A 55,814-nucleotide genomic window follows, 5' to 3' on the forward strand; every position below is an offset into this window, starting at 1 on the left:
TAATAGACGTAGTTGGCGTTCGGGTCGTCGGTGGCGACCGACTTGCTGGCCTTCCACAGGGTCAGGTTGGAGTGCGCCAGATCGGCCGAACCGCCCACCAGTTCCGGCAGCAGCGGCGCGAAGGCTTCGATCGCCAGCTGCGAGGCCTTGCGCGAGGCGATGGTCTGGCCGTCGGCCTGGACCTGGGCGATGTAGGCATCGGCCTTGGCGATGAAATCGGCCGGCAGCTCGCCGTGCGAACGACGGATCAGCTCATCGGCTTCGGCCGGGTACTGCGCGGCGTACTTGTCGAACTGCTGCTCCCACTCGGCCTGGCGCAGGGTGCCGGTACCGCCGGCACGCCAGCCGGCGTAGATCTCTTCCGGAATCTCGAACGGGCCGTACGGCCAGCCCAGCTGCTTGCGGGTCGCTTCCAGCTCATCCTTGCCCAGCGGGGCGCCGTGGCTGGATTCCTTGCCGGCCTTGTTCGGCGAGCCGAAACCGATCGTGGTGCGGCAGCAGATCAGGGTCGGCTTGTCGAACTGCGACAGCGCGCTGTCGATGGCGGACTTGATGCTCTCCGGATCGTGGCCATCGACGCCGCGCACCACGTTCCAGCCATAGGCCTCGAAACGCTCGGGGGTGTTGTCGGTGAACCAGCCATCGGTGTTGCCGTCGATGGAGATGTGGTTGTCGTCCCAGAAGCAGACCAGCTTGGACAGGCCCCAGGTGCCGGCCAGCGAGGCGGCTTCATGCGAGATGCCTTCCATCAGGCAGCCATCGCCCAGGAACACCCAGGTGCGGTGGTCGACGATCTCGTGTTCCGGGCGGTTGTAGCGCTGTGCCAGCAGCTTCTCGGCCAGGGCAAAGCCCACGGCGTTGGCCAGACCCTGACCCAGCGGACCGGTGGTCGTCTCCACGCCGGGGGTTTCATGGTGTTCCGGATGGCCGGCGGTCTTGCTGCCCAGCTGGCGGAACTGCTTGAGCTGCTCGATCGGCAGGTCGTAGCCGCTCAGGTGCAGCAGCGCGTACTGCAGCATCGAGCCGTGGCCGTTGGACAGCACGAAGCGGTCGCGGTTGAACCACTTCGGATTCTTCGGGTTGTGACGGAGGTAGTCGTTCCAGAGCACTTCGGCGATGTCGGCCATGCCCATCGGCATGCCGGGATGACCGGACTTGGCGGTTTCGACCGCATCAGCGGCGAGGAAGCGGATGGCATTGGCCAACTGGCGGCGGGTAGGCTGCGTCATGGTTCTGTCGGAGTCGGGAGGCTCCCGCGGAGCTGCGGGCAGCCCATTGTCCCACAGGTGATCGGCGGGGTCAGGCCGGAGACAGGCCAGGCCCTTAACGACAACGCCCCGCACAAGGCGGGGCGTCGGGAACCCGCAAGCCTGCGCAGGCTCAGTCGCGCGGGGCCGGAGCGGGTGCCGGGGCCGGGGCCACTGCGGCCACGACCGGGCCCTCGTCCACCTCGCCCTTGGCCACCAGGGTGGTCAGGGCCAGATCGCCGGTCACGTTCAGCGCGGTACGGCACATGTCCAGGAAGTGGTTCACGCCCAGGATCAGGCCGATGCCCAGCGGATTCACGCCGACCATGGCGCAGATCATCGCCACCACCGGCAGCGAGCCGGAGGGCACGCCGGCGGTGCCGATGCCGCCCAGGATGCAGACCGCCATCACCATGATCTGCTGGCCGATGCTCAGGTCCACCCCGAAGAACTGCGCCAGGAAGATCACCGTCACGCCCTCGAACAGCGCGGTGCCGTTCTGGTTGGCGGTCGCACCCACGGTCAGCACGAAGCGCGACACCTTCTGCGGCAGGCCCATCTGGTCGGCCACGCGCAGCGCGGTCGGCAGGGTGGCGTTGCTGGAGGCGGTCGAGAAGGCCATCACGGTGGCTTCCTGGGTATCGCGGAAGAACGCCAGCGGCGAACGGCCGGACAGCCACACGGCGACGCCGTAGGTCACCACCATGTGCAGCCCGAGCGCCAGCACCACCACGCCCACGTAGGCGCCCAGGCGGATGATCAGCTCGAAGCCGAACAGGGCCGCCAGGTTGAACATGAAGCAGGCCACCGCGTACGGGGCCAGCCGGATGACCAGGTTGATCAGGGTCATCGAGATTTCGAAGATGCCTTCGATGGCGCGACGCAGCGGGGCGACCTTCGCCTCATCGGTCAGCACCATCCCGATGCCGAACATCAACGCGAAGAACATCAGCGAGAGGATCGCGCCGTTGCTGGAGGCCGCCTCGACCACGTTGCTCGGCACGATCGACAGCAGCATGTCCATGCCCTTCGGCACACCATGGATGCCGGCGACGATTTCCTTGCTGCGCTCGGCATTCTCGGTAAGCATCTGCGCGGCCACGACCGGGTCCACGCCCACGCCCGGCTTGAGCACGTTGACCAGCACCAGGCCGATGCCCACGGCGATGCCGGAGAGCAGGATCGTGTAGGCCAGGGTCTTCCAGCCGATGCGGCCGAGGGCGCGGATGTCACCCATCTCCGACACGCCCATGATCAGCGCCGAGAAGATCAGCGGCACGATCAGCATGAAGATCAGATTGAGGAACAGGCCCGAGGCCGGGGTGGTGATGTAATCCATCACCCACTTGGCACCGGTATGCAGGCCGTCGATGCTGCCACCGAGTGCATGGACGGTCAGCCCGAGGACCAGGCCGATGATGAAGCCGATGCCCATTTTCCAGTGCAAAGGCAGTTTCTGCCGGGTCGTTGCGGCCTCAGTCATGGAGCGGCGTTCCTCGAAAAAATGAAATCAGCTTAGCAAAGCCGGCCGCCCTGACCGACACGCCTTTTTATGAATGCGCAGGCGGGTACAACGGCGCGAGACCATTGTCGGTTGCGGCCGCAGACGCCCGCCAGTGCGGTCCGTCATGGAAGGCCCGCCGCAGCGCCTGCCGCGCCTCGCCGACATCGCCGCCCTGCCCGCCCCAGCGGACCTGCTGCATCCGGATCAACGTGTCGCGCTGTTGAGCGTCGTCGAGGCGCTCCAGCACCTGCTCCAGGGTCTGCACGCCGCCCATCCCGGCCAGCACGACGATGATCTCGTCGAACCCATCGGCTTCCATGGCCCGGCGCAGGTCGGCGCGGGTGTACTTGCCCGCTGATGGAGCCAAGGACGCCGTGCCCTCGCCGCCCCGCACGACCCGCGGACGAGCGCGTCGGCGCCAGCCCCAGGCGAGGGTCAGCAGCCACAGCACCGCCAGGCCGGCCGACAGCGCGATCCAGCCCCACGGCCGCGCTGCGGCCTGCGTCGGTGCCAGCTGCAGGTCCGGGGAGGCGGCCGCCGGTTCGCCCGGCAGCGCCGAGGTGGTGTCCACCGGCAGGGTCGGCGCGGCGCTGCCGGCCACCCCGGCGGTGATCGCCAGCTGCAGGTCCGGCAGGCTGGCCGTGCGCGCCTGGCCGGCCGCCACGTCCCACCACGCCATGCGCAGGCCCGGGACGGTCAGCGACCCGGCCTGGCGCGGCACGATCGCGAAGCGACGGGTCAGCGTGAGCTGCGGCGTGCTGCCATTGAAGGTTTCATCGAACTGCGGCGGCTCGGCGAATACCTGGGCGCCCGGGCCCACGTCGGGCACCGGAAGTTCCGGGAACTGCGCCTTGGTCGCGCCCTCGGCCACGGCCTCCACCACCACGGTGGCCGCTTCACCGGCACGGCCGGTGGTGGGCGCAGCGGTATAGCGCAGGCGCAGCCCATGCAGCGGCAGCCACGGTTGCGGTGCCGAGGCCGGTTGCGCCTGGACCTGCAGGGTGCGCGGCGCGGAGGCCGCGCGCAGGCGGCCATCGCCGCCGAACATGTCATCGAAGAAGCCGCCCGCGCTGCGCCCGTTGAACTGCGCCGCCGGCAGCGCCAGAGGACCGCTGCGCTCGGGGATCAGCAGGAAGCGCCGCTCCACGACGTTGTAGCGGCGGCCGTTGACCTCGCGCACCTGGGTGCGGTCTTCGCCGACGCGCTGCAATGACGCACCGGCCGGCGTATCGAGCACCAGTTCACCACTGAGCAGCTGTGCGGCGTAGAACAGCCGCACCACCACGCCGACGCTCTGCTGCACATACGGCGAGGAATCGTCGACCTCGGTTTCCAGGAACACGGCGGCATTGCCCGCGGCCGCCGCCGGCGCGGACGCGGTGCTGGCGCCGACCTGCAGGGTCAGCGGCTGGGTCCGGCTGCTGCCGACCTGCAGCGCCGGAATCTGCAGGGTGCCGGCGCGCTTGGGGGTGAGTGCCACGGCGTACAGCGCGCGCGAGGTCGTCGCGCCGTTGCTCCACTGCATCTGGCGGCTGCTGGTCTGGCTGCTGAGGTCGAAATCGGCCCGCAGCGGCGCGTAGTCCGGTGCACCGCCGCCGGCATCGGATTCGATGTTGAGGGTGACGGTGTCGCCGTCGGTGATCTGCTCGCGGTCGAGCCACGCGCGGGTCTGCGCGTGCGCGGCCATGCTCGCGCACAGCAGCAGGGCGAGCCCGGCGCGCAACCAGCGCTGTATCGTGGAATGTGTCATCGCCCTTCCCGTTTCCTGCGTTCGTTTTCCAGCTGGAACTTGGCCCGCAGCAGGCTGCCCGGGTCATCCGGCACGCGGCGCATCCAGGCTTCGACCGCCTGCTGCTGCTCGCGCTGCTGCGGCGTGCCGCTGACCTGGCCCTGCGCCTTGTCGTTGCCGTCGCCCTGCCCCTGGCGCTGCATGGCCTGCTGCATGCGTTCGCGCTGGGCGGCGTCGGCCTCGGCCTGCGCCTGGCTGTCGGCGGCCTGCGGCGGCGACTTCCCGCCCTTGGATTGGCCGTCCTTCGGCTCACCGGACGTGGGCGGCGGTGACTGGCCCTGCTGGCCCTTGTCCTGCGGTGGCGCAGCGTCACCGCTCTGGCCCTGGCCCGGTTTCTTGCCGGGGTCGGACGTGTCGGACGGCGGTTGCTTTCCGTCTTTCTGATCGTTGTTCTGGTCGTTGTTCTGCGGCGATCTGCGCTTGCGGGCGGCATCGACTGCCGCGCGATTGGCGACCGCATCCGCCATGCCCGGGTGCTTCTTCAGCGCGCGGTCGTAGGCCTCGATGGCGGCATCGTACTGTCCCTGGCGCGCCAGCGCGTTGCCCAGGTTGTACCAGCCGGCATCGGTATCGATGCCCTCGAACTGCTGCTGCGCGGCCTTGAAATCGCCTTTGCGGTACGCATCCACCCCGGTGGACAGGCGTTGCTGGTCGAGCTGGTCGGCGCGTTGCCACCACGTGCCTTCGGCGGCGTGCGCCGGCATCGGCATCGCCATCGGCAGCGCTGCGATCATCACCAGCACCGCCAGGGCCCCGCGCCGACGGAACGCGACCAGCGCCAGCAGCATCAGCGGCGGCAGCAGCCAGAAGCCTTCATCGCGCCAGGTGCGGCCGTGCCCTTCACGGCTGTCATCGGCACTGACGCGCGGGGTCAACACGTCGAGCGCGGCCAGGTCCTTGTCATCGCTGGCCACGCGCGCATAGCGACCGCCACCGCGGCTGGCGACGCTGCGCAGCGAGCCCTCTTCCAGGCGCGCCCGCACGATCTGACCCTCGCCGTTGCGATAGGCCGCGCCCTGCGGCGTACCCAGCCCGAGCACGGAGACCATGAAGCCCTGCGCACGGGCCGCGGCTGCCGCCTGTTCGGCATCGGCATCGGCGCGGTCGGTGAGCAGGAGGATGTCGCCGCCGCGCGCGCCGGACTGCTGCAGCAACTTGACTGCCGTTTCCAGCGCGCGGTCGGCGCGCTGGCCATCGCGGGGCATCACATCGGGCGCCAACGCATCCAGGTACAGCGCGACATTGGCCATGTCGTCGGTCAATGGCGCCACGGCATAGGCATCGTCGGCGTACACCAGCAGGGCGACTTCGCCACCCTGGCGCTCGCGCAGCAGCGTGGCGAGCTTCGCGCGTGCCTGCAGCAGGCGCGACGGCGGCAGATCGGTCGCGGTCACCCGCGAGGACAGGTCCAGCGCGACCACCAGCGGCGACGGCGTCTGCCACAACGGCTGTGCGACCTGCCGCCACGAGGGACCGGCCAGCGCCACGATGGCGATGACCGCCCCCAGCAGCAACAGGATCAGCCCACCCCATGCGCGACGGTCGCGGCCTACCAGCAGATGGCGCAGCAGATGCGCATCCACTGTCTGGCGCCAGACATTGGCGCGACGCCGGCGCAGCCACCAGATCGCCACCAGCAGCGGCAGCACGAGCAGCGCCCACAACGCATCGGGGCGGATGAAATGCAGGGCGTTCCAGCTTGCGGTCATGTCCAGCGCCTCGGCAACAGCCACGCCAGTCCGGCCAGCAGCAGTGCCAACGCCAGCGGCACTGCGTAACGCTCGATCCGCGGCCGCACTGCCGGCCCGGCCGACCTGACCGGCTCCAGGCGTTCCAGCTCGGCGTAGATGCCGGCCAGCTCATCGGTATTGCGCGCCCGGAAAGAGCGGCCGCCAGTGAGCTCGGCGATCTTGTTCAACGTGGCTTCGTCGACCGGATCTTCGCCGGGCGCGATCTGCACGCCGAACAGGCTGATGCCGCCGTCGCCACCAAACGCCACGGTGTAGACGCGGACCCCTTCGGCCTGGGCCAGTTCGGCCGCACGCAGCGGTTCGAGCACGCCGGCGTTGCTGACGCCGTCGGTCAGCAGGATCAGCACGCGCTGGCCTTCGGGTTGTTCGCGCAGGCGCTTGACCGCCAGCGCGATCGCGTCGCCGATCGCGGTCTCGCGCCCGGCCAGGCCGACCACGCTGTCGCGCAGCTGATCGCGCACGCTGGTGAGGTCGGCGGTCAACGGGGTCAACGTGTAGGCGCGCTCGCCGAAGATCAGCAGGCCGACGCGATCACCGACGCGACGATCCAGGAAGTCGGCAAGCACGGCCTTGGCCGCGGTCAGTCGCTCGACCACCTGGTTGCCGAGCATCATGTCCGCCTCGCTCATGCTGCCGGAGACGTCCACCGCGAGCATCATCTGGCGGCCCTGCTGCGGCGGTGTCACCGCGTCACCGAGCTGCTGCGGTCGCGCAGCCGCCACGCACAGGCAAGCCCACGCCAGCCACAGCAGCGCGCGGCCCAGGCGTGGGCCCGCACCGCCCGCGGCAGCGCCCAGCGACTGCAGTTGATCGGCCGCGTAGGGCACGCGCAGTGCCGCGCCCGCGCCGGGCCGTGACGGCCACCAGCGCATCAGGATCGGTAATGGCAGCGCCAGCAGCATCCACGGCCAGGCCAGGCTGTCGAGCCAGCTCAACCACGTCGGCAGGGTGATCGCGATCATCGGCGCCGCTCCGCGAGCAGCGACAGATAACGGCGGCGTGCAAGGACGCGCAGACGCTGCACCGCTTCGGCGTCGGCACTTGGGCGGTAGCTGCCGTCGAGCAGCAGCGCGCCATCGCCATCGGAGAAGGCGCGGCTGTTCTTCTCATCCAGGAAGGCCAGCCATTCACTGCCCTGCAGCCGTTCGGCGCCGGGTTGATGCTGGCGCGCCGCGCGGCGCAGCAGGTCGGCGATCGCCGCGATCTCGGCGACCGGCGAGCCGGCTTGGGCCACCTGGGCATCGAACAGCGCCAGCCAGCGCTGGCGCGTACGCCGCCGACGCCACTGCCAGGCCCAGATCGCGGCCACCACCAGCGCCAGGGCCGCAAACACCAGCCACCACCCGGGCGCCGGCGGCCACCACGGCGGTGAGGGCGGCAACTGCACATCGCGCAGCGGCAGCGAGGCGGCGGCGCTCATGCCACCACCGCGGTCGGCAGCGGACTCAACCAGCTGTCGCTGGCGTCGTCGGTGGCCACCACATGCACCTGGATGCGGCGCGCGGCCAGACTGTTCTGCAGCGTCTCCAGCGGCGCCACGAACCGCTCGCGCCAGTGCTCGCGCACCGCAGTGCTGCCCAGATCGAGCAGCACGCGACGGCCCTGCGAGAGAAACGGCAGCGCGTCGGCCGGGGGCGCCAGTTCAAGGGGATCGACCAGCAGCATCACCACCACTTCGTGGTGCATGGCCAGCGCGGCCCAGCGGGCACTGCCGATCGTGGCCGCACGCGCCGGATCGGCCAGCACCACCACGCGCGCACCGGGGCGCAGCAGCCGTGCCGCCTGCTCCAGCGCGCGGTCCAGCCCGGCATCCTCGGCGGGCGGTTCGGCGTACCAGCGGGTCAGCGCATCGAGCACGCGCAACACGCCGCGGGTGCCACCGGCCGGTGCGATCGGCGGTTCCTGGGTGCTGCCGCGCACGGCCGCAAGGCGGTCGCCCTGGCGCTGCGCCAGCCACGCTGCCACCGCGCCGACGCGCGCGGCCTGTACGGATTTGAAGCGGACGCGGGTGCCGAAATACAGCACCGGGTCGGTATCGGCGACCAGCAGCGTCAGCCGCTCGCGTTCGGCCTGGAACAGCTTGGTATGTGCGCGTCCGGTGCGGGCTGTCACACGCCAGTCGATATGCCGCGCGTCGTCGCCGGGCACGTAATCCCGGGACTCGGCGTACTCCATGCCGCGTCCGCGTGCGGGCGACGGCGCACTGCCGGCATGACCCAGCCGGCCACGCCGCGCCGGCGGTGCGCGGTGCGCACTGCGGCGCAACGCCACCAGCTCGGCCAGACTCGGCCGCAGGCCATCGCCCTCCAGCGGCGTGGCGCTCTGCGCGGGGGTGTCCATCGCGCTCAGGGCGCCGGCACGCGGGCCAGCAGCTCGGCGACCAGGCGTTCGCCATCCCAGCCTTCGGCGGTGGCTTCATAGCTGGGCAGCACGCGATGGCGCAGCACATCGGGCGCGACGTTGCGCACATCCTCCGGGGTGACGAAGTCGCGCCCCGCCAGCCAGGCGCGCGCCCGCGCACAGCGTTCCAGCGCGATCGAGCCACGCGGGCTGGCGCCCCAGGCGATGCGCCGCGCCAGCGCCGGGTCGTAGCGCGCGGCATCGCGCGAGGCCAGCACGATTTCGATGAGGTAGCGTTCCAGCGCCGGCGCGACATGCAGCGACAGCACCGCCTTGCGGGCGGCGAACACATCGCTCAGCGGCATGCGCGCCGGCGCGGCAGCCGGGGTGGACAGCGCCTCACGGGCGCGCTCGCGCGCCAGCCGCAGGATTTCGGTTTCCGCCTCCGAATCGGGATAGCCGATCCGCACATGCATCAGGAAACGGTCCAGCTGCGCTTCGGGCAGCGGGAAGGTGCCTTCCTGCTCGATCGGATTCTGCGTGGCCATCACCAGGAACAGCGAGGGCAGCGGATAGGTATGGCGGCCAACCGTGACCTGGCGCTCGCCCATGGCTTCGAGCAGGGCCGACTGCACCTTGGCCGGCGCACGATTGATTTCGTCGGCGAGCAGGATCGGATGGAAGATCGGGCCGGGCACGAATTCGAACCGCCCTTCCTGCGGGCGCCAGATCTCGGTGCCGGTCAGGTCGGCCGGCAGCAGGTCCGGGGTGAACTGCACGCGCGAGAAATCCGCATCCAGCCGGGCGGCCAGCGCGCGGATCGCGGTGGTCTTGGCCAGCCCGGGGGCGCCCTCCACCAGCAGGTGGCCATCGGCCAGCAGCGCGGTCAGCAGGCGCTCGACGAGCGCACTCTGGCCGACGATCTCGGATGACAGGCCGTCGCGCAGCGCGCGGAAGGCATCGTGCAGGCGGTCGTGCTCCACCGGAGCGGGGGTGGGGGTATCGGGCATGGGGGGCGGCAGATTCATGGCATCCATGTGACCTCCACGGTGGGCAGAGGTTCCATCGCCATGATGGCAGGACAGTGGCGGTTACGACATCAAGATTGGCTGAACGCAGAAAGGGCCGCACAGGGCGGCCCTTTCTTCACTGCGATACAGCGCCCGTCAGTTGACGGCCGGGGCGTTCCGGGACACGCGCAGCACCTTGGGGGTCACGAACACCAGCAGTTCGGCCTTGTCCTTGTTGCGGCTGCGCTTCTTGAACAGATTGCCCAGGAACGGCACGTCGCCCAGGAACGGCACCTTGTTGACGCTGTTCCGGTCGGTGAACTCATACACGCCGCCGATAACAACAGTCTGTCCATCATCGACCAGCACGGCAGTGTTCACTTCACGGCGGTTGATGGTAGGCACGGTGCCATAGCCATCGAGGACGATGTAGCTTTCCACTTCGTCCTTCTTGACCGCCATGTTCAGGAACACGCGGTTGTCGTTGGTGATGGTCGGGGTGACCTTCAACTCCAGCACCACTTCCTTGAACTGCACGTTGGCCTGGGCCACGCCGCCGGCACCGCCACCACTGATGGTGACGTAGCCGATTTCCTTACCCTGCTTGATCACCGCTTCGCGCTGGTTGGTGGTCACCACGCGCGGGTTGGAGATCACTTCGCCGCGCGATTCTTCCTGCATCGCTGACAGCTCGACGTCCAGCAGATAGCCGGCATTGAGGATCGACAGCGCCAGCGAGCCGGGGCTCTTGAGCGCGTCGACCGGCAGGTTCCAGTTCAGCCCGCTGTTGATCGTGGACGGTGCACGGACCGGGATCGACCCGGTGCGGCCACCGGCCACCCAGTCGTTGATCGCCTTCTGGTACGCGAAATCCTTGTCCGCACGATCGTTGATGTTCTTGCCGTTCTGGCCAAGGTCGCCGCTGAAGTACACGTTGTCGCGGCTGCCACTGATGCCGAACTTTGCGCCGAGCTCGCGCGCGAAAGTATCAGTGGCGATTACGATGCGGCTCTCGATCAGCACCTGGTCGACCGGGCGATCGATCACATTGATCAGTTCACGCATCCGCGCGATCTTCTTCGGGATGTCGCTGATCATCAATGTATTGGTGCGCTCATCCGCCACGATGCGGCCGCGCGAGGACAGGAACCCGCTTTCTTCCTGCGAGTTGCTGCCACCGCCATTGCCGCCGCTGCCCCCGTTGCCGCCGCCGATGCCCTTGGCTTCGGTCAGGGCTTTGAAGATCACTGCGGCGTTGTGGTAGTTGATCTGGATGTAGTCGGTGACCAGATCCTCGCGGTTCTCGATCGCGATGCGGGCGTCTTCCTTGTCCTGCTCGAACTTGGCCAGCTCCGGTTGCGGCGCGACCCAGATCACGCCGCCATCGCGGCGCTTGTCCAGGCCTTTGGCCCGCAGCACGATATCCAGCGCCTGGTCCCACGGCACGTTGATCAGGCGCAGGGTCACGTTGCCCTGCACACTGTCGGACGCGACCACGTTGAGGTTGGATTCCTCGGCGACCAGCTGCAGCACGGTGCGTACCGGCACATCCTGGAAGTTGAAGGTCACCGGCTTGCCGCTGTAGCCGCGCTGGGCGACGGACGCCGCCGCCTGGCTCACGGTCGTAGCCGTAATCGCACCGGTCGCCGGGATGCCCTGCCGCGGGCTGATCTCGACCACGTATTCGTTGCCGCTCTGGTAGGCCAGCGACTCGAAGGCCGTGTTGGTGCTGAGCACCAACTGGGTGCCACCACCAGACGGCTTGGCGTCGATACGCTGTACCGGCGTGGCGAAGTCGGTCACGTTGATCGGCTTCTGCAGGTTCTCCGGCAGGCGCGCGTTACCGACGTCGATGACGACGCTGTTGCCCTGGCTGCGCAGGTCCGGGCTGGCGCCCTGACCGTCGAACTGCAGGATCAACCGGCCGGCGCCATCGTCACCGCGCTTGAAATCGATCTTGGACACCGACAGCGAGGCCGGTGCGGTCGCCGGGGCGGTGGAGACCACCGGTTTCGGCACGGCGCCGCTGGGCGTAGCCGCCATCAGCGTGCCGTTGGCCACCATGAGCGCGACTCCCAGCGCGCACAGGTGGAGCAACTTCTGGCGCCGGACGGAACGCAGCCGCAGGGCGTTGGAAAAGGTCATCGTGCTATCCCCATAATCATTCATTGATCTTCAAGCGCGAGCGTTGCCGGCCGTTCCAGCCAGCCACCCGCGCCATCCGGCACCAGTTCAATCAGCTCAATCCGGTCCTCGAAGACCCCGGTCACCCGCCCGTCGCTCTGCCCCAGGTAGACGCCCGGACGCACCCGATAGGTGACCTTGTCCGGCGCCATCACCAGCACGACGAGTCCGCCCCCACGGCCGATCGAACCCACCATGTCCAGGCTGTCCAGCGGGAAATCCTCCAGCGGCTCCTTGCGGCGGTTCGGATCCGGACGCAGCCCCGATCCCCCTTGCGGATTGGTCCAGGCGTCGGTAAACGGGTCGCGCATCCCCTGCGCGGAATATTCAAACGTCTCGAACTGCTGCATCACCGGCAGCGGCTCGAGCGGCGGTGCCGGACGTGCACGCACGTCGGCCACCCACTTTTCCAGGTTCGGTGCGTCGCCGGGGGTGCTGGTCACACCGCGGGCGCAACCGGCCAGCAGCAGAACCATGAACAGGCCGGATACCCGTGCGGTCGAGGTCAGGCGGCTCATTTCCGACCTCCCTTGGCGGCCTTTTCCTGCTCGGCAGCAGCCTTCTCCTGGGCTTCCATCTCCACGTCGTCCAGGTAACGGTACGTCTTGACCGTTCCGGACAACTCCAGCGCACCGCTGCGGGCGGTGATGCCGGTCTTGGGATCCTTAGGCTTCAGGTTGATGTCGTGCATGGTCAGGATGACCACGCGCGGCAGCGAGGCGACGCCACTGACGAACGCACCAAACTGGTGGTAACTGCCCACCATGCGCAGGGCGATCGGCTTCTCGGCGTAGAACTCCTTGGGCTGCTCCGCACCAGGCTGGAACAGCTCGTTGGACAGGCCGCTGGACAACGCGGTCTGCGAGATGTCGATGATCAGGTCCGGCATCTCGGTCTTGCTGGGCAGCTGGCGCAGCATCTGCTGCAGCACCTGCTCCATCTGGGTCAGCTGCTGCTTGAGCGGTTCCAGGTTGACCGCACGACCTTGTTCCTTTTCGAACTCGGCGCGCAGCTCGGTTTCCTTGCTCACCAGCGACGAAAGCTCATCGCGCTTGCCGCTGATCAGCAGGAACCAGGCCATGATCATGATGAACAGCGCCAGCAGCACGCAGAACACGACCTTGGCCTGCTGCGGCCAGTTGCCGATGTTGTTGAAGTCCAGCTCTTTGAGATTGATCTTCTGGCTCATTGCTGGCTCCCCTCCTGCCCGTTGGCAGGAGCCGGCGGAGGTGCAGGCGGAGATGCAGGCGGCACGATCCGGCTGGCTGCGGGCTTGGCCGGATCGGCGGCGTCGGGCGAGGCCGGCGCGGTCGGCGCCGGTGCCGGCGACAGCGGGACAACCGGCGCCACCGGGGGCGTACCCGGCGGTGCGGGATCGGCGGCTGGCTCGATCACGCTGCCATCGGCGGCGACCGCGTCGCTCTGCGCCGGCAGGTTTACCTTCACCACGAACATGTACGGCAAGGACTTGATGTCCAGCAATGGGCCGGTCGCAGTGGACGTTTTTTCCTTGTCCGGCGCCTTGGCCTCGATGATCGACAGCTCCGGGTTGGTCATCCAGCCCGAGCTTTCCAGGTTGCGCATGTAGGCACTGACGCGCGCATTGGACTGGGTGCGGCCTTCCAGGGTCAGCACGTCGCCCTCCTGCTTGAGCGTGGTCAGCACCACCCCGTCGGGGATCGTCCGCACCAGCGCATCGAACAGATGCACCATCTGCGAGCGCTTGGCCTGCAGTTCCTCGATCACGGCCTTGCGCGCCAGCAGGCGATCCTTCTGGCGGTCCAGGCGCTCGATCTCCTTGTTCTGCTCCTTGACCTTGTCGATCTCGGCCTGCAGGAAGGTGTTGCGATCACCCTGTCCGCTGACCTGGCGGTCGTAGTAGAACCAGATCAACAGCGACAGCAGCAGGCCGCCGATGGCGGCCGCACCGAGCATGGCGTAGAAGTCGCGCTGGCGTTGCTTGCGCCGCTCGGCGCGCCAGGGCAATAAATTGATGCGCGCCATCAGTCAAAGCTCCTCAGGGCCAGACCAGTGGCGATCATCAGCGCCGGGGCATCCTGGGCCAGGGCGTGTGCCTGCACCTTCGGGCCCAGCGTCATCTGTGCCAGCGGGTTGGCCACCACGGTAGCCACGCCCAGCTGCTCTTCCACCATGTCCGGCAGGCCGGTCAGGGCCGCGCAACCGCCGGCGAGCACGATGTGGTCGACCCGGTTGAACTCGCTGCCCGCATAGAAGAACTGCAGCAGGCGGCTGATCTGCTGGACCGTCGCCTCCTTGAACGGCTCCAGCACTTCCATCTCGTAGCTTTCCGGCAGTCCGCCCTGGCGCTTGGCCAGGCCGGCCTCTTCGTAGGTCAGCCCGTAACGGCGCATCACTTCGTCGGTCAGCTGCTTGCCGCCGAACACCTGTTCGCGGCTGTACAGGCTGCGCCCGCCGCGCAGGACGTTCAGGGTGGTCATGGTGGCGCCGATGTCCACCAGCGCGACCACGCCATCACTGGCCACCGGCAGCTCGCTGGCGACCAGGGCGAAGGCGTTCTCGACCGCGAAGGCCTCCACGTCCATCACCCGCGCCACCAGCCCGCCCAGCTCCAGCGCCGACTGGCGCAGCTCGACGTTCTCCGACCGCGAGGCGGCCAGCAGCACCTGGACCATCTCCGGGTTGTTCGGAATCGCACCCAGCACTTCGAAATCGAGGTTCACTTCCTCGATCGGGTACGGGATGTAATTGACCGCCTCGAGCTCGACCTGGGCTTCCATGTCGTTCTCGTCCAGATCGGCGGGCATCGGGATCAGCTTGGTGATCACGGCCGATCCGGCCACGGCGGCGGCGGCATGCCGAGCCTTGGTTCCGGAGCGGTTCACGGCGCGTCGAATGGCCTCCCCGACCGCTTCGACCTCCACGATGTTCTTCTCCACCACCGCATTCGGCGGAAGTGGTTCCACGGCGTAATGTTCCACGCGGAAACGATTGCCGCTGCGGGATAGCTGCAACAGCTTTACTGCAGTCGAGCTGATATCGACGCCGATAAGAGGCGACTGGCTTTTTGGGATAAGCCCCACGGTTTCTCCCCTGCCGATGGGCACTTGGACGCAGAACCTGCGACCGCGCATTAATAACGTTTTTTTTGCAAATCGCAACCGTCAAGCTGTAAAACGAGCACCAGTGCTCGTTTCACGCGTCCCCAGACGGTGATCGACTGCTCTCCCCAGGAACAACCCCAGCCGTTCCCTTGCGTAATCTATACTCTGCGACCACGAAATTCGCAATCGGAATCTGTCACTGATGACACGTCTTCGCCGTTGGCTGCGCTGGATGCTGGTCGCGTTCCTGGTCCTGGCATTGATCGGCGCCGCGGTTGCCGGTGGCCTGTACTACGCCGTCTCCTCCAAGCTCCCGGACGTGCAGACCCTGCGCGACGTGGAGATGCAGGAGCCCATGTACGTCTATGCCAGCGATGGCAAGCTGATGGCGGTGTTCGGCGAGACCCGGCGCACCCCCATCACCATGAAGGACGTCCCCGAGCGCCTCAAGCAGGCCTTCCTGGCCACCGAGGACGCGCGCTTCTACGAGCACGGCGGCGTGGACTACAAGGGCATCGGCCGCGCGGTCTGGCTGCTGGCCACCACCAACGACAAGCGCGTGCCCGGCGGTTCGACCATCACCCAGCAGGTCGCCCGCCAGTTCTTCCTGAGCTCGGAGTACAGCTACACCCGCAAGCTGGCCGAGATCCTGCTGGCGCGCAAGATCGAGAGCGAGCTGAGCAAGGACGAGATCTTCGAGCTGTACCTCAACAAGAGCTTCTTCGGCAACCGCGCCTATGGCGTGGCCGCCGCGGCCGAGTTCTATTACGGCAAGAAGCTGGGCGAGCTGGACCTGGACGAGATGGCCTCGCTGGCCGGCATCCCCAAGTTCCCCTCGTCCGGCAACCCGATCAGCAACCCCGAGCGCGCCCGCGAGCGCCGCGACTACTATGTGCTGCAGCGCATGGCCAGCCTGGGCTTCATCTCCCAGGCCGAGGCCGACGCGGCCAAGGCCGTGCCGATGCACGCCACCGCGCATGAGCCGCCGCTGCAGGTGGAAGCCCCCTACGTGGCCGAGCTGGTCCGCCAGGAAATGATCGCCCGCTTCGGCGGCGACGTGGTCAACAAGGGCTACCACGTGACCACCACGATCAACGCCGAGCTGCAGACCGCGGCCAACCTGTCGGTGCGCGATGGCCTGCTGGCCTACGACCACCGCCACGGCTGGCACGGCGTGGAGCAGCACGTGGAGGTCCCGGCCGACGCCGATGCCGCCGCGCTGGCCACCAAGCTGTCCGGCATTCCCGCACAGACCGGCCTGTTGCCGGCGATCGTGGCTGCGACCGCCGCCGATGGCAGCGCGACCGTGGTGCTGGGCAACCGCAGCGAAGTGGTGCTGCCCGCCAGCGCCGCCCGCTGGACCAACAAGACCCCGGCCAAGCTGGTGACCCGCGGCGATATCGTGCGCGTGCGGGCCGGCGAGAAGGAGGGCGAGTGGCTGCTCGACCAGATTCCGCGCGGCCAGGCCGCCCTGGTTTCGCTGGACGCGGAAAACGGCGCGTTGAGGGCGCTGGTCGGCGGCTTCAGCTTCTCCGGCAACAAGTTCAACCGCGCCACCCAGGCCCGCCGCCAGCCGGGCTCGAGCTTCAAGCCGTTCATCTATGCGGCCGCCTTCGACAAGGGCTTCAACCCGGCCTCGATCGTGCTCGACGCCCCGGTCGTGTTCCGCGACCGCCGCGGCAAGACCTGGTCGCCGCAGAACGACGGCGGCGGCTTCCGTGGCCCGATGCGCCTGCGTGAAGCGCTGGTGCAGTCGCGCAACCTGGTCTCGGTGCGCCTGCTCGATGGCATGGGCGTGGATTACGCGCGCAAGTACATCAGCGAGTTCGGCTTCGCCGAGGCCGAGCTGCCGCCGAACCTGTCGATGTCGCTGGGCACCGCCTCGCTGACCCCGCTCTCGGTGGCGCGCGGCTATGCCGTGTTCGCCAACGGCGGCTCGCGCGTGGACACCTGGCTGATCGACCGGGTCACCGACCGCGATGGCGTGGAAGTGTTCAAGGAAAACCCGGCCATCGCCTGCCGCGATTGCGCCGGCACCAGCGGCATGCCGGTCAGTCAGGTCGTGGACGGCTTCAACTTCGGCTCCGCGCCCGCGGCCAACGCCGCACCGGCCAAGCCGCAGCAGGCCACCGCTACGGCCGCCGTGGAAGAAGCCCCGGCCCCGGCCAACCCGGACGCCAAGGTCGCCCCGCGCGCGATCGATGCCCGCACCGCGTACCAGCTCAACTCGATGATGCGCGACGTCGTCCAGCGCGGTACCGGTACGGCGGCCAAGGTGCTCGGCCGCGAAGACGTGGGCGGCAAGACCGGCTCGACCAACGACCACCGCGATGCCTGGTTCTCCGGTTTCGGTGGCCCGTACGCGACCACCGTGTGGGTGGGCCGCGACGACTTCCGCTCGCTCGGCTACCGCGAGTATGGCGGCCGCGCCGCCCTGCCGATCTGGATCGAGTACATGCGCGTCGCGCTGAAGGACACCCCGATCGCGCAGAACGAGCCGCCGTCGGGCATGGTCCAGGCCACGCTCAACGGCGCGACCGAGTGGGTCAAGGTCGAAGACATGGAGAAGCTGGAGGAGTACGACTTCAACAGCCACACCCCGCAGGCCGACGACGCCGCGTTCGATATCTTCTGACCACGTGTGCCGGGTACGCCCGGCGCCGCGATGGAACACAGGCCGGGCACTGCCCGGCCTTTTTTTGTTCGCCCCCTCCTGCGTATCGTCCGCCCCATCGCCCCGGTAGAGCCCCCCATGGGTGGCTGCACGCATCCCTGATCGCAGGCACAGCCACGCATGGCGTGGCTCTACCCGCCTGTCACATCGCCGGTGTACATTGCCGTGCAGGTCGCCAAGGAGTTCCGGTCATGCATCGAGCCCGCCAGCATGCAGCCACGCAGACCCGTGAGCGTCGCCACCAGCTGGCGCATGAAGCCGCCCGCCTGATGGCCGAGGGCGGCATCCGCGACTACCACCAGGCCAAGCTCAAGGCCGCCACCCGGCTCGGCATCCACGACGATGCCTCCCTGCCCCGCAACACCGAGATCGAAGACGCGCTGCGCGAGTACCAGCGGCTGTTTGCCGGTGCCGACCATGGCGCGCAGCTGCGCCTGCGCCGTGAAGCGGCCCTGCGTGCGATGGACTTCCTGCAGGCCTTCTCGCCGCGGCTGTGCGGCCCGGTGCTCGATGGCACCGCCGACGCCAACAGCCCCGTGCAGCTGCAGGTGCACAGCGATGACGCCGATGCGGTGCAGCGCCATCTCGACGAACACGGCATTCCGGCCGAATCGCGCACGCGCCGGCTGCGGCTGGACCGCGAGCGCACCCTGGACGCACCGGTGTGGGTATTCAGCGCCGAGGACCTGACCTTCGACATCGCCGTGCTCCCCTACGACGGCCTGCGCCAGCCACCGCTGTCGGCCATCGATGAGAAGCCGATGCGGCGCGCGTCGGCCGCGCAGGTGCGTGAGCTGCTGGCCGAGAGCGAGATCGAAGGCTACCTGGGCAGCCGCTGAGTCCACCGCGCGTTCGACGCCGCTCAGCGATCACCGAACGGCGCGAGGAACGCCTCGATGGCGGCCACCAGTGCCAGCGGCGTTTCGTTCATGGGGTAGTGCCCTGCGTTGCCGATCACCACCACGGACGCGTGCGCGTAGCGGCGCAGGTAGGTCCGTTCCATCAGCGCGCGATGGAAGATCGGATCGTGCTCGCCGATCAGCACCTTCACCGGGTGCCGGCCGACGATCTCCGTGCTGAAGTCGGTGTCGGCCCATGCCGTGAAATAGGCTGCGAAGGCCTCCGGGGCGGCGCGCTCCATCGAGTACCGCGCCTTCCAGTCCAGCCATGCGGCGGGAAGTCGTCCGCCGGTGCTGCGATCAATGATCCCGCGGCGGATGTCCGCGCTGCCCGCGGCCGCTTCAAGCAGCTGCCGCGTCGGCGGATCATAGGCAATGCCACCACAGGGCAAGGGCGCGACGGCCACCAGCGCGCGCACGCGATCCGGGGCGAGGACCGCGATCCGCTCGATGGCCATGCCGCCCATCGAATGACCGACCAGGCTGAAGGTCTCGATGCCCAGCGTGTCGGCCAGGGTCAGCGCGTCGTTGGCGATCTCGTCGATCGTGTAATCACCGCGTGCGGCGCGCATGCCACCGTAGCCGCGGCAGTCCATGAAGACGTAGCTGAAGATTCCACCGGACAGCCACGGCTCGATCGGTTCGAAGGCGTGCGCATCGCCGAACCAGCCGTGCAGGACCAGGACGGAATGTGCGCCGGTGCCGACGCGATGAAAGGTAGTGGGCATGGCTGCACCGTGCGGGTGTGGGGTTGGGCCGCGATGTTAGGGTGGCGGCGCGTGGCCCGCCGTCGATATCAGGCCGATGGCGATAGAATCCGGGCCATGCGCAATACCCTGCTCGATCCCTTTGAAGATCTGCCCCGCGCCGTGGTGGTCACCGCCAACGACTACGCCGCCGGATCCGTCTTCCCCGACCACGCGCATCGGCGCGGTCAGTTCGCGTTTGCCTCGCGCGGCACCATCAGCCTCACCACGCCCGAGGGACACTGGCTGGTGCCACCGCAGCGTGCGTGCTGGGTGCCCGCAGGCGTCACCCACGCCATGGCGATGCGTGGCCCGGTCACGATGCTCAATGTGTTCGTGGCGGCGGAGGAAGTGGCGGCGGCCCGGTTGCCAGCGCGCTGCGGCGTACATGCCGTATCGGCGTTGCTGCGGCACCTGATGGACGATGCGGTCGACCTGCCGGCGATGTACGACCAGGACGGTCGTGCCGGCCGGCTGATGCAGTTGCTGGTCGCAGAGATCGCGGTGATGCCACGCCTGTCACTGCATGCGCCGTTGCCCCGCGACCCACGCCTTGCGCGTGCCTGCCAGCAGGTGTTCGACGCGCCCTCGATCGCCTCCACGCTCGATGCGGTGGCCGCCAAGGCAGGCATGAGCCGACGCACGTTCACCCGCCAGTTCCGCGCGGACACCGGGGTGGGATTTGCCGAATGGCGCCAGCAGGTCTGCCTGCTCGCCGCGATCGAACGCCTGGGTGCCGGGCAGCCGGTCACCCGGGTGGCGCTGGACCTCGGATACGCCAGCCCCAGCGCGTTTTCGTCGGCGTTCCGGCGTGCAGTGGGGGAATCGCCCAGCCGCTATCTGGAGACCCGGCGGACGACGTAGAAACCGCACGGCCAACTGGTAAGGCCGGTTGCCCGCGCAGGACGGGACAGGCAAAAAAAACGCCCCGCGATGCGGGGCGTTTTCATCACGACCTGCCGGAGCGATCAGCCCTGGTAGTCGCGCACGTCGCTGCCGGTGTAGACCTGGCGCGGACGGCCGATCTTCATTTCCGGATCGACCTGCTGTTCCAGCCAATGTGCGACCCAGCCGGAAGTACGGCCCAGGGCGAACATGACGGTGAACATTTCGGTCGGGATCTGCAGCGCCTTGTAGATGATGCCGCTGTAGAAATCGACGTTCGGGTACAGCTTGCGGGCGACGAAGTAGTCGTCCTGCAGCGCGGCCTGCTCCAGCTTGACGGCGACGTCCAGCAGCGGATCCTGCACGCCCAGCTGCTTGAGCACCTTGCCGGTCATCTCACCGATGACCTTGGCGCGCGGGTCGAAGTTCTTGTACACGCGGTGGCCGAAGCCCATCAGGCGGAAGCCGGAGGTCTTGTCCTTGGCCTTGAGCACGGCGGACTCGACGTTGTCGGCCGAACCGATCTCTTCCAGCATCTTCAGCACGGCTTCGTTGGCACCGCCGTGGGCCGGACCCCACAGCGCGGTGACGCCAGCGGCGACCGACGCGTACGGGTTGGCACCGGTCGAACCGACCAAGCGCACGGTCGAGGTCGAGGCGTTCTGCTCGTGATCGGCGTGCAGGATGAACAGCAGGTCCAGCGCCTTGACCACGTCCTGGTTCAGCTCGTACTGGCCATCGGCGGACTCGAAGGTCTGCTTCAGGAAGCGGCTGACGTAATCCAGCGAGGTGTCCGGCTTGTTGGCCGGCAGGCCCTTGCCGTGGCGGTAGATCAGGGCCGACAGGGTCGGCACCTTGGCGATCAGGCGCACCGCGGCGTGGCGACGCTGTTCGGCGTCGGACAGGTCCAGCGAGGCGTGGTAGATGCCCGACAGCTGCGCGATGGCGGCGGTCAGGATGGCCATCGGATGGGCATCCTTGGCGAAGCTGCCGATCAGCGTGTTGATCGACGGATCCACATCGGCTTCGGCCGCCAGCTCGTCGGTGAAGGCCTTCAGCTGCTCGGCGCTCGGACGCTCGCCGTTGATCAGCAGGTAGGCCACTTCGACGTAGCTCGACTTTTCCGAGAGCTGCTCGATGGGATAGCCGCGATACAGCAGCACGCCCTTGTCACCGTCGATGTAGGTGATGGCGGACTTGCAGCTGGCGGTGGCGGTGAAGCCGGAGTCGTAAGTGAAGAGACCGGTTTCCTTGGTCAGCTTCGAGATATCGACGCAATCGTTGCCGAGCGTGGGTTTGATGACTGGCAGAACAACCGACTTGTCGCCGGCGTTGAGCGTGACCTGATCAAGATCGGACACTGTGTGCGCTCCTCGAGGGAAGGCGCCCGCCCAAGCGCATGGGTCAGGCACGTGAAGGAAGTCCACGACCGTTATCGTGGATCCCGCCATTATCGCACAGCAACATTTTCGACGCCCTAGGACGGAAGTCGTAGACGCAGGTTCCGGATCGCGCGGAAGGCGTCATCCCAGCGCGCACAAGGGCTGGCGCGGCGTCACGGACACAGCGTTCCGTCGGCGGGGCATGTGGGCCTCACCTGGCGTTCAGCAATCCGGAAACAACAAAAAACAACGGCCGCCAAGGCGACCGTTGTTTTCAAGCAGCTGCGTCGACAGATCAGGCTGCGGTCGGCGCCGGCTTGCCGAAACGCTTCTGGAACTTGTCGATACGGCCGCTGGTGTCGATCACCTTGTGCTTGCCCGTGTAGAACGGATGCGAAGCCGAGGAGATTTCAACCTTGACGAGCGGGTACTCGTTGCCGTCTTCCCACTTGATCGTGTCCTTGGTGGACATGGTCGAACGGGTCAGGATCTTGAAATCAGAGGTAACGTCGTGGAAAACCACGTCGCGGTAAGCAGGATGAATATCGGCCTTCATGGGCGCGCACCGTAATAAGGGCTGGTGGTCAAGAGCGGCATTATAGTCCCGGCCGCCGCAAAGGGCAAGCCGGGTCCATCAACCGTGCGAAAGGTCCGCCGCAGCGGCGTCGTCAGACGCCGAGTGCCGCCCTCACCTGGGTCTCGAATCGACCCTGGTCGTAGGCCATCAGCAGCTGGGTGTTGTCCGGCTGCCCGGTCTGGCGGTTCCAGTCGACAATGGTAGCACCCCGGCTGTGCACACCGGCCAGTTCCACGTTCAGGGGACGCGATTCGACCCGCAGCGCGCCTTCCGGCTGCAGCGCCCAGGCCATCGCCAGGGCATCGGCGGCGTACCAGCGCTCGCCCCGGCTGTCTTCGGACCACAGGCGGGTCTGGCGCGAGATCAGCTCGTAGAAACGGGCCTTGTCGCTGTCCGCGGCCAGCCACTGCTCCACATCGGCATGCAGCAGGCCATGGGCCACGGTGGCTTCCCAATCCGCCACTTCGATGTGCGGGAAGCCGGTGAACACGATGTGCGCCGCCTCCGGATCGAACGCGATGTTGAACTCGGCGGCCGGGGTGATGTTGCCGTGGCAGGTCACCGCCCCGCCCATCACCAGGAAGCGCTTCACGCGCTGCGGCAGGGTCGGGTCGAGCTTCAGGGCCAGGGCCAGGTTGGTCAGCGGACCGAGTGCGACCAGGAACAGTTCGCCGGCGTATTCGTGCGACAGGCGCAGGATCGCCAGCGCGGCGTGCTCGGCCTCGGCTTGGCGCTTGGCGGCCGGCAGGTTGACGTCGCCAAAACCATCGGCGCCGTGCACATGGGCGGCATCGACCGAGGGGTGCAGCAGCGGATCGGCGGTACCGGCGTAGACCGGCACGTCTTCGCGGCCAGCCACTTCGCACAGTTTCAGGGCATTGCGGACCGTGTGGTCCAGGCCAACGTTGCCGGCGGCGATGGTCAGGCCAACGATATCGTGGCGCTCATCGGCGAAGGCCATCAACAGGGCCAGGGCATCATCGACACCCGGGTCGGTGTCGATCAACAGCGGAATCTTCTTGCTCATCGTTGCCGTCTTGATAATCGGCAAGGGACTTTCGCACCCTGCCATGACAAATACAAGGCGGTGCCCGCCCACTCCGCTTGGCGGCGCGCTATGCCGACGCGTACCGCACGGCCGTGCCGATCCAGCGCCGCACCACCTGATCGGCCACCTCGGGCGCCTCCACCAGCAGCCGCTCGGCAAGCGCGTGCACGCCCGGCAGCAGATCCGCATCGCGGGCCAGATCGGCCATGCGGAACCCGGCCAGGCCGGTCTGCCGCGTGCCCAGCAGCTCGCCGGGGCCACGCAGCTCCAGATCCTTCTCGGCGATCAGGAAGCCATCGTTGGTCTGCCGCATGGTTTCCAGCCGCTCACGCGCCATGTTCGACAACGGCGCCTGGTACAGCAGCACGCAGCGCGACACCGCGGAGCCGCGCCCTACCCGGCCGCGCAGCTGGTGCAGCTGGGCCAGGCCGAGGCGCTCGGCATTCTCGATGATCATCAACGACGCATTCGGCACGTCCACGCCGACCTCGATGACCGTGGTGGCCACCAGCAGATCGATCTCACCGGCCTTGAAGGCGACCATCGTGGCCAGCTTCTCGCTCGCCTTCAGCCGCCCATGCACCAGCCCCACCCGCACGCCCGGCAGCAGCGCCTGCAGCGACTCGAACGTGGCCTGCGCCGGGGTGGCGTCCAGCTCTTCGCTTTCCTCGATCAGCGTGCAGACCCAGTACACCTGCTGGCCTTCGCGGCAGGCCACCGCGATGCGTTCGATCAGCTCCGGACGGCGATCATTGTTGAGTGCCACGGTCTGCACCGGCGTACGCCCGGGCGGCAGCTCATCGATCGCCGAGACATCCAGATCGGCATACTCGGACATCGCCAGCGTGCGCGGAATCGGGGTGGCGGTCATCACCAGCTGGTGCGGCACGCTGCGCCCGTCCGCGCCCTTGTCGCGCAGTGCCAGCCGCTGGTGCACGCCGAAACGGTGCTGCTCATCGACGATGGCCAGTGCCAGGTCCTTGAACACCACGCTGTCCTGCATCAGCGCATGCGTCCCGACCACCACCTGGGCCTCGCCCGAGGCGACCTCGGCCAGGACCCGGGTGCGCGCCCTGCCGGTGACCTTGCCGGCCAGCCACGCCGTGCGCACGCCCAGCGGCTCCAGCCAGGCGCGGAGATTGTTCATGTGCTGCTCGGCCAGCAGCTCGGTGGGTGCGGCCAATGCGACCTGCTTGCCCCGCTCCACCGCCAGCATCGCCGCCAACGCGGCGACCACGGTCTTGCCCGAGCCGACATCGCCCTGCACCAGCCGCAGCATCGGGTGCGCCTTGGCCAGGTCCTTGCGGATCTGCTCGAACACGCGCTGCTGCGCACCGGTCAACTGGAACGGCAGGCTGTCGCGCAGCTGCGCCACCAGCAGGCCCTGCCCACGCAGCGACGGCGCGTGGTGCGCCTGCAACGCCATGCGCTGGCGGCGCAGGCTCAGGTGGTGGGCCAGCAATTCCTCGATGGCCAGCCGGCGTTGCGCCGGATGTCGGCCTGCGGCCAGCGCGGCAAGATCCGCGTCCGGCGGTGGCCGGTGCACGGTCAACAGCGCACTGCGCAGCGATGGCAGGCCCAGGCCGGACAACCAGCCGGCCGGCAACAATTCCAGCGTCGATTCTTCGGGCAACCTGTCCAGCGCCAGCCCGATGAACTTCCGCATCGTCGCCGGGCCCACGCCTTCGACCGCCGGATAGACCGGATCGAGGCTGTCGCCCAGCGCGTCATCTTCACTGCCGCCCATCACCCGGTAACTGGGATGGACGATCTCCAGCCCGTGATGGCCGGGCTTGGCGGTGCCGAAGCAGCGGATCCGCGCGCCCACGGCGAACTGCGACACCTGCTGGGCGCGGAAATGGAAGAACCGCAGCACCAGCGTGCCGTACGAATCATCCTCGATCGCCACCTTGAGCACCGGCCGATAGCGGAAGCCGCGCTCGACCGCGCTCACCCGCCCCTCCACCTGTGCCGCCACCCCCGGCTGCAGCGCCGCGATGGTGGTCAGCCGGGTCCGGTCCTCATAGCGCAGCGGCAGATGCAGCCACAGGTCCTGCAGCGAAGACAGGCCACGGGCGGCCAGCTTGATCGCCACCGCTGGCCCGATACCGGAGAGCATCGACAACGATGCCTCCCCGGCCGCGGCCAGCGCCGGTGCAGGAGCCCGTGACCGCGCCACGTCAGGCCTGGTCGAGCACCATCACCGCATCGACTTCGAAGTTGGCGGCCTTCGGCAGACCCGCGACTTCGATGGTGGAGCGGGCCGGGAACGGCGCCTTGAAGTAGTCCTGCATGACGGCATTGACCTTGGCGAACTCGCCCAGATCGGTCAGGTACAGGCCCAGGCGGACGATCTGATCCAGCGAACCGCCTGCTTCTTCGGCGACGGCCTTCAGGTTGTCGAACGCACGACGCGCCTGCGCCTCGATATCGCCCACACCGACGATCTCACTGGTGGCCGGATCCAGCGGAATCTGGCCCGAGAAATACACGGTATTGCCCGCACGCACGGCCTGCGAATACGGACCGATGGCGGCCGGGGCCTTGGCACTGGTGATGATCTGACGGGACATGGGAGCTCCACGGTTCAAAAGGGGGAACGCGATTGTACCGCCGGAACGGGTAGCGCCACGCCATGCGTGGCTTCCCGGTGCCGGAACGGAGAGCATCCACGCATGGCGTGGATCTACCGGAATGCTGTCATCCGGCCGGCCGCCGGGGCAATCATTGCCGCCGTACCGACTGCACCACGGACAAACGCCGCAGCCTGCGCATCACTTCCGCCAGATGGTTCCGATCACGCACCTGCACGTTGAAGCACAGCACCGCCGCATTGAAATCGCGATCCAGATAATCCACGCGCTCGATGTTCGAATGGCTCTGCGCGATCGCCGCCGCCAACTGTGCCAGCACGCCGGTCCCGTTCTCGACCTCCACGATCAGCGACGTATCGTAGTCGCCCGACACCGTCGTATCCCACCCGATCGGCACCCAGCGCTCCGGCGACTTGCGCAGTTCCGCCAGGTTCGGGCAATCCAGCCGGTGCACCACGATGCCCTTGCCGGCCGTGTGGTACCCCATGATGTCGTCGCCCGGGATCGGCTGGCAGCAGTTCGCGAAGCTCACCACCCCGCGCTCGCTGCCGTTGATCAGGATCTTTTCCTGCGAATGCTTGGAATGCGCCCCGCCGCGCAGCTCCGCATACGCCATCAGTGCCTGCGCGGCCTGGTTCGGCATCCAGTTGCCCAGTGCCACCTCGGCCAGCAGCGCCTCCAGGCGCGGGTACCGGTGTTCGGCCAGGAAGGCATCCAGGCGCCCCTTCGGCAGGCGCTCCAGCGAGCTGTCCATCGCCTCCAGCGCGCGGTCCAGCATCCGGTGGCCCAACTGCACGGCGTCCTCGTGTTCCAGCTGCTTGAGCTGGTGACGGATCGCGGTACGCGCCTTCGAACTGACCACGAACTCCAGCCACTGCGGCTTCGGCGTGGCCGAACGGGCGGTGATCACTTCCACCGTCTGCCCGCTGACCAGTTTCGTGCGCAGCGGGACCAGCTTCTTGTCGACCCGCGAGGCCACCGCCATGTTGCCCACGTCGGTATGCACCGCGTACGCGAAATCGAGCGCGGTGGAATTGCGCGGCAAGGCCAGGATCTTGCCCTTGGGCGTGAACAGATAGACCTCGTCCGGGAACAGGTCCACCTTGACGTTATCCAGGAATTCCAGCGACGAGCCGGCGGCCCGCTGCGAATCGATCAACTCCACGATCCACGCATGCGCGCGGCTCTGCGCGCTGTTGGGCGAATCGCCACCGAACTTGTACGTCCAGTGCGCCGCCACGCCGCGCTCGGCGATCAGGTCCATCTCTTCGGTGCGGATCTGCACCTCGATCGGCGAACCGTACGGACCGAACAACACCGTATGCAGCGACTGGTAGCCGTTGGCCTTGGGAATCGCGATGAAATCGCGGAAGCGCCCATCCAGCGGTTTGAACGTGGCATGCACCGAACCCAGCGCGTGATAGCAGTTGGGCACGTTGCGCACCACCAACCGGAACCCGAACACATCCATCACCTGATCGAAGGATTTGTTCTCGTCGCACATCTTGTTGTAGATGCTCCACGGCGTCTTGATGCGACTGACCAGGCGGTGCTCCAGCCCTTCCTTGGCCAGGCGCTGGCTCAGCTGCACCTCCACCTGCGCCATCGCCTCGCGGCGGACCACCGGCTGGCTGCGGATGTGTTTTTCCAGGATCGCGTGGCGCCACGGGTACAGCGCCTTGAAGCCCAGGTTCTGCAGCTCGCTCTTGACCAGGCTCATGCCCAGCCGCTGCGCGATCGGGGCGTAGATCTCCAGCGTCTCGCGTGCGATGCGGCCGCGGGCCTCGCGGCTCTGCGCGCCGAGCGTGCGCATATTGTGCAGGCGGTCGGCCAGCTTGATCATGATCACGCGCAGGTCGCGCGACATGGCCAGCAGCATCTTGCGGAAGCTCTCGGCCGCCGCTTCCTGGCGGTCGCGGAACTTCAGCTTGTCCAGCTTGGTGACACCATCGACCAGCTCGGCCACGGCTTCGCCGAACTCGGCGGCCAGCTCCTCGCGGGTCAGCGGCGTGTCTTCGATGGTGTCGTGCAGGATCGCGGCGATCAACGCCTCCACGTCCAGGCCGAGCTCGGCCAGCACCTGGGCCACGGCGACCGGGTGGGTGATGTAGGGCTCGCCCGACTTGCGGGTCTGGCCGGCATGCGCGGCAGCGCCTACTTCCCAGGCGCGGCGCAGCAGCGGCAGTTGATCGGGCGGCAGATAGTGCGCTGCGCGCTCAAGCTGGAGGACATAGTCGGGTACGGCCGCGCCGGCGGGCGTGGCGACCTTGGCAGTGGGGCCTGGGTTCATGCTCAAAGACTATGCCAGCGGCGTGATATCGGCAAATCCCTGAACAGGGAGTTTCACCTGCAACAACACGCCCCGACCGCAGCCACTGGCGGCACAAACGAAACAGCCCGCCAAAAGGCGGGCTGTTCGCAGCAACAACAACGTACGCGCGAGGCGATCAGTCGTCGTTCTTGGACATGTCTTCGTCGGCGACGACCTCGGCAGCGGCCCACTCCAATGCTTCACGCTCGGCACGCTCGCGCTCGGACTTCTCGACTTCGTCGATCAGGGCGTTGTCGATCTTGCGGGCGGCAATTTCGCGCAGCGCCAGCACGGTCGGCTTGTCTTCGGTTTCGCTGTTGTCCAGGGTGGCCTGGACGCCATTGGCCAGCTGACGGGCGCGCTTGGACGCCATCATGACCAGTTCGAAACGGTTGTTCACGACTTCCAGACAATCTTCTACGGTGATGCGGGCCATGCGGGCTCCCGGCAGCCGGTGAGGGCTGCTCAATCGAATGAGGGAAAGGGGACGGAGTGTACCCGCCAGGGCTGGACAAAATCAAGCCAACCGGCTAGCACCCCGTTTGGAATCAGTCGTTTGTGGGCGGGTCCTGGGTCAGCAGGGCCTGGATGAGGCCCGCGTGGCGGACCTTCTGGGCCTCCCGGCGCAGGCGGCTGGCCGTGAAGATGGCGCACAGTTCATCCACCGCGGTCTCGAAGACTTCGTTGACGATCACGTAGTCGAAGTCGTTGAAGTGCAGCATTTCTTCACGCGCGGCGGCCAGGCGCTGGGCGATCACCGCCTCGCTGTCCTGCCCGCGCTTGCGCATCCGGTCCTGCAGTGCCTGCTTGGACGGCGGCAGGATGAACACCGTGACCGTGCCCGGCACCAGCTGGCGGACCTGCTGGGCGCCCTGCCAGTCGATCTCCAGCAGCACGTCCTGGCCGGCCGACAACTGCGGCTCGACCGACTGCCGCGCGGTGCCCTTCCAGTCGCCATGCACCCAGGCATGCTCGAAGAAGTCGCCGGCGGCGATCATCGATTCGAATTCCTCGGCGCTGACGAAGTGGTAGTGCTCGCCGTTGACCTCACCCGGGCGGGTGGCGCGCGAGGTGAACGAGATCGACAGGGCAATCTGCGGGTCGCGGGCCAGGGTGGCGTTGACGATGCTGCTCTTGCCGGCGCCGGAGGGCGCGGCCACGATGTACAGGGTGCCGCGTGCAGGCGCACCGACGGGCGGGGTCTGGCTGCTCATTCGATGTTCTGCACCTGTTCGCGGATCTGGTCGATCAGCACCTTCAGCTCGACGGCGGCATTGGAGGTGCGGCTGTCCACCGACTTGGAGCCCAGCGTGTTGGCCTCGCGGTTGAACTCCTGCAGCAGGAAGTCCAGGCGGCGGCCGACCGGCTCGCGCTGCGTGAAGACGCGGCGGATCTCGGCGATGTGGCTGCCCAGGCGGTCCAGTTCCTCATCCACGTCCAGCTTCTGCAGCCACATCACCAGCTCCTGCTCGGCGCGGCCGGGATCGACCGGCTGCGGCAGGTCGGCCAGCCGGGCCGCCAGCTTGGTGCGCTGGCCTTCGCGGATCAGCGGGATCAGGGTGGTGACCTCGGCGGCGATGCGCTCGATGCTGTCCACGCGCTCCTGGATCGCGGTGGCGAGCTTGTCGCCTTCACGCTCACGCGCGGCGACGAAGCCGTCCAGCGCGGTATCCAGCAGGGCCAGGGCTTCGGCATGCAGCGCGGCGGCATCGACCGCCTCACCCTGCATCACGCCCGGCATCTGCAGCAGCTCGGTGAAACTCACCTGCAGGCTCGGGAAGCCCGAGGACAACCGGGTCGCCAGCTCGCCGAGCTGGCCGAGCAGCGCATCGTTGACCACCAGGGCACCGGTGACCTCCGGCGCGCGCAGGCGCATGACCAGATCGATCTTGCCGCGGCTGCAGCGCGAAGCGACGCGCTCGCGCAGGTGCGGCTCCAACGCACGCAGTTCTTCGGGCAGGCGCACGCCGACCTCCAGGAACCGGTGGTTGACCGAGCGCAGCTCGCAGGCCAGCGTGCCCCAGCGGGTGGCGCGCTCGCCGTTGGCATAGGCGGTCATGCTTCGAATCATGCGGGTTTCCGGTGCTCTCAAAGTGCAAATGGTACCCTAGCGGTCTCCTCAGAGCCTCCTCGCCCGCCGGTCCCCGGCCCGGGCGTGGCCCCGCATCCCCCCGTCTTACCGGAACTTGAGCATGACTGATTCCCGTCCCAGCGGCCGCCAGGCCGACCAGCTGCGCGAAGTGCGCATCGAGCGCGCCTTCACCCGTCACGCCGAGGGCTCGGTCCTGGTCAGCTTCGGTGAGACCCGCGTGCTGTGCACGGCCAGCGTGGAGAACCGCGTGCCGGGCTTCCTGCGTGGCAAGGGCGAAGGCTGGGTGACCGCCGAGTACGGCATGCTGCCGCGTTCGACCCACACCCGTAACGATCGCGAAGCCGCCCGCGGCAAGCAGGGGGGCCGCACGCTGGAGATCCAGCGCCTGATCGGCCGCACCCTGCGCGCCTGCATCGATCGCGGTGCGCTCGGCGAGCGCACCATCACGCTCGACTGCGATGTACTGCAGGCCGATGGCGGCACCCGTACCGCCGCGATCACCGGCGCGTACGTGGCCCTGGTCGACGCGGTGAACTTCCTGATCAAGCGCGGCGACATCAAGCGCAACCCGATCTTCGGTGCGGTCGCCGCCGTCTCGGTGGGCATCTACCGTGGCACCCCGGTGCTGGATCTGGATTACGCCGAAGACAGCGATTGCGATACCGACATGAACGTCGTGATGAACGACGGCGGCGGCTTCATCGAGCTGCAGGGCACCGCCGAAGGCCATGCCTTCCGCCGCGATGAGCTGGATGCGCTGCTGGCACTGGCCGAGAAGGGCATCAAGGATCTGTTCGCCGCGCAGCAGGCGGCCCTGGCCCAGGCATGAACCGTCGCATCGCCCTGACCACCCTGGTGGTGGCCGACTACGACGAAGCGATCGCCTGGTACACCGGCGCGCTGGGCTTCAGCCTGATCGATGACATCGACCAGGGCGACAAGCGCTGGGTGGTGGTCGGGCCAACCGACGGCAGCGCGGCCGCCTTGTTGCTGGCGCGCGCCAGCAACGACGAACAGCGCGCGCGGATCGGCAACCAGACCGGCGGCCGGGTCGGCTTCTTCCTGAACACCGATGATTTCTGGCGCGACCACGCGGCGATGACCGCGCGTGGCGTGACCTTCCTCGAAACCCCACGCGAGGAGGTCTACGCAACGGTCGCGGTGTTCCGCGACCTCTACGGCAATACGTGGGATCTGCTGGAGCCCAAGCAATGAAACTGGTCCTGGCCAGCGGCAACGCCGGCAAACTGAAGGAACTGCAGGCCATGCTCACCGGCCTGCCGCTGGAGATCGTGGCGCAGGGCGAACTGGGCGTCAGCGACGTGCCGGAAACCGGCCTGACCTTCGTCGAGAACGCGCTGATCAAGGCACGCCATGCCTGCCAGAGCACCGGCCTGCCTGCGCTGGCCGACGATTCGGGCCTGATCGTGGATGCGCTCGACGGCGCGCCCGGCCTGTACAGCGCGCGCTATGCCGGCAGCCCCACCAACGATGCGGCCAACAACGCCAAGCTGCTCGAGGTGATGCGCGACGTACCGGCCGAGCGCCGCAGCGCCCGCTTCTACGCGGTGATCGTGCTGCTGCGCCATGCCAATGACCCGCAGCCGCTGATCTGCGAAGGCAGCTGGGAAGGCGTGATCGTCGATGAACTGCGCGGCAGCCATGGCTTCGGTTACAACCCACTGTTCCTGGACCCGGTGCTGGCGCAGACCGCTGCTGAAATGGCGCCGGACCTGAAGAACGCGATGAGCCACCGCGCCAAGGCGCTGCAGCTGCTCAAGCAGAAACTGCCCGCCCTGCTCTGATGTCACACGACCACTGCTCCCACCTGCCCGGCGAAGCCTGCACCGGCGATCACGACCACGCCCCGCGGCTGGTGCCACCGCCGCTGGCGCTGTACGTGCACCTGCCCTGGTGCGTACGCAAATGCCCGTACTGCGATTTCAACTCGCATGCGGCCAAGGGCGAGCTGCCGTTCGAGGCCTACATCGACGTGCTGATCCGCGACCTCGACCAGGACCTGCCGCTGGTCTGGGGCCGGGTGGTGAGCAGTGTGTTCTTCGGTGGCGGCACGCCCAGCCTGTTCCCGCCGGAGGCGATCGACCGCTTCCTGCAGGCCGCCTCGGCCCGGCTGCGCTTCGCGCCGAACCTGGAAGTGACCCTGGAGACCAACCCGGGCACCGCCGAGCACGGGCGTTTCGATCGTTACCGCGCGGCCGGGGTGAACCGGATCAGTTTCGGCATCCAGACCTTCAACGACGAGGCGCTCAAGCGCCTGGGCCGCATCCACGACAGCACCGAGGCCGAGCGTGCGGTGAAACTGGCGCAGGACGCCGGCTACGACAACTTCAACATCGACCTGATGTATGCGCTGCCGCAGCAGACGCTGGCGCAGGCCGAGCATGACCTGGAGCGCGCCTTCGCGCTGCAGCCCACGCACATGTCGCACTACCAGCTCACGCTGGAACCGAACACCGTGTTCTTCGCGCGGCCGCCGCAGGGCATCCCCGACGAGGATTCGGCGTGGGACATCCAGGAGCACTGCCAGCAGATGCTGGCCGACGCCGGCTACGCGCAGTACGAGGTCAGTGCCTACGCCAGGCCCGGCCGGCAGAGCCAGCACAACCTCAATTACTGGCGCTTCGGCGACTACCTGGGCATCGGCGCCGGCGCGCACGGCAAGATCAGCAGCGGTGCCGAACAGCACGTGCTGCGCCGCTGGAAGCACAAGCACCCGCAGACCTTCATGGACACCGCCGGTACCGCGGCCTCGATCGGCGGCGACGATGTGATCAGTGCCGATCGCCTGCCGTTCGAGTACATGCTCAACCTGCTGCGCCTGCATGAGGGGTTCGGCCTGAAGGATTTCGAATCGCGCACCGGCCTGGACCGCGCGCAGATCGCCGCGCCGCTGGGCGTGGCCGTGGCCAACGGCTGGATGACCGTCAGCGGCGACCGCGCCACGCCGACCGAACTGGGCCGACGCTTCACCAACGACGTCGTCGAGCTGTTCCTGCCCTGAAGGCACGGCGCCTGCCTCAACGGTAGTGCCGGCCGCTGGCCGGCTACAGACATCCCGACCGTCCGTTATGGCGGGCATCCCGCGAAACCGTTAGATTCCGTGTTCTCAGGGGAGCTGGAAGAACATCGGATGTCTGCGCCCGCACCTTCGTCGTCCCAGCCCGACATGACCCGCTTCGCGGACGTGGCCGCACCGCCGCGCGTGCGCCGCCTGCTGGGGGCGCTGCACGGGCTGGCCGTGCAGACCCTTACCGCCCCGCTCAAGCTGACCATCGTGGAGCTCGAACGCGAACTGTTCCGCGACGCCGAACGCGCGCGCAACAGCCAGATCCAGGCCGACATATTTGCCCAGGCCCGCCAGCTGCACGAGGTCAACGCGCAGTTCGGCCCGCGCTTCCTGGACGCGCTGGCCGCCAGCCTGGCCACGCTGCGCGGCCCGCGCCATACCCAGCGCATCGTGCCGACCGACGTCTCCGTCCCGGCGACCGCGCTGACCCTGGTCAACGACACCGACGTGGACCGCGACATCGTGCTGGTGGACATCATCCGCCGCGAAGCCCAGCGCTCGGCCAGTGCCCTGCAGCTGCTTGGCCAGCGCTTCGGCGTGCTCGCCGCCGGACCGGCCTTCGATGCCGATGACCTGCCGTTCGGTCCGCAGGCGCTGTGCCGGATCGTGCGCGAGCTGGGCGAACAGTTCGCGCTGGGGCTGGAAACGCAGCTGGCGCTGTACCGCGTATTCGATCGGCAACTGCTGGAGCGGCTCGGCGAACTGCTGGAGCGCGCCAACATCCTGCTCGCGCACGAGGGCGTGCTGCCCGGACTCGTGTACACCCCGTACCTGGCGCGCTCGGCGACCACGCGCCGGATCATCACCGGGCCCGAACGTGGCCTGCCCGGCGCACGCGGAGGTGCCGCCGCGCGGCCGCTGACCGGCTGGAACGGCGGCGCGCCGAGCGCCGGCTGGGCGGCGATGACCCAGGAGGCCATGGCGATGACGGCGCCGGCCGCCGGCCCGGCCTTGAGCGCGCCCGGCGGTGACGCTGGCGCTGCACCTGCATCGTCGTCCGCCTCTGCGCCGGCCAGCAACGCCGCGCCTGCGACGGCGGACCTCGGCGCCCCGGCGATGTCGGCCCTGCACCAGTTGCTCGGCGCCGCCCGCCAGGCGCATGCCGCCGGCACGGTGCCGGGCGGCGACGCGATGGCGGTGCAGGCCGTCGCGGCGACCAGCGAGCTGCCCGGGCAGTCCGGGCAGTCCGGGCAGCCGACCGACAGTGCGTTTCTCGCCCCCGAATCCCCCACCGCACAGGCCGTGCCCGCCGAAGCCGTGCACGCCACGCTGGCCCGGCTGCAGAGCCAGGCCGTCGCTCCGGGGGGTGCCCGCCGCAGCATGGCCGACCTGCACAACGCCCTGCTCGCCCAGGTCCGCGCCGACCATGGCGCGCACGCCGCCCTGACGGTCAAGGACAGCGACACCTTCGACCTGCTCGACATGTTGTACGGGCAGATCCAGCGCGAGGTCCGGCCCGAGGCCGTGGCCGCCGACCTGCTGACCCGTCTGCAGGTCCCCGTCGCCCGCGCGGCCCTGTCCGACCCGGCCTTCTTCGTGCGCGACCAGCACCCCGCGCGCGAACTGCTCAATGCGGTGGCCGAGGCCGGCGCCAACTGGCTGGGCGAGGAGGACGTGGATCCGCAGCTGGTGCAGAAGCTGGGGCATGCCGTGGATCAGGTGGTCAACGAATACGACGGCGACGTCGCCGTGTTCGACACCGCCAACGAAGAGATCCAGCAGCACTTCCGCGCCCTCGCCCACAAGGCCGAACTGGCCGAGCGCCGTCATGTCGAAGCGGCCCGCGGCAGGGAGCGGCTGGAAGCGGCCAAGCAGCAGGCCAGCGCCAGCATCGAGCAGCTCTGCACGCAGGCCGCGCCGCCCCGCTTCGTGCAGGCGCTGCTGAAACAGGCGTGGTCGGATGTACTCACGCTCACCCTGCTGCGCAACGGCGAGACCTCGCCGCAGTGGCAGCAGCGCCAGCAGGAAACCACCCGGATCGCCGAGGTCACCTGCCTGGCGCCGGGCGCGGCCGAACGCGACGAGGCGCTGGGCACCCAGGTCGAGTCCGCGTTGCTGCAGGTCGGCTACCACCAGGACGAAGCGGCCGCGATCGCGCGCCGGCTGTCCACGCCCGGCGGTGCGGACGACAGCAGCTCGCGTACCGAACTCACCGCCCGCCTGCGCGCACGCACACGCCTGGGCGAACAGGCCGAGGCCAGCGATCCACGCAGGGTCGCCCCGCTGGCCCGCAGCACGGCCGAGGACGACTGCTATCGCCAGCTGCGCACGCTGCCGTTCGGCACCTGGTTCGAATTCACCACCAACCAGCAGGGGGATATCCGCCGGCAGCGGCTGTCCTGGTACAGCCTGATCACCGACAACGCCCTGTTCGTCAATCAGCGCGGGCAGAAAGTCGGCGAGCATTCCCTGGACGCACTGGCACGGCTGATGGCGCACGGCCAGGTGCGGATCGTCACTGAAGACAAGGGTCGGCTGATCGACCGCGCCTGGCAGGCCACGCTGCGTACGCTGCGTTCGCTGGCGGGCACCCCTGCGGAGAACGCCGAATGACCTCGCCCGATACCCGACGCGCACCCCGCCGCCAGGTGGCCGAGCTGGTGCCGGTGACCGACCGGATGGCCGAGACCGTGATCGGTCGGCTGGGCAATGTCTCCGAAACCGGCATGCTGATGCTGGCGTCGGTGCCGATGCAGGACGACGCGCTCTACCAGCTGCAGTTCACCATCACCGGCCCGCAGGGGCAGCCCTTGCTGATCGATGTCGGTGTGCACCTGCTGTGGAGCGAGCAGACCCATGCACCCGGCCAGGCCTGGGTGGGCTTCCGCTTCCTGACCCTGGCGCGCGAATCGCGCGAGCAGCTGCGGCAGTGGATCGCAGAGGAAACTTCGGCAGTCTGAGCGCCGGTTCCGGCACAGCGCCGAGGGCCCGATTGCGGCAGAATCTAGGGCTGCATTCCGCACTGTCAGCGAGCCTCATGCCATGAACCATCCAGACCTCGGCGCCCTGTATTCCCACCATGCCAGCGTGATGCGCCAGCGCGCCGACGAAGCGCTGGCCCGTGGCGGCTTCGATCATCTGGTGATTCCCAGCGGCACCCAGCATTACCAGGCATTCGATGATCGCGATTACCCGTATGCGGTCAACCCGAACTTCAAGGCCTGGCTGCCGCTGACCAAGCTGCCCAACAGCTGGCTGGTGTACACGCCGGGCCAGCGGCCCACGCTGATCTTCTACCAGCCCTTCGATTACTGGCACGTGGTGCCGGATGCGCCGAACGGCTGGTGGGTCGAGCATGTCGACATCGAGATCATCCGCACGCCGGACGCTGCGCTGGCACTGCTGCCCAAGGATCCCACCCGCTGCGCCATTCTCGGCGAGCCGCAGAGCGCGCTGGGCGCGTTCGTGCCGAACAATCCGGCACCGGTCATCGACTACCTGGACTGGCAGCGCGGCTACAAGACCCCGTATGAAATCGCCTTGATGCGCGAAGCGCAGCGGCTGGGCGTGCGCGGCCACCGCGCTGCCGAAGCCGCGTTCCGCGCCGGTGCCAGCGAATTCGAGATCCACATGGCGTATTGCCGCGCGGTCGGCCAGGACGCCAATGAACTGCCGTACGGCAACATCATCGGCCTCAACGAACATGCCGCCGTGCTGCACTACACCGACCTGGGCCGCAGCGCGCCGACCCCGCTGCGCAGTTTCCTGATCGACGCCGGCGCCAGTGCCCATGGCTATGCCAGCGACATCACCCGCACCTATGCCGCCAGCGGCCATGACGAATTCCAGGCGCTGATCGACGCGGTCGACGCGGCTCAGCAGCAGATGGGTGCCGGCGTGCGCGCCGGGGTGGACTACAAGCAGCTGCACATCGACGCGCACCTGTCGCTGATGGGCATCCTCAAGGACTTCGGCGTGCTCACCGTCTCGCCGGAGGCCGCGCTGGCCACCGGCGTGAGCGCGGCGTTCTTCCCGCACGGCCTCGGCCATCTGATCGGGCTGCAGGTGCACGACGTGGCCGGCTTTGCCGCCAGCGACCGCGGTGGCCGCATCGAGCGTCCGCAGGGCCACCCGTACCTGCGCATGACCCGCGCGCTGGAGCCGGGCATGGTGGTCACCATCGAGCCGGGCGTGTACTTCATCGACATGCTGCTGGACGAAGTGAAGCAGGCCGGCAACGGCGCCAGCATCAACTGGGACCGCGTGGACTTCTTCCGTCCGTATGGCGGCGTGCGCATCGAGGATGAAGTGCTGTGCACCGAAGGCGATGCCGACAACCTGACCCGGCCGGTGTTCGCGGCGGCCAGCTGAGGGGGAATGCGGGTGCCGGCCCACGGTCGGCACCACCCCGACAATCCCGACATCGCGGTAGTGCCGCACGGCCACCGGTGCCTTCGTCACGCACCCCGCAGCCACCCATGGGGTGGCTCTACCCTGAAGCGGATCAGCGCTTCGCCATGTCTTCTTCGATCTCATCGGCACTGCGTGCCAACGCAGCGGTCAGCACCTGATGGCCGTCCTCGGTGATCAGCACGTCGTCTTCGGTGCGGATGCCGATGCCACGCCAGCGCGCTTCCACGCTGCGGTCGTCCGGTGAGACATAGAGGCCCGGCTCGATGGTGAACACCATGCCCGGCTCCAGCATCCGCGAATCCCCGGCCAGCCGGTAATCGCCGACGTCGTGCACGTCCAGGCCCAACCAGTGTCCGGTCTTGTGCCGGTAGAACCGCTGGTAATGCGCTTCGGCGATGTTCTCTTCCAGCGTGCCCTTGAGCAGGCCCAGCCGCAGCAGGCCCTCGGTCAGGGTCTCCACCGCAGCCAGGTGGCCGGCTTCATAGGCATTGCCCGGGCGGGCCTGGGCCAGCGCCGCCGCCTGCGCCGCACCGACCAGGTCATGCAGCGCGCGTTGCTCGGCGGTGAAGCGGCCGTTGACCGGGAAGGTACGGGTGATGTCACTGGCGTATCCACGGTACTCGGCACCGGCATCGATCAGGACCAGATCGCCATCGTGCGAGCGCGCGTTGTTGTCGCGGTAGTGCAGGATGCAGCCGTTGGCACCGGCACCGACGATGCTGCTGTAGGCCGCGCACGCATCATTGGCACGGAACACACGCTCCAGGTCGGCCTGCAGTTCGTACTCGTGGATGCCCGGCCGCGCCACGTGCATCGCGGCACGGTGGGCCTGCACGCTGATGTCGGCGGCGCGCTGCATCACCGCGATTTCCGCGGTCGATTTGAACAGCCGCTGCTCGTGCAGCAGGTGGCCCAGCTCCAGGAATTCATGCGGCGGCTGCGCACCATGGCGCACCTGCGAGCGCACCCGGTTGACCCAGCCGATCAGCTTGAGATCGAACTCGGCATCGCGACCGAAGTGGTAGTACACCCGCGAGCGCCCTTCCAGCAGACCGGGCAGGATGTCGTCCAGATCGTCGATCGGGTAGGCGTCGTCCATGCCGTACTGCGACACTGCACCTTCCTGGCCGGCGCGCGCGCCATCCCAGGCTTCGCGGTCGGCGTCGCGCTCGCGGCAGAACAGGATCACCTCGCCATGGCGGCGGCCCGGAATCAGGACCAGCACGGCCTCCGGTTCCGGAAAGCCGCTCAGGTACCAGAAGTCCGAGTCCTGGCGGAACGGATAATGCGTATCCAGGCTGCGCACCCGCTCGGACGCGGCCGGCAGCACCAGGATCGCGTCATCGCCGGCCATTTCCATCAACTGCTGGCGACGACGCGTGTATTCGGCGGCGGAGATGCCGGTCAGCTGCCGGATATCCATCTCAGTTCAGACGCTGCCGATGGCGCGCGGCCATGACGCAGTCACCGTGCAGCAGCAGCACCGCCACGCGGATGAACTCCTCGATCTCGGCCAGTGCGTCTTCGTCATCGTCGTTGCCGCTTTCGAAGTCTTCGCTGGAGGCCTGGGCAAGCTTGGCCAGATCGGTCAGGGCCTCGTCGCCCTCTTCCGACAGCGCCGGGCGGTTCTGGCCCGAGCCGAGCCCGAAGCCCCCGAGGAACGCGCGCGCCCAGGTGAACAGCGCATCGGCCTGCTGAGCGGTGTCGCTGGCATCGCTCAGCAGCAGCTCGAACGCGAAGTCACGGTCTTCCAGCTGCGCCACGCTGGCATCGAGCAGCCGCGACAGCGCGTCGCCTTCGGCCGGGGTCGGCAGGTTGTCATCGGCCAGCACGCGGGCCGGCCATTCACGCACCGGCGCACCGCCGGCGGACAGCCAGCCGCACAGGCCGCCGTGCAGTTCAGCGGCGCTGGCGCCCAGGCCCAAGGCCTGGCTGGCCTGGTTTACGTCGTCGACACTCGGGAGTTCGGTCATCTTGGGGCTACGGTTTGTGAGCGCCACAGTGTAGCAATCCACCCGTGTCCACCGGGTTGCGATGGCCGCCACCGGGCCCCGCCCCGGTGCCCCGGGGCCGACCGCCCGCAGGCCCCGTCAATATTCGCTTGACCGCCCCATCCGCCCTTGCCTATCGTGCCGGACATGGAACCCGCCGATGCCATCGCCCAATTGCAGGCCTTCGCCGCCCGGGTGGAGGCGTTGCTGGAGCGCAACCAGCGCCTGGCCGACGAGAACCGCAGCCTGCGCCACCAGCAGGAGCAGCTGGTCGCCGAACGCTCCCAGCTGCTGGCCAAGAACGAACAGGCCCGCTCCCGGGTCGAAGCGATGATCACCCGCCTCAAATCCCTGGAGCAGCACACATGAGCCAGACCGAACCGGTCAGTGTCCGCATCCTGGATCGTGAATACACGGTGGGCGTGGGCGCGGAGGAACGCGAGAGCCTGACCGCCGCCGCCCGGCTGCTGGACGCCAAGATGCGCGAGATCCGCGGCAGCAACCGGATGGCCGCGGTTGACCGGGTCGCGGTGCTGGCCGCGCTGAACCTGGCCCACGAACTGCAGCAGCTGCGCGATGAGCATGCCCGCCAGGCGATCGCGCTGCAGCAGACCCTGGGCGATCTGAACCGCCGCCTGGATCGCGCCTTCGACGGCGCAGGGTGATCCACGGCGGGTTCCACGCGATGGCCGATCGCACAAGTACATCGCATGGCCTTCATCGATCTGAATTGACGTGCAATCCGACCGACGAACGGACTGGTCGAATCGCACAAGAGGGCTATAATCCTCGTCGCGTTCTCTGCTGTGAACGACGGCGTGTGCAAACATTCGCCTTGTCCCTTAATTACGACCACGGGTGCGCGACGGCGCCGGGAGTGCAAGTCCGCCTTGTAGCGGGAAGCCCGATGGAACCCCAGCGTACCCACTTGAACCCCGGGTTCAAGGTCGTTTCGCATGCATCGTCACGGCGGAGAATGCAATATTCCAGCAAGAGCGGCGTTCCCTTGGGACGTCGCTCTTGTTTTATCCGCTTCCCCCGCACGCTCCGGACCCAGGCATGACCGACCCGCGCTCCGCACTGCGCCAGCAGCTGCGCCAACGCCGCCGTGATCTCCCCGCCGCCGTGCGCCTGGCCGCCGCCGAACACTTGGCTGATGGCCTGCTCTCCCTTCCTTTCGCGCCCACCCAGGGCCACGTCGCCGGCTACTGGGCGATGGATGGCGAGATCGCGCTGCACCGTTGGCAGATGCAGTTGCCCGCCGGGCTCACCTACTGCCTGCCGGTGCTGCATGAGAAGACGCTGCGCTTCGCGCCGTGGCGCCCAGGCCAGGCGCTGACCGCCAACCGCTTCGGCATCCCCGAACCCGAGGTTGCGCTGGAGGACACGCTCGCGCCGGAACAGATGGCCTTGGTCGTGGCGCCGCTGGTCGGTTTCGACGCACAGGGCCGCCGGCTGGGCATGGGAGGCGGCTGGTATGATCGCAGCTTCGCATTCCGCCACCAGCGCCCGGCGCCGCCGTGGCTGGTCGGGGTCGGCTTCTCGGTCCAGCAGGTCGATGACCTGCCGGTACAACCGTGGGACGTCGCGGTGGATGCGATCTGCACCGACGTCTCCACCCTTGTCTGCGTACCGACCGATGGTCGGCACCTACAGTAATCAAAGACTCCGCATGACCGCACGCAAGCGCTACTGGCTGATGAAGTCCGAACCGGACGCCTTTTCCATCGATGATCTGCAGCGCGTAGGCCGCGAGCCCTGGAACGGCGTGCGCAACTACCAGGCGCGCAACTTCATGCGCGACGGCATGAAGGTCGGCGACGGGGTGATGTTCTACCACTCCAACACCAAGGTGCCGGGCATCGTCGGGCTGGCCACGGTGGCCAGCGAGGCCTACCCGGACGACACCCAGTTCGATCCCAAATCGGACTATTACGATTCCAAGGCGACCTGCGAAGAACCGCGCTGGATGCTGGTGGACGTCGCCTTCGAGCGCAAACTGCGCGACACCATTTCGCTGGACGAGATCAAGCTGCACGCCGATGCGCTGGGCGAAGGGTTCCCGTTGACCGCGCGCGGCAACCGCCTCTCCATCCTCCCGGTGACCGCCGCGCAGTGGAAGCTGCTGCTGTCGCTGGAAAAGCACTGACCCCCTTTCCTCCAAGAGTTGCCCGCCATGTCCGAAGCCAAGCGCCTGGCCGCTGAAAAAGCCATTGAATACGTCGAAGACGGCATGATCGTCGGGGTCGGTACCGGCTCGACCGTCGCCTACTTCATCGACGCCCTGGCCAAGATCCAGCACCGCATCAAGGGCGCCGTGTCCAGCTCGGACCAGAGCACCGCACGCCTGAAGCAGCACGGCATCGAGGTGTTCGAGCTCAACCACACCGGCACCCTGTCGCTGTACGTGGATGGCGCCGACGAGTGCGACGGCAACAAGAACCTGATCAAGGGCGGCGGCGCCGCGCTGACCCGCGAGAAGATCATCGCCGAGGCCAGCGAGCGCTTCGTGTGCATCATCGACCCGAGCAAGCAGGTGAAGGTGCTGGGCAAATTCCCGCTGCCGGTGGAAGTGATCCCGATGGCGCGCAGCCTGGTCGCCCGCCGCATCATGGACATGACCGGCGGCCAGCCGGCGTGGCGTGAAGGCGTGGTCACCGACAACGGCAATGTGATCCTGGACATCCACCACCTGGAAATCACCGATCCGGTGAAGCTGGAGCGCGAGCTCAACCAGCTGCCGGGCGTGGTGAGCGTGGGCCTGTTCGCACGCCGTCCGGCCGATGTGGTGATCGTGGGCGGTGAGCCGCCGATCGTGATCTGATCCCCTGGCCGTCGCCCCGCGACGGCCGCCCCAACGAGGCACTCCCATGTCCCTGCTGCGCCTGCTGCCCCTGCTCCTGCTGCTGACCCTCGCCGGCTGCGCCAGCACCAACGCCCGTCACTGGGTGGAACTGGACGGCAACCGTTACCACGTTGAACTGGCCACCAACGATGACACCCGCGCCCGCGGCCTGATGTTCCGCGACCAGATGCCGGACGACCACGGCATGCTGTTCATCCACGAACGCGAAGAGCTGCAGGCGTACTGGATGAAGAACACCAAGATCGCCCTGGACATCCTGTACTTCGATGCGCAGCGCCGCCTGGTCAGCCAGCAGCGCGACGTGCCGCCGTGCTCGGCCGGCGATCGTTGCCCGCCCTACCCCAGCAGCGAGCCGGCCCGTTACGTGCTGGAACTCAACGCCGGGCAGGCCGAGAAGATGGCGCTGAAAGACGGCACCGAACTGAAGTTCGGCCCCGGCATCGCCGACGACAAGTAAAACTAGTCTGATAAACGCGCCGCGCCCTTGAATCGCGGCGCGTTTGTCGCCAGTCTTGTCCCATGCAGGGGCAGATCACATTGCCGACGTGGGAATCGCTGGCCGAGCTGGACGACGAGGCGCTGCCTCTGTTGCCGACCGCGCTGCTGATCGCCCGGGACGAATACCCGGACCTGGACCCTGCCGTCTACGACGCGGTCCTGCAGAGCCACGCCGACCACCTGCGCACCGAGATCGCCACGATCGACATGTGGCCGCTGAAGATCGCCGCGGTCAACCGCCACCTGTTCGACGAGCTGGGCTACAGCGGCGACCATGGCGAGTACTACGATCCGCGCAACAGCTATCTGAACCAGGTCTTCGAACGCCGCCTGGGCAACCCGATCTCGCTGGCACTGGTGCAGATGGAAGTCTCGCGCCGGCTCGGCATCCCGCTGGACGGGGTGTCCTTCCCCGGCCACTTCCTGGTGCGCCTGCCGCTCAACGACGGCGTGCTGGTGATGGACCCGTTCAACGGGGGCCGCCCGCTGGGGGTGGAAGAACTGCGCGAACGCGCGCGCTCGCACCTGGGCGGTGAAGTGCCCGACGACGACGTGCTGGCGCAGATCCTCGACCCGGCCCCGGCGCGCGCGATCCTGATGCGGATGCTGCGCAACCTGCATGGCGTGTACGTCGAACGGGGGGAATGGGACCGCGCCGCGCGCAGTGCCGACCGCCTGCTGAAGCTGGCGCCCGAGCAGGACGACGCCCTCCGCGATCGCGGCATGGCCTACCTGCAGCTGGATTACGAGGCCGGCGCGCGCAGCGACCTGGGGCTGTACCTCAAGCGCAATGCCAAGGCCAGCGACGCCCAGTTCGTGCGCGAGAAGCTGGTCGGGCTGGGTGGTGCGGTGCCGCGCCTGCACTGAGCGCGCCGTGACGGCCGCCAGGCGATGACGCCGGGTCGTGCCTCAGTCGACTTCGACCATCTCGAAATCATCCTTGGTCACGCCGCAGTCCGGGCAGGTCCAGGTATCGGGAATGTCTTCCCAGCGCGTGCCCGGGGCGATGCCCTCTTCCGGCAGCCCGTCTTCTTCCCGGTACAGGAAGCCGCAGACAACGCACATCCAGGTGCGGAAGGTGGTGGCGGTAGCGTCGGTCATCGGATAATCACGGCGAGACAAGAGCTGACAGTGGTCATTGTCCCACTCCCGTTGCGCTACCGGTAGCCATTGATGAATCACGCTTCAGCCCCCACGCCGCCCCGCGGCGTCTACCTCATCACCCCCGACGAGCCCGATACCGCGCGGCTGCTGGCGCGCACCGCGCCGCTGCTGGCGGCGGGCGCGACCTGGCTGCAGTACCGCAACAAGACCGCCGACACCGCGCTGCGCCGCGCCCAGGCGGCGGCGCTGCAGGGTCTGTGCGAGCCCTACGCGGTGCCGTTGATCATCAATGACGACGTCGCCCTGGCCCAGGCGGTCGGTGCGGCCGGCGTGCACCTGGGCGAGGACGATGGCGATATCGCCAAGGCCCGCGCCCTGCTTGGCCCGGATGCCATCATCGGCGCGTCCTGCTATGACACGCTGGCACTGGCCGAGCGCGCGGTTGCCGCGGGCGCCAGCTACGTCGCCTTCGGGGCCTTCTTCCCCAGCACCAGCAAGGCCACCACCCGCCGGGCGCCACCGGACCTGCTGCGGCAAAGCGCCGCACTGGGCGTACCGCGGGTGGCGATCGGGGGGCTGACCCCGGACAATGTGGGACTGCTCATCGCTGCCGGCGCCGATCTGGTCGCCGTCATCAGCAGCGTGTACGCCGCGCCCGACCCGGTCGCCACGCTGCACGCCTACCTTGCTTGCTTCCAGGAATCGACCGCATGAACCACGACCAGTCCCACGCCCTGTTCACCCGCGCCCAGAAGCTGCTCCCGGGCGGCGTCAACTCGCCGGTGCGCGCGTTCAAATCGGTCGGTGGCGAGCCGTTCTTCGTGCAGCGCGCCGATGGCCCGTACCTGTATGACGTGGACGGCAACCGCTACATCGATTACGTCGGCTCCTGGGGCCCGATGATCGTCGGCCACAACCACACGGCCGTGCGCCAGGCGGTCAAGCAGGCGATCGGCAACGGTCTGTCGTTCGGCGCGCCCTGCGAAGCCGAAGTGACCATGGCCGAGACCCTGACCCGGCTGGTGCCCTCCTGCGAGATGGTGCGCATGGTCAACTCCGGGACCGAGGCCACGCTGTCGGCGATCCGGCTGGCGCGCGGCGCCACCGGCCGCAGCCGCATCGTCAAGTTCGAAGGCTGCTACCACGGCCACGGCGACTCGTTCCTGGTCAAGGCCGGCAGCGGCATGCTGACCCTGGGCGTACCGACCTCGCCGGGCGTTCCCGCGGGCCTGAGCGAACTCACCCTGACCCTGCCGTACAACGATTTCGATGCGGCCACGGCGCTGTTCGCCGAACAGGGCGAGCACATCGCCGGCCTGATCATCGAACCGGTGGTCGGCAACGCCAACTGCATTCCGCCGCGCGAGGGCTACCTGCAGCACCTGCGCGCGCTGTGCACGCAGTACGGCACGGTGCTGATCTTCGATGAAGTGATGACCGGCTTCCGCGTGGCCCTCGGTGGCGCGCAGGCGCATTACGGCGTGACCCCGGACCTGACCACCTTCGGCAAGATCATCGGTGGCGGCATGCCGGTGGGCGCTTACGGCGGTCGCCGCGAGCTGATGTCGCAGATTTCCCCGGCGGGCCCGATCTATCAGGCCGGCACCCTGAGTGGCAATCCGGTGGCGATGGCCGCGGGCCTGGCGATGCTGGAGCTGGTGCAGGAACCGGGCTTCCATGATCGCCTGGGCGCCGCGGCGGCACGCCTGTGCACCGGGCTGGAAGCCGCCGCCGCCGAGGCCGGGGTTGCGGTGACCACGACCCAGGTCGGCGCGATGTTCGGCCTGTTCTTCACCGATCAGAAGGTGGAGACCTACGCCCAGGCGACCGCCTGCGACATCGCCGCGTTCAACACCTTCTTCCACGCGATGCTGGAGCGCGGCGTGTTCCTGGCGCCATCGGCCTATGAGGCCGGGTTCCTGTCCAGCGCCCACGACGACGCCATCATCGATGCGACGCTGGAGGCAGCGCGCGAAGCCTTCAAGGTCGTGAAAGGCTGACAAAAACGGGGACGGAGGTAATTAATAACCACCTCCGTCCCTGTTATTCCGTCCCTGTTATTCCGTTGGTCGTCACCTCGTCTACCGACCAACGGTCGGTACCTACCCGCCGTTCGCTGTCGGAGTTCAACCGAACACGAAGCGGCCTTTCATCATCGCGAAGTGGCCCGGGAACGAGCAGAAGAACGTGTAGTCGCCGCCTTTGGTCAGCTTGGCGGTGGAGAAGGTGACGCTGGTGGTCTGCCCACCGCCGATCACCGACGTGTGCGCCAGCACGCGTGCATCGCCCTTGGGCAGGTAGCTGTCGGCCAACGTCGCGCGCATGCCGGCCATCGCCACCGGCTGGTAATCGGCCGTGCGGGTCAGCACCCAGTTGTGGCCCATCGCGGTCGCGGCCAGCTTGCCGGTGTGGCGCAGCGTCAGCTTCACCTGGGTGCAGTCCGCTGCAACCTTGAGTTCCTTCTGGCTGAAGCTCATCTGGTCGGTGCTGTCGAGGGCGATCGCGCAGACACGCGCATGGGCGGCCGGGGCCAGCATCAGGCCGGCGAGCAACACGGGGGCAAGCAGTTTCAAGGCGATCTCCATCGAGCAGTCCCCGCGATTCTAGTGACCGCCCGTGCAGGCGACGTGCGACGCGATGTCGCAGCGCAGCCCCCGGCTGGGTTACGGTCAGCCTTGGACCTGGACGAGACTCCCCCGATGCCCCCTGCGATCGAGTGCCTGCTGCTGGATTTCGATGGCGTGCTGGTGCGCTATGCACGGCATCTGCGCGTGCGCCATCTCGCCGCGAGCATCGGCTGCAGTGCGGCGCAGGTGCAGGCGGCGCTGTTCGACAGTGGGCTGGAGCGCGCCTACGACAGCGGCATGGCGACGGACGCGTACCTTCAGCAACTGGGTGACGCGCTGCAGACCACGATCAGCATCGCGCAATGGCAGGCGGCGCGCATCGCGGCGTGCACACAGGAATCAGGCGTCATCGAGCGTGTGGCACGGATCGCCCGGACGTTGCCGATCGCGATCCTGACCAACAACGGCGAATTGATGGCACGGACGATTCCGCAGCTGCTGCCGACCTTGGCCGATGCCCTGCACGGCCGCATCCTGTGCAGCGGTGCACTGGGCGGGCGCAAGCCGGACCCGGCGATATTCACCCAGGCAGTGGAACGGCTCGGCGCGCGCGCCGATCGCACGCTGTTCGTCGATGACCTCTTCGTCAACGTGCGCGGTGCGCGGCAGGCAGGCCTGCAGGCCGAGACCGCGACGGACAGCCGCGCGTTCGGCAAGGTCATGAAACGGTACACCCTGCGGTAGAGCCGACCAACGGTCGGCTCTACCGCAGGGGACTTCGATCAGCGCGACGCGATGAACGAAGCGACCGCTGCGCGAAGCCGCTTCAGGCCTTCGGCGATTTCTTCATCGGTGATGTTCAGCGACGGCACGAAGCGCAGCACGTCCGGGCCCGCCTGCAGGGTCAGCAGGCCGTGGTCGGCGGCGTGGTCGAGGATGGGACCGGCCTGGCCGGCGAAGTCCTTGTCCAGCACCGCGCCCAGCATCAGGCCGCGGCCGCGGACCTGGCTGAACACCTTGAACTCGTCGTTGATCCTGCCCAGGCCATCGCGCAGCGCCTGCGACTGGCGGCTGACGTTGTGTGCGATCTCGGGCGAGGACAGCTTGCGCAGCGCCACGCGGGCTACGGCCGCGGCCAGCGGGTTGCCGCCGAAGGTGGTGCCATGCGCGCCGAACTGCATCACCTCGGCGACCTTCGGGCCGGCCAGCATCGCGCCGATCGGGAAGCCGCCGCCCAGCGCCTTGGCCAGGGTGACGATGTCGGGCGTGATGTTGTCCTGCCAGTGCGCGAACAGGGTGCCGGTGCGGCCCATGCCGACCTGGATCTCATCGAGCACGACCAGGGCATTGTGCTGGTCGCACAGCTCGCGCACGCGCTTCAGGAAGCCCGGCTTGGCCGGCATCACGCCGCCCTCGCCCTGGATCGGCTCGAGCATCACCGCGGCGACATCGCCGGCGGCCATCGCGGTTTCCAGCTGCACCTCATCGTTGAAATCGACATAGCGGAAGCCACCGGGCAGCGGCTCGTAGCCCTCCTGGTACTTCGGCTGGGCGGTGGCGGTCACCGCGGCCAGGGTGCGCCCGTGGAAGCTCCCGCGGAAGGTCACGATCACGCGCTGGTGCGCCGGGCGGCCCAGCGAGGAGGCCCACTTGCGGACCAGCTTGATCGCCACTTCGTTCGCTTCGGCGCCGGAATTGCACAGGAACACGCGCTCGGCGAAGCGCGAGGCGGTGACCAGCTCTTCGGCCAGGCGCAGCGGCGGTTCGCTGTAGAACACGTTGCTGGTGTGCCAGAGCTTGCCGGCCTGCTCGATCAGCGCCGCGGTCAGGTCCGGATCGTGGTGGCCCAGGCCGCACACGGCGATGCCGGCGGCCAGGTCGATGAACTCGCGGCCCTGGGTGTCCCAGACGCGCGCGCCCTGGCCGCGCTCGAGCACCACCTGGCGCGGTTTGTAGACCGGCAGGTAGTAATGCGACAGGGACAACAGCGGATCGGTGGCAGCGGCGGTCATGGCGGTCGGGGGCTCGGGAAAGATCCCATTCTCGCGCTTTGGGCCGGTGGGGCACAATGCGGGCCATGCGACCGTTCACCGCCCCCCAGCTCAACCCCGCCACCGAGTCCGGCTGGCGCCGCCAGTGGTTCGACATCATCTACCGCCACGACACCCGGCCCTCGCGCAATTTCGACCTGCTGCTGGTCTACGCGATCATCGCCAGCGTGGTGGTGGTCATGTTCGACAGCGTGCAGCGCTTCCACGCGGCCTATGCCGACTGGCTGTACGTGCTCGAATGGGGCTTCACGATCCTGTTCACCGGCGAATACCTGCTGCGGCTGGTGGTGGTCAAACGCCCGCTGCGCTACGCATTCAGCATCTGGGGCATCATCGACGTGGCGTCGATCCTGCCGACCTACCTGTCGCTGTTCATCCCCGGCGCGCAGAGCCTGCTGGTGGTGCGCGCGCTGCGCATCCTGCGGGTGTTCCGCATCCTCAAGCTGACCCGCTACATCGAAGAGAGCGGCGTGCTGATGGAGTCGCTGTGGCGCAGCCGCCGCAAAGTGCTGCTGTTCCTGTTCACGGTGATCACCATCACCATCATCGCCGGCACCATGATGTACGTGATCGAAGGCCCCAACCACGGCTTCACCAGCATCCCCAGCAGCATGTACTGGGCGGTGGTGACCATGGCCACGGTGGGCTTCGGCGACATCGTGCCGCAGACCGTGCTCGGCCGCTTCGTCACCTCGGTGCTGATCCTGATCGGCTACAGCATCATCGCGGTGCCGACCGGCATCTACACCGCCGAACTGGCCAACACCATGCGCGATGCCGAGCATGCCGCGCGCCGGGATGCACGCGGGTGCCCGCACTGTGGCCTGGAAGGCCACGAACCGGATGCCGTGCACTGTCGCCATTGCGGCGACAAACTGCCCCCGGTGTTCAACGTCTGATCAGCGCGCGGCGGGCCGCCAGGCAGCCCGCCGCGTGACCGCTCAGCGTGCGCCGCTGGACTGTGCCAGGCGGTTGCTCATGTCGACCAGGTCGTTGTAGCTGACCAGCAGCGCTTCGGCCGAGCCCTGCGGGTTGTTGACCCGCCCGCCGCTCTCGATCAGCATCTGCTCGCTGCGGGTGTACGGCTTCCTGGATTCCACGCGCTCAATGCGGCGACCGGCATCGCGGGCCAGCGCATCGGCCGCACGCTCCACGTGCCCCCACATCGCATCGCCCTTGCCGACCTTGTCATCCTGCGCCTGCTGCAACAGGGCCTGGAACGCAGCGAGCTGGGTGCGCGCGACCGCCAGATCCGGGGTCTCGCTGTTGAGCAGCTGGGTCAGCTGCTTGCCATCGCCGAGGATCTTGATCTGGTAGTACGCCAGCGAGCGGCCTTCGGAGGCTTCAATCTCCTTGAGCTGTTCCGCGCGACGTTCGTCTTCGCGCTTTTCCAGCGCGGCATCCAGTGCGGTGCCTGCGTCGAAGAAGGCCATATAGGCTTTCATCAGCGGCGCATGCTGGGTGCGCATCCCGGCATGATCGTCGCGCAGGTAGTCTTCACGGCTGTAGTAACGGTCGGCCTGCTCGATCAACGCATACAGGTCGACGAACGTCTTCTGGTAGTTGCGTGCCGCCGGATCCAGTGCCGGCTCGGCCGGCGTCATCGCGAGCGCAGCGACCATCGGGGCATTGCACGCGTCCACACGATGCGACAGCACCGTACCCGGCCCACGCACCTTTTTCTCGTTGCCGGTCGGGCCGGCTTCCGGATCCTGCATCCAGCCGATGTACTGCTGGAAGCCTTCATGGATCGGCTGTTCGACGGCGTTGAAGCAGGCGATGTAGGCGTTCACCTTATCCACGCCCTGGGTATCGGCGACGCTGCCCGGGCCCTTGCTGCAGGCGCCGAGCAGGCTGATCAAGGTGATGGCGGCGGCAAGCGGCGCGGTCCGTGTGCGAAATGACATGCGAGTGTCCATACAAAGAGGGGCACGCACCATACCAGCCCGCGGTGTGCAGCATCTGTCATCGCACGGGCGGCGCGGCCCGGCCGCGGGTCAATCCAGGAACAGATCCGGCAGCAGCGGCTGCGATGGATCGACGGCATAGCCGCTCAGATCGGTGATGCCCGCCTGCGCCAGCACCTCGTCATCGAGCAGGAACTGGCCACTGAAACCGGCGGCCTCCCGGGTCAGCACCGCGTGCGCGGCATCGGCCAGGATCTGCGGGGTGCGGCACCCGGCCGGATCCACGCCGGGAATCATGTTGATCGCGTCAGTAGCGATGATGGTGCGCGGCCACAGCGCATTGACTGCTACGCCCTGCGGACCGAACTCGGCGGCCAGCCCGAGGGTGACGAAGCTCATGCCCATCTTCGCCAGCGTGTAGCCGGTGTGCGGGGCCCACCACTTCGGGTCCAGGCTCGGCGGCGGCGCGAGGGTGAGGATGTGCGGATTGGGCGCCTGCAGCAGGTGCGGCAGGCAGGCCTGCGCGCAGAGGAAGCTGCCGCGCGCGTTGACCTGCTGCATCAGGTCGAAGCGCTTCATCGGCGTATCCAGCGTGCCGCGCAGCCAGATCGCGCTGGCGTTGTTGACCAGGATGTCGATGCCCCCAAACGTATCCACCGTGGCAGCCACCGCCGCGCGCACCTGGTCCTCTTCGCGGATGTCGCACTTCAGCGCCAGCCCCTGCCCGCCCGCGGCAGTCACCGCCTCGGCCGCGCTGTGGATGGTGCCCGGCAGCTTGGGATTGGGCACCGAGGACTTGGCCGCGATCGCGACGTTGGCGCCGTCGCGCGCCGCACGCAGTGCGATGGCCAAGCCGATCCCGCGCGAGCCGCCGGTGATGAACAGGGTTTTGCCTTGCAGACTGGCCATGCGCGGGTTCCTTCGGTGCGATTGCAATGGACCCGCATTATGCCGCCCCCGCGCATACGCCGGATTCATGCGCGGCGTCGATACTGGGCGTTCACGTTCTGCATGGAATGAGCGACATGACGGCGATCCGCCTTCCCCTGACTGCGCTGGCCCTGGTGCTCGGCGTTGCCGCCTGCCAGCCGGCGGGCGCTCCGACAAGCGCCGAGGCGCAAGCGGCCGCCACCGTTCCGGGCACCACGGGCGGCGCGTCCCCCTTCAGCGAAGCCGCGATCTGGGACGGCGAGGTCGATGCCTGCCGTGGCCAGGCACCGGTCGCCGATGACTGCCTGGCCCACGCCATGCAGGCCGCCAAGGCCAGCCCGCAGGCGATCGCCGCCGCCCATCAACTGGGCGCGCAGGGCAATCCCGGCTATGTGAGCGCATGGCGCGAACAGGACGGCGTAGGCGTCGCCACGATTGAGTACCCGTTCCGCGCCAATACCAATGAAGGCACGCTGCTGGTCGACAGCGCCGGTCACACGGTGGATGTGGATGCGGACGTGCTGCCGGAAATGTCGCGCGCCGATGCCACGGTCAAGCCGTTCCTGGATGCACACCCGGAGGCCACGCCCTTCGCACCGGCCGAGGCCAGCGGCAGTGAAGCGCGGCCCGACGGGGGCGTGCGCCTGATCTACAGCACGCCGATGCGCACCTGTCACGCCTGCGCGGATGTCGGGAAGCTGCGGGTCGCCTACGATTTCGATGCGCAACGCCGCTTCAGCGGCAAGCAGATCCTTGATCTGCGCTGAAGCCCAGGCAGCGACCGGCCGCGCTCAGGGCTTCGGGCCCTGCCCTTCGTTGTCTTCCCAGTGCAGGATCCTGCGGGTGACGAAGCGGTAGACCGGCTTGCCGGTGCGGAACCACAGATCGCGCACCCACGAGGTGCGCTTGAGCAGCCGCTTCTCCACCGGCGTCAGGTACTGCCGGCAGTACATGCGCTTGTGCTTGAGCAGATGGCGCAGGTCTTCGCGGGCCAGCAAGCGCATCCAGCGCGAGCGCGGGTTGCCGATCACCGCCAGCTGGAAATCGATCAGCGCCGGCGAACCGTCTTCGCGTACCAGCCAGTTGGCTTCCTTGGCCAGGTCGTTGTGCGCGATGCCATGGCGGTGCACCTGCTGCAGCAATCGGCGGGCGGCACGGAAGTACGCCAGGTCGCCCTGCGGCGGACGCTGGTACATGGCATCACCGGCCATGAAGCTGCGGTCCAGCCAGCGCCCGTTCCAGTCCAGCAGGCGCGGGGTGTCGGGCATGCCATCCAGATGCGCCAGCGCGCGTGCCTCGCGCCGGGCCAACCACCATGCCGGCAGCCGCAGCCACCACGGGGTGGCTTCCAGATCACGGCGCACGAAGCGCTGGCCGTCCTGCTCCATCAGCAGGATGCGGCCGAAGCTGTCGGCTTTGAGGGCGGTCGGGGCGGCGTCGGCGGGGCGTGTCATGCCGCCATTCTAGGCGGGTGATCGCGTTCATTCACTGCAGATGCCGCACTTTCCCCGCCGCCGGCCGGCAGTCAGTCACTTTGCCCCCTCTATAATCCCCCGATGGACTCGTCATGGATCGATGCCACGCTTGCGTGGATCTCAGCTCACCCCGTGCTTGCCGGTGCGGTCATTTTCCTCATCGCGTTCTGCGATGCGGTCATCGTGCTGGGCGCGATCGTGCCCGCGTTGCCGCTGCTGTTCGCGGTCGGTGTGTTCATCGGCCTGGGCCAGATCTCCGGACCGTATGCGGTGGCCTGCGCAGCCCTCGGCGCGTTTGCCGGCGATGGCATCAGCTACTGGATCGGTCGGCGCTGGGGCGATCGCCTGCGGGGTTTCTGGCCCTTCAGCAAATACCCCCAGCTGCTCGACCGTGGCGAAACGATGTTCCGCCGCAATGCGTTCAAGAGCATCCTGGTCGCGCGCTATGTCGGCGCGATCCGCCCGTTCGTGCCCGCCATCGCCGGCATGATGAAGATGCCGCTGTCGCGCTACATCCAGGCCAGCGGCATCGCCAGCCTGTCCTGGGCAGTGCTGTTCCTCGCGCCCGGCTGGGTGCTTGGCGAGGCCTATGACGCAGTGGCTGCGGTCGCCGGCCGGCTGGTGATGGTGCTGGCCCTGCTCGGCGTGATCATGGGCCTGGTCTGGGCGATCGTCCTGTACGGCTACCGCTGGTCGGCCTCGCGCATGGACAGCTGGCTCGCCAGCCTGCTGGCCTGGTCGCAGCGGCACCCGACCCTGGGCCGCTATTCGGTGGCGGTGTTCGACCCGCAGCGGCGGGAGTCGGTGCCGTTGGCGATGCTGGCGGTGATGCTGCTGCTGCTCGGCTGGGGCTGGTTCGCGTTGTTGATGGCGGTGGTCGCCCACGGCGAGCCGCTGATGGTCGACCTGGCCGTGCACCACGCGATGCTGGCGCTGCGCAATCCGCTGGCCGATTACCCGATGGCCGCCCTGGCCTCGCTGGGCGCGTGGCAGGTCCTGCTGCCAGCCACCGTCGCCGGCATGGGCTACCTGGTCTGGCGCCGGCGCTGGATGGCGGCGGCCCACTGGCTGGCCGCGCTCGCCTTCGGCCTTGCACTGTGCAAGCTGCTCGGCGCGACGGTGGACGTGGTCCGCCCGCCAGATGCGAGCAGCGGCTTCGGCTTCCCGTCGGTCTCGGTGACGATGGCCACGATCACCTTCGGCTTCTTCGCCGTGCTGATCGCGCGCGAGCTGCCGGGCCGCACGCGCGTCTGGCCTTACCTGCTCTCGGGCATCATCGTCAGCCTGATCGGCTTCGCGCGCATCTACCTCGGCGCGCATTGGCTGAGCGATGTGATCGGCGGCATGCTGTTCGGTCTGTTCTGGCTGCTGGTGCTGGGCATCGCCTACCGTCGCCGCTTCAACCGCTCGTTCTGGGTCAAGCCGGTGGCATGGCTGTTCTACGGCACCTTCGCCATCGCCGCGCTCTGGTATGCCCCGCGCAACATCCCGGTCAAGCTGGCGCGTTTCGAGCCGGCCCAGCCGACCCCGGCGCCGCTGGATGCCCAGGCCTGGTGGACAACCGAATGGCAGAACCTGCCCTCGCGCCGCAATGAGTTCGATGACGATCAGCGCTGGCCGCTGGATGTGCAGGTGGCCGGTCCGTTGGCGCCGCTGCAGCGTCGGCTGGAAAGCCAGGGCTGGCGCGTGCAGCCGCAGGCCGGTTGGGAGCAGGCGCTGTTGATGCTCGACAAGTCCGGCGACAAGGACACCGTGCCGGTACTGCCGGCCACCCTGGACACGCAGGTCGAGTCGCTGCTGATGCTGCGCGCGGGCAATGCGCCCAACGAGATCTTCGCGCTGCGCCTGTGGCCGGCACCGGCACGTCTGGCGGCGCCGGACAACGAACCGCTGTGGCTGGGCAGTGCGCAGACGCTGCATTACCAGCAGCACTTCAAGCTGATCGGGATGTGGCGGCCGATGCGCGGCATCGACCCGTCGCTCAATGCGGTCCGCCAGGCCTTGGAGGGCCTGCCGCAGCAGGTCGATACCCATCCGGACACGGAGATGCCGGTACTGCGCGTGCGCATGCCCCCGGCGGAATGAGGCAGCGCCGGGGCGTCCCCGGCCGATCGTGCAGCGGGGCCACGCCCCGCGTTACGGCATCCAGTCCAGCAGCGCCTGCAGGCGCTGATGCGGATCATCGCGCTGCAGCAGCTGCAGGCGCTGAGCATCCTGGAGCGGAAGCAGTTCGGCCAGGCGCCAGCCGACCCAGCTGGCCTGCTCCATCTGCGCCGGGCTGACCGGGGCGAACGCGGCGCCCGCCTGCTCGATGATGTGCTCGAGCACGGTCGCCATCAGCGCGTGCTCGGGCTGCAGCTCGTCGTCGCTGTCGGGCGCGCACCAGGTCACCTCGGCGATGATCAGGCCGTTGTCGCGCACCCGGCTCCGTTCGACATGGAAGCGGCGCTGGCCGCGCAGGCGCAGCACCAGCACGCCATCGGCACCCACGTCGAAATCCTCGATCCGCGCCTCGACCCCGTAGGCGGCGGGCAAGGCCGGCGCACCGACCTCCTCGCCGTCCAGGATCAGGCAGACACCAAACGCGGTGCCCGCCCGGCTGCATTCGCGCAGCATGTCCAGATAGCGGCGCTCGAACACCCGCAGGCCCAGCGCCGCACCGGGCAGCAGCACGGTGTGCAGCGGGAACAGGGGCAGCGAAGCGGTCTCGGTCATGGCCAGCGGCACTCAGGGATGCTGAAGCTGCGCCAGGAAACGACGCGGGGCGCCGTCGAACCCGCCGTTGGACATGAACACCACATGGTCGCCCGGCGCGGCGATCGCGCCCAGTTGGGCCAGCAGCGCATCGGTGTCCGCCACCGCATGCGC

At 68.1% G+C, this 55,814-nt stretch carries 56 protein-coding genes and 1 other RNA gene (2 of these 57 only partly in view); 24 read left to right on the top strand and 33 right to left on the bottom strand.

Annotation, left to right across the window (positions count from 1 at the left end; all coding sequences use genetic code 11):
• The 13 genes from tkt to AB9O74_RS02005 all read right to left on the bottom strand — a co-directional run.
• Positions 1–1,229, bottom strand: partial view of a transketolase gene (gene tkt / locus AB9O74_RS01945; protein ID WP_369348203.1) — the 5' portion only. It extends 781 nt beyond the left edge of the window; the window shows 1,229 of its 2,010 coding nt (coding positions 1–1,229); its start codon is at positions 1,227–1,229; its stop codon lies off the left edge, out of view.
• 151 nt (positions 1,230–1,380) lie between these two features.
• Positions 1,381–2,730: a dicarboxylate/amino acid:cation symporter gene (locus tag AB9O74_RS01950; RefSeq protein ID WP_369348204.1), complete on the bottom strand. Its 1,350-nt coding sequence runs from the start codon at positions 2,728–2,730 to the stop codon at positions 1,381–1,383.
• A gap of 67 nt (positions 2,731–2,797) precedes the next feature.
• Positions 2,798–4,501 (bottom strand): BatD family protein, encoded by a 1,704-nt coding sequence (locus tag AB9O74_RS01955; RefSeq protein ID WP_369348205.1) that lies wholly within the window; start codon positions 4,499–4,501, stop codon positions 2,798–2,800.
• Positions 4,498–6,249, bottom strand: coding sequence for a VWA domain-containing protein (locus AB9O74_RS01960; protein ID WP_369348206.1), 1,752 nt, complete (start codon positions 6,247–6,249; stop codon positions 4,498–4,500). Before AB9O74_RS01960 ends, AB9O74_RS01955 begins: the two co-directional genes overlap by 4 nt.
• Entirely contained in the window at positions 6,246–7,253 is a 1,008-nt protein-coding gene (locus AB9O74_RS01965; protein WP_176988342.1) for a VWA domain-containing protein, read from the bottom strand. Before AB9O74_RS01965 ends, AB9O74_RS01960 begins: the two co-directional genes overlap by 4 nt.
• A complete protein-coding gene (locus AB9O74_RS01970; protein WP_369348207.1) occupies positions 7,250–7,711 on the bottom strand; it encodes a DUF4381 family protein in 462 nt (153 codons plus the stop codon). The genes AB9O74_RS01965 and AB9O74_RS01970 overlap by 4 nt, the downstream gene beginning before the upstream one ends.
• Positions 7,708–8,631 (bottom strand): DUF58 domain-containing protein, encoded by a 924-nt coding sequence (locus AB9O74_RS01975; protein ID WP_176988340.1) that lies wholly within the window; start codon positions 8,629–8,631, stop codon positions 7,708–7,710. The genes AB9O74_RS01970 and AB9O74_RS01975 overlap by 4 nt, the downstream gene beginning before the upstream one ends.
• A gap of 5 nt (positions 8,632–8,636) precedes the next feature.
• Entirely contained in the window at positions 8,637–9,659 is a 1,023-nt protein-coding gene (locus AB9O74_RS01980; RefSeq protein WP_176988339.1) for a MoxR family ATPase, read from the bottom strand.
• Between the two features lie 138 nt (positions 9,660–9,797).
• Positions 9,798–11,786 carry a type IV pilus secretin PilQ gene (locus tag AB9O74_RS01985; RefSeq protein WP_369348208.1) on the bottom strand — a complete coding sequence of 663 codons (1,989 nt, stop codon included), beginning with the start codon at positions 11,784–11,786 and terminating at the stop codon, positions 9,798–9,800.
• A 20-nt stretch (positions 11,787–11,806) separates the two neighbouring features.
• Entirely contained in the window at positions 11,807–12,343 is a 537-nt protein-coding gene (locus tag AB9O74_RS01990; RefSeq protein ID WP_176988337.1) for a pilus assembly protein PilP, read from the bottom strand.
• Positions 12,340–13,014, bottom strand: coding sequence for a type 4a pilus biogenesis protein PilO (locus AB9O74_RS01995; protein ID WP_176988336.1), 675 nt, complete (start codon positions 13,012–13,014; stop codon positions 12,340–12,342). The genes AB9O74_RS01990 and AB9O74_RS01995 overlap by 4 nt, the downstream gene beginning before the upstream one ends.
• Positions 13,011–13,829 (bottom strand): PilN domain-containing protein, encoded by an 819-nt coding sequence (locus AB9O74_RS02000; RefSeq protein ID WP_369348209.1) that lies wholly within the window; start codon positions 13,827–13,829, stop codon positions 13,011–13,013. Before AB9O74_RS02000 ends, AB9O74_RS01995 begins: the two co-directional genes overlap by 4 nt.
• Complete coding sequence (locus tag AB9O74_RS02005) at positions 13,829–14,887, bottom strand: pilus assembly protein PilM (RefSeq protein ID WP_019183880.1); 1,059 nt, start codon at positions 14,885–14,887, stop codon at positions 13,829–13,831. The genes AB9O74_RS02000 and AB9O74_RS02005 overlap by 1 nt, the downstream gene beginning before the upstream one ends.
• Positions 14,888–15,110: 223 nt before the next feature.
• Here AB9O74_RS02005 and AB9O74_RS02010 point away from each other — a divergent pair, with 223 nt between their 5' ends.
• Entirely contained in the window at positions 15,111–17,543 is a 2,433-nt protein-coding gene (locus tag AB9O74_RS02010; protein WP_369348210.1) for a penicillin-binding protein 1A, read from the top strand.
• A gap of 230 nt (positions 17,544–17,773) precedes the next feature.
• On the top strand, positions 17,774–18,421 hold the full coding sequence (locus tag AB9O74_RS02015) for a hypothetical protein (protein ID WP_369348211.1): 648 nt from the start codon (positions 17,774–17,776) through the stop codon (positions 18,419–18,421).
• A 23-nt stretch (positions 18,422–18,444) separates the two neighbouring features.
• On the opposite strand, the gene AB9O74_RS02020 is transcribed toward AB9O74_RS02015, so the two are convergent.
• On the bottom strand, positions 18,445–19,209 hold the full coding sequence (locus AB9O74_RS02020; protein ID WP_369348212.1) for an alpha/beta fold hydrolase: 765 nt from the start codon (positions 19,207–19,209) through the stop codon (positions 18,445–18,447).
• Positions 19,210–19,305: 96 nt separating this feature from the next.
• On the opposite strand from AB9O74_RS02020, the gene AB9O74_RS02025 reads away from it, so the two are divergent.
• A complete protein-coding gene (locus AB9O74_RS02025; protein ID WP_369348213.1) occupies positions 19,306–20,091 on the top strand; it encodes a helix-turn-helix domain-containing protein in 786 nt (261 codons plus the stop codon).
• A gap of 104 nt (positions 20,092–20,195) precedes the next feature.
• On the opposite strand, the gene AB9O74_RS02030 is transcribed toward AB9O74_RS02025, so the two are convergent.
• From AB9O74_RS02030 to AB9O74_RS02070, 9 genes are all read right to left on the bottom strand, one after another.
• The gene (locus tag AB9O74_RS02030; RefSeq protein WP_088432680.1) at positions 20,196–21,473 is read right to left on the bottom strand and encodes a citrate synthase; all 1,278 of its coding nucleotides are present in this window, start codon (positions 21,471–21,473) and stop codon (positions 20,196–20,198) included.
• A gap of 316 nt (positions 21,474–21,789) precedes the next feature.
• Entirely contained in the window at positions 21,790–22,050 is a 261-nt protein-coding gene (locus tag AB9O74_RS02035) for a type B 50S ribosomal protein L31 (protein WP_019183873.1), read from the bottom strand.
• 112 nt (positions 22,051–22,162) lie between these two features.
• Positions 22,163–23,098, bottom strand: coding sequence for a nucleoside hydrolase (locus AB9O74_RS02040; protein ID WP_176988329.1), 936 nt, complete (start codon positions 23,096–23,098; stop codon positions 22,163–22,165).
• Between the two features lie 88 nt (positions 23,099–23,186).
• The gene (recG, locus tag AB9O74_RS02045; protein ID WP_369348214.1) at positions 23,187–25,298 is read right to left on the bottom strand and encodes an ATP-dependent DNA helicase RecG; all 2,112 of its coding nucleotides are present in this window, start codon (positions 25,296–25,298) and stop codon (positions 23,187–23,189) included.
• Position 25,299: 1 nt separating this feature from the next.
• Positions 25,300–25,692, bottom strand: coding sequence for a RidA family protein (locus AB9O74_RS02050; protein WP_369348215.1), 393 nt, complete (start codon positions 25,690–25,692; stop codon positions 25,300–25,302).
• 151 nt (positions 25,693–25,843) lie between these two features.
• Positions 25,844–28,003, bottom strand: coding sequence for a bifunctional (p)ppGpp synthetase/guanosine-3',5'-bis(diphosphate) 3'-pyrophosphohydrolase (locus AB9O74_RS02055; protein ID WP_179460178.1), 2,160 nt, complete (start codon positions 28,001–28,003; stop codon positions 25,844–25,846).
• A 157-nt stretch (positions 28,004–28,160) separates the two neighbouring features.
• Positions 28,161–28,460 (bottom strand): DNA-directed RNA polymerase subunit omega, encoded by a 300-nt coding sequence (rpoZ, locus tag AB9O74_RS02060; protein WP_176988325.1) that lies wholly within the window; start codon positions 28,458–28,460, stop codon positions 28,161–28,163.
• A 112-nt stretch (positions 28,461–28,572) separates the two neighbouring features.
• Positions 28,573–29,238, bottom strand: coding sequence for a guanylate kinase (gene gmk, locus AB9O74_RS02065; RefSeq protein WP_369348216.1), 666 nt, complete (start codon positions 29,236–29,238; stop codon positions 28,573–28,575).
• A complete protein-coding gene (locus AB9O74_RS02070) occupies positions 29,235–30,095 on the bottom strand; it encodes a YicC/YloC family endoribonuclease (protein ID WP_369348217.1) in 861 nt (286 codons plus the stop codon). Before AB9O74_RS02070 ends, gmk begins: the two co-directional genes overlap by 4 nt.
• Before the next feature lie 121 nt (positions 30,096–30,216).
• On the opposite strand from AB9O74_RS02070, the gene rph reads away from it, so the two are divergent.
• The 7 genes from rph (at position 30,217) to pepQ (ending at position 37,515) form a co-directional block, all read left to right on the top strand.
• On the top strand, positions 30,217–30,945 hold the full coding sequence (rph, locus tag AB9O74_RS02075; protein WP_176988322.1) for a ribonuclease PH: 729 nt from the start codon (positions 30,217–30,219) through the stop codon (positions 30,943–30,945).
• The gene (locus tag AB9O74_RS02080) at positions 30,942–31,331 is read left to right on the top strand and encodes a VOC family protein (protein WP_179460176.1); all 390 of its coding nucleotides are present in this window, start codon (positions 30,942–30,944) and stop codon (positions 31,329–31,331) included. Before rph ends, AB9O74_RS02080 begins: the two co-directional genes overlap by 4 nt.
• Positions 31,328–31,921, top strand: coding sequence for an RdgB/HAM1 family non-canonical purine NTP pyrophosphatase (gene rdgB / locus AB9O74_RS02085; protein WP_369348218.1), 594 nt, complete (start codon positions 31,328–31,330; stop codon positions 31,919–31,921). Before AB9O74_RS02080 ends, rdgB begins: the two co-directional genes overlap by 4 nt.
• On the top strand, positions 31,921–33,138 hold the full coding sequence (gene hemW, locus AB9O74_RS02090; protein ID WP_369348219.1) for a radical SAM family heme chaperone HemW: 1,218 nt from the start codon (positions 31,921–31,923) through the stop codon (positions 33,136–33,138). The genes rdgB and hemW overlap by 1 nt, the downstream gene beginning before the upstream one ends.
• Before the next feature lie 129 nt (positions 33,139–33,267).
• A complete protein-coding gene (locus AB9O74_RS02095) occupies positions 33,268–35,757 on the top strand; it encodes a DUF1631 domain-containing protein (protein WP_369348220.1) in 2,490 nt (829 codons plus the stop codon).
• Positions 35,754–36,104 carry a PilZ domain-containing protein gene (locus tag AB9O74_RS02100; RefSeq protein WP_346479248.1) on the top strand — a complete coding sequence of 117 codons (351 nt, stop codon included), beginning with the start codon at positions 35,754–35,756 and terminating at the stop codon, positions 36,102–36,104. The genes AB9O74_RS02095 and AB9O74_RS02100 overlap by 4 nt, the downstream gene beginning before the upstream one ends.
• Positions 36,105–36,186: 82 nt before the next feature.
• Complete coding sequence (gene pepQ / locus AB9O74_RS02105; RefSeq protein ID WP_176988317.1) at positions 36,187–37,515, top strand: Xaa-Pro dipeptidase; 1,329 nt, start codon at positions 36,187–36,189, stop codon at positions 37,513–37,515.
• A 133-nt stretch (positions 37,516–37,648) separates the two neighbouring features.
• Here the strand turns inward: pepQ and AB9O74_RS02110 are convergent, their stop codons facing one another.
• Both AB9O74_RS02110 and AB9O74_RS02115 read right to left on the bottom strand, forming a co-directional pair.
• Complete coding sequence (locus tag AB9O74_RS02110; protein ID WP_346489439.1) at positions 37,649–38,974, bottom strand: aminopeptidase P N-terminal domain-containing protein; 1,326 nt, start codon at positions 38,972–38,974, stop codon at positions 37,649–37,651.
• A 7-nt stretch (positions 38,975–38,981) separates the two neighbouring features.
• Positions 38,982–39,530 carry a UPF0149 family protein gene (locus AB9O74_RS02115; protein ID WP_176988316.1) on the bottom strand — a complete coding sequence of 183 codons (549 nt, stop codon included), beginning with the start codon at positions 39,528–39,530 and terminating at the stop codon, positions 38,982–38,984.
• 165 nt (positions 39,531–39,695) lie between these two features.
• Between AB9O74_RS02115 and AB9O74_RS02120 the strand changes: the two genes are divergently transcribed.
• The 8 genes from AB9O74_RS02120 (at position 39,696) to AB9O74_RS02155 (ending at position 43,779) form a co-directional block, all read left to right on the top strand.
• The gene (locus AB9O74_RS02120) at positions 39,696–39,917 is read left to right on the top strand and encodes a TIGR02449 family protein (RefSeq protein ID WP_019183857.1); all 222 of its coding nucleotides are present in this window, start codon (positions 39,696–39,698) and stop codon (positions 39,915–39,917) included.
• Positions 39,914–40,213, top strand: coding sequence for a cell division protein ZapA (locus AB9O74_RS02125; RefSeq protein ID WP_176988315.1), 300 nt, complete (start codon positions 39,914–39,916; stop codon positions 40,211–40,213). The genes AB9O74_RS02120 and AB9O74_RS02125 overlap by 4 nt, the downstream gene beginning before the upstream one ends.
• A 130-nt stretch (positions 40,214–40,343) precedes the next feature.
• Positions 40,344–40,528, top strand: a non-coding RNA gene (gene ssrS / locus AB9O74_RS02130) — 6S RNA.
• Positions 40,529–40,607: 79 nt separating this feature from the next.
• The gene (locus tag AB9O74_RS02135) at positions 40,608–41,207 is read left to right on the top strand and encodes a 5-formyltetrahydrofolate cyclo-ligase (protein WP_369348221.1); all 600 of its coding nucleotides are present in this window, start codon (positions 40,608–40,610) and stop codon (positions 41,205–41,207) included.
• Positions 41,208–41,220: 13 nt separating this feature from the next.
• A complete protein-coding gene (locus tag AB9O74_RS02140) occupies positions 41,221–41,697 on the top strand; it encodes an EVE domain-containing protein (protein ID WP_369348222.1) in 477 nt (158 codons plus the stop codon).
• A 27-nt stretch (positions 41,698–41,724) separates the two neighbouring features.
• Complete coding sequence (gene rpiA, locus AB9O74_RS02145) at positions 41,725–42,372, top strand: ribose-5-phosphate isomerase RpiA (protein ID WP_369348223.1); 648 nt, start codon at positions 41,725–41,727, stop codon at positions 42,370–42,372.
• 46 nt (positions 42,373–42,418) lie between these two features.
• On the top strand, positions 42,419–42,871 hold the full coding sequence (locus tag AB9O74_RS02150) for a DUF192 domain-containing protein (RefSeq protein ID WP_176988311.1): 453 nt from the start codon (positions 42,419–42,421) through the stop codon (positions 42,869–42,871).
• Positions 42,872–42,933: 62 nt separating this feature from the next.
• Positions 42,934–43,779, top strand: coding sequence for a SirB1 family protein (locus tag AB9O74_RS02155; protein WP_176988310.1), 846 nt, complete (start codon positions 42,934–42,936; stop codon positions 43,777–43,779).
• 42 nt (positions 43,780–43,821) lie between these two features.
• Here the strand turns inward: AB9O74_RS02155 and AB9O74_RS02160 are convergent, their stop codons facing one another.
• Entirely contained in the window at positions 43,822–44,013 is a 192-nt protein-coding gene (locus tag AB9O74_RS02160) for a rubredoxin (protein WP_037553342.1), read from the bottom strand.
• A gap of 72 nt (positions 44,014–44,085) precedes the next feature.
• Between AB9O74_RS02160 and thiE the strand changes: the two genes are divergently transcribed.
• Positions 44,086–44,730 carry a thiamine phosphate synthase gene (gene thiE, locus AB9O74_RS02165; RefSeq protein WP_369348224.1) on the top strand — a complete coding sequence of 215 codons (645 nt, stop codon included), beginning with the start codon at positions 44,086–44,088 and terminating at the stop codon, positions 44,728–44,730.
• Positions 44,727–46,016 (top strand): glutamate-1-semialdehyde 2,1-aminomutase, encoded by a 1,290-nt coding sequence (gene hemL / locus AB9O74_RS02170; protein ID WP_179460164.1) that lies wholly within the window; start codon positions 44,727–44,729, stop codon positions 46,014–46,016. The genes thiE and hemL overlap by 4 nt, the downstream gene beginning before the upstream one ends.
• A gap of 126 nt (positions 46,017–46,142) precedes the next feature.
• Here hemL and azu read toward each other — a convergent pair whose 3' ends face one another.
• Positions 46,143–46,601: an azurin gene (gene azu / locus AB9O74_RS02175; protein WP_369348225.1), complete on the bottom strand. Its 459-nt coding sequence runs from the start codon at positions 46,599–46,601 to the stop codon at positions 46,143–46,145.
• A 114-nt stretch (positions 46,602–46,715) separates the two neighbouring features.
• On the opposite strand from azu, the gene AB9O74_RS02180 reads away from it, so the two are divergent.
• On the top strand, positions 46,716–47,327 hold the full coding sequence (locus AB9O74_RS02180) for an HAD-IA family hydrolase (protein ID WP_369348226.1): 612 nt from the start codon (positions 46,716–46,718) through the stop codon (positions 47,325–47,327).
• Positions 47,328–47,365: 38 nt separating this feature from the next.
• Here AB9O74_RS02180 and AB9O74_RS02185 read toward each other — a convergent pair whose 3' ends face one another.
• Positions 47,366–48,595 carry an acetylornithine transaminase gene (locus AB9O74_RS02185; RefSeq protein WP_319208477.1) on the bottom strand — a complete coding sequence of 410 codons (1,230 nt, stop codon included), beginning with the start codon at positions 48,593–48,595 and terminating at the stop codon, positions 47,366–47,368.
• 65 nt (positions 48,596–48,660) lie between these two features.
• Between AB9O74_RS02185 and AB9O74_RS02190 the strand changes: the two genes are divergently transcribed.
• Entirely contained in the window at positions 48,661–49,533 is an 873-nt protein-coding gene (locus AB9O74_RS02190) for an ion transporter (protein WP_176988304.1), read from the top strand.
• A gap of 42 nt (positions 49,534–49,575) precedes the next feature.
• Here the strand turns inward: AB9O74_RS02190 and AB9O74_RS02195 are convergent, their stop codons facing one another.
• Positions 49,576–50,541, bottom strand: a complete 966-nt coding sequence (locus AB9O74_RS02195) for a YiiG family protein (protein WP_369348227.1) — start codon at positions 50,539–50,541, stop codon at positions 49,576–49,578.
• 90 nt (positions 50,542–50,631) lie between these two features.
• On the bottom strand, positions 50,632–51,450 hold the full coding sequence (locus AB9O74_RS02200) for an NAD(P)-dependent oxidoreductase (protein WP_346478926.1): 819 nt from the start codon (positions 51,448–51,450) through the stop codon (positions 50,632–50,634).
• Between the two features lie 116 nt (positions 51,451–51,566).
• Here AB9O74_RS02200 and AB9O74_RS02205 point away from each other — a divergent pair, with 116 nt between their 5' ends.
• Positions 51,567–52,238, top strand: coding sequence for a hypothetical protein (locus tag AB9O74_RS02205; RefSeq protein ID WP_369348228.1), 672 nt, complete (start codon positions 51,567–51,569; stop codon positions 52,236–52,238).
• A 24-nt stretch (positions 52,239–52,262) separates the two neighbouring features.
• Here AB9O74_RS02205 and AB9O74_RS02210 read toward each other — a convergent pair whose 3' ends face one another.
• Entirely contained in the window at positions 52,263–52,925 is a 663-nt protein-coding gene (locus AB9O74_RS02210; protein ID WP_369348229.1) for a serine/threonine protein kinase, read from the bottom strand.
• A gap of 102 nt (positions 52,926–53,027) precedes the next feature.
• Here AB9O74_RS02210 and AB9O74_RS02215 point away from each other — a divergent pair, with 102 nt between their 5' ends.
• Complete coding sequence (locus tag AB9O74_RS02215; RefSeq protein WP_176988296.1) at positions 53,028–55,031, top strand: bifunctional DedA family/phosphatase PAP2 family protein; 2,004 nt, start codon at positions 53,028–53,030, stop codon at positions 55,029–55,031.
• Between the two features lie 51 nt (positions 55,032–55,082).
• Here AB9O74_RS02215 and AB9O74_RS02220 read toward each other — a convergent pair whose 3' ends face one another.
• Positions 55,083–55,661, bottom strand: a complete 579-nt coding sequence (locus AB9O74_RS02220; protein WP_179460154.1) for an LON peptidase substrate-binding domain-containing protein — start codon at positions 55,659–55,661, stop codon at positions 55,083–55,085.
• 12 nt (positions 55,662–55,673) lie between these two features.
• Positions 55,674–55,814: the 3' end of a UDP-N-acetylmuramate:L-alanyl-gamma-D-glutamyl-meso-diaminopimelate ligase gene (mpl, locus tag AB9O74_RS02225; protein WP_369348230.1), read on the bottom strand. Its footprint extends 1,224 nt past the window's final position; 141 of the gene's 1,365 nt are visible here — the last part of the coding sequence; the start codon falls outside the window, past its right edge; the stop codon is at positions 55,674–55,676.

Origin of the sequence: Stenotrophomonas sp. JAG2 (assembly GCF_041080745.1) — a bacterium.
GTDB lineage: Bacteria > Pseudomonadota > Gammaproteobacteria > Xanthomonadales > Xanthomonadaceae > Stenotrophomonas > Stenotrophomonas maltophilia_AA.

Coding starts and splice junctions, on each gene's coding strand:
- rpoZ (WP_176988325.1), bottom strand. CDS start 28,460: ATGGCCCGCATCACCGTAGAAGATTGTCTGGAAGTCGTGAACAACCGT.
- AB9O74_RS02050 (WP_369348215.1), bottom strand. CDS start 25,692: ATGTCCCGTCAGATCATCACCAGTGCCAAGGCCCCGGCCGCCATCGGT.
- AB9O74_RS02080 (WP_179460176.1), top strand. CDS start 30,942: ATGAACCGTCGCATCGCCCTGACCACCCTGGTGGTGGCCGACTACGAC.
- AB9O74_RS02205 (WP_369348228.1), top strand. CDS start 51,567: ATGACGGCGATCCGCCTTCCCCTGACTGCGCTGGCCCTGGTGCTCGGC.
- rph (WP_176988322.1), top strand. CDS start 30,217: ATGACTGATTCCCGTCCCAGCGGCCGCCAGGCCGACCAGCTGCGCGAA.
- AB9O74_RS01985 (WP_369348208.1), bottom strand. CDS start 11,786: ATGACCTTTTCCAACGCCCTGCGGCTGCGTTCCGTCCGGCGCCAGAAG.
- AB9O74_RS02095 (WP_369348220.1), top strand. CDS start 33,268: ATGTCTGCGCCCGCACCTTCGTCGTCCCAGCCCGACATGACCCGCTTC.
- AB9O74_RS02010 (WP_369348210.1), top strand. CDS start 15,111: ATGACACGTCTTCGCCGTTGGCTGCGCTGGATGCTGGTCGCGTTCCTG.
- AB9O74_RS01950 (WP_369348204.1), bottom strand. CDS start 2,730: ATGACTGAGGCCGCAACGACCCGGCAGAAACTGCCTTTGCACTGGAAA.
- AB9O74_RS02135 (WP_369348221.1), top strand. CDS start 40,608: ATGACCGACCCGCGCTCCGCACTGCGCCAGCAGCTGCGCCAACGCCGC.
- pepQ (WP_176988317.1), top strand. CDS start 36,187: ATGAACCATCCAGACCTCGGCGCCCTGTATTCCCACCATGCCAGCGTG.
- rpiA (WP_369348223.1), top strand. CDS start 41,725: ATGTCCGAAGCCAAGCGCCTGGCCGCTGAAAAAGCCATTGAATACGTC.
- AB9O74_RS02180 (WP_369348226.1), top strand. CDS start 46,716: ATGCCCCCTGCGATCGAGTGCCTGCTGCTGGATTTCGATGGCGTGCTG.
- AB9O74_RS01970 (WP_369348207.1), bottom strand. CDS start 7,711: ATGAGCGCCGCCGCCTCGCTGCCGCTGCGCGATGTGCAGTTGCCGCCC.
- hemL (WP_179460164.1), top strand. CDS start 44,727: ATGAACCACGACCAGTCCCACGCCCTGTTCACCCGCGCCCAGAAGCTG.
- AB9O74_RS02015 (WP_369348211.1), top strand. CDS start 17,774: ATGCATCGAGCCCGCCAGCATGCAGCCACGCAGACCCGTGAGCGTCGC.
- AB9O74_RS01995 (WP_176988336.1), bottom strand. CDS start 13,014: ATGAGCCAGAAGATCAATCTCAAAGAGCTGGACTTCAACAACATCGGC.
- AB9O74_RS02160 (WP_037553342.1), bottom strand. CDS start 44,013: ATGACCGACGCTACCGCCACCACCTTCCGCACCTGGATGTGCGTTGTC.
- AB9O74_RS01955 (WP_369348205.1), bottom strand. CDS start 4,501: ATGACACATTCCACGATACAGCGCTGGTTGCGCGCCGGGCTCGCCCTG.
- AB9O74_RS02210 (WP_369348229.1), bottom strand. CDS start 52,925: ATGACACGCCCCGCCGACGCCGCCCCGACCGCCCTCAAAGCCGACAGC.
- AB9O74_RS02040 (WP_176988329.1), bottom strand. CDS start 23,098: ATGAGCAAGAAGATTCCGCTGTTGATCGACACCGACCCGGGTGTCGAT.
- AB9O74_RS02190 (WP_176988304.1), top strand. CDS start 48,661: ATGCGACCGTTCACCGCCCCCCAGCTCAACCCCGCCACCGAGTCCGGC.
- azu (WP_369348225.1), bottom strand. CDS start 46,601: ATGGAGATCGCCTTGAAACTGCTTGCCCCCGTGTTGCTCGCCGGCCTG.
- AB9O74_RS02100 (WP_346479248.1), top strand. CDS start 35,754: ATGACCTCGCCCGATACCCGACGCGCACCCCGCCGCCAGGTGGCCGAG.
- rdgB (WP_369348218.1), top strand. CDS start 31,328: ATGAAACTGGTCCTGGCCAGCGGCAACGCCGGCAAACTGAAGGAACTG.
- AB9O74_RS02000 (WP_369348209.1), bottom strand. CDS start 13,829: ATGGCGCGCATCAATTTATTGCCCTGGCGCGCCGAGCGGCGCAAGCAA.
- AB9O74_RS02120 (WP_019183857.1), top strand. CDS start 39,696: ATGGAACCCGCCGATGCCATCGCCCAATTGCAGGCCTTCGCCGCCCGG.
- AB9O74_RS02020 (WP_369348212.1), bottom strand. CDS start 19,209: ATGCCCACTACCTTTCATCGCGTCGGCACCGGCGCACATTCCGTCCTG.
- AB9O74_RS02150 (WP_176988311.1), top strand. CDS start 42,419: ATGTCCCTGCTGCGCCTGCTGCCCCTGCTCCTGCTGCTGACCCTCGCC.
- AB9O74_RS02125 (WP_176988315.1), top strand. CDS start 39,914: ATGAGCCAGACCGAACCGGTCAGTGTCCGCATCCTGGATCGTGAATAC.
- AB9O74_RS02055 (WP_179460178.1), bottom strand. CDS start 28,003: ATGAACCCAGGCCCCACTGCCAAGGTCGCCACGCCCGCCGGCGCGGCC.
- AB9O74_RS02215 (WP_176988296.1), top strand. CDS start 53,028: ATGGACTCGTCATGGATCGATGCCACGCTTGCGTGGATCTCAGCTCAC.
- AB9O74_RS02035 (WP_019183873.1), bottom strand. CDS start 22,050: ATGAAGGCCGATATTCATCCTGCTTACCGCGACGTGGTTTTCCACGAC.
- AB9O74_RS01965 (WP_176988342.1), bottom strand. CDS start 7,253: ATGATCGCGATCACCCTGCCGACGTGGTTGAGCTGGCTCGACAGCCTG.
- AB9O74_RS02220 (WP_179460154.1), bottom strand. CDS start 55,661: ATGACCGAGACCGCTTCGCTGCCCCTGTTCCCGCTGCACACCGTGCTG.
- AB9O74_RS02200 (WP_346478926.1), bottom strand. CDS start 51,450: ATGGCCAGTCTGCAAGGCAAAACCCTGTTCATCACCGGCGGCTCGCGC.
- AB9O74_RS02185 (WP_319208477.1), bottom strand. CDS start 48,595: ATGACCGCCGCTGCCACCGATCCGCTGTTGTCCCTGTCGCATTACTAC.
- AB9O74_RS01975 (WP_176988340.1), bottom strand. CDS start 8,631: ATGGACACCCCCGCGCAGAGCGCCACGCCGCTGGAGGGCGATGGCCTG.
- AB9O74_RS01960 (WP_369348206.1), bottom strand. CDS start 6,249: ATGACCGCAAGCTGGAACGCCCTGCATTTCATCCGCCCCGATGCGTTG.
- gmk (WP_369348216.1), bottom strand. CDS start 29,238: ATGAGCAGCCAGACCCCGCCCGTCGGTGCGCCTGCACGCGGCACCCTG.
- AB9O74_RS02140 (WP_369348222.1), top strand. CDS start 41,221: ATGACCGCACGCAAGCGCTACTGGCTGATGAAGTCCGAACCGGACGCC.
- AB9O74_RS01980 (WP_176988339.1), bottom strand. CDS start 9,659: ATGAATCTGCCGCCCCCCATGCCCGATACCCCCACCCCCGCTCCGGTG.
- AB9O74_RS02070 (WP_369348217.1), bottom strand. CDS start 30,095: ATGATTCGAAGCATGACCGCCTATGCCAACGGCGAGCGCGCCACCCGC.
- AB9O74_RS02195 (WP_369348227.1), bottom strand. CDS start 50,541: ATGTCATTTCGCACACGGACCGCGCCGCTTGCCGCCGCCATCACCTTG.
- hemW (WP_369348219.1), top strand. CDS start 31,921: ATGTCACACGACCACTGCTCCCACCTGCCCGGCGAAGCCTGCACCGGC.
- AB9O74_RS02025 (WP_369348213.1), top strand. CDS start 19,306: ATGCGCAATACCCTGCTCGATCCCTTTGAAGATCTGCCCCGCGCCGTG.
- AB9O74_RS02115 (WP_176988316.1), bottom strand. CDS start 39,530: ATGACCGAACTCCCGAGTGTCGACGACGTAAACCAGGCCAGCCAGGCC.
- thiE (WP_369348224.1), top strand. CDS start 44,086: ATGAATCACGCTTCAGCCCCCACGCCGCCCCGCGGCGTCTACCTCATC.
- AB9O74_RS02155 (WP_176988310.1), top strand. CDS start 42,934: ATGCAGGGGCAGATCACATTGCCGACGTGGGAATCGCTGGCCGAGCTG.
- AB9O74_RS01990 (WP_176988337.1), bottom strand. CDS start 12,343: ATGAGCCGCCTGACCTCGACCGCACGGGTATCCGGCCTGTTCATGGTT.